This is a genomic window from Micromonospora sp. H61, assembly GCF_018070325.1.
Taxonomy (GTDB): Bacteria; Actinomycetota; Actinomycetes; order Mycobacteriales; family Micromonosporaceae; genus Micromonospora; species Micromonospora salmantinae.
Genome location: NZ_JAGPXY010000041.1, coordinates 1 through 54929, shown reverse-complemented (window position 1 = coordinate 54929; position 54929 = coordinate 1). Strand labels below are relative to the sequence as shown.

The window sequence follows — 54929 nt, the reverse complement described above, 5'->3', positions numbered from 1 at the left end:
TGCGGTCGGCGAGCCGGCGCAGGGCGAGGGCGGTGGCCTGCCGGGTCGGGGCGAGCAGGGCCCGGCGGGGGTGGTCGACCTGGACCGGAGCGTTCGGTCGGGCCGAGTTGACGTGCCGGTTCATGGCGTCGAGCGCGGTGATGTATCCGCTGGGAAGTTCCATGGTCAACTCCTCGGGACGGGTCCGGTGGAAGCCCGGACGACGAGTGCGGTGGGCAGCAACACGTGACCGGCCGCGGCGTCCGCGGGTGGGTCGAGCAGCAGTTCGGCGGCGATCCGGCCCTTCTCCTCGGCCGGCTGCCGGACGGTGGTGAGGCCGGCCGCGGCGGCCTCGGGGACGTCGTCGAAGCCGGTCACCGAGACGCTGGGACGATCATGGGCTGGCCGTGCGGCCAGGGCGTCCAGCACACCGAGCGCGAGGACGTCGGAGCCGGCCAGCACGGCGGTCGGCGGCGCGGGTTGGTCGAACAGCCCGGCGATGGCTGCGGCTGCCGCCGGGCGGCTGTTGCCGGGGACGTTTACCAGTGTCAGCTCGGCCCAGCCGACGCCGACCTCGGCGAAGGCGTCGGCGAACCCGCTGAGCCGGCCTCGGGTGGTCGGATGCGGCACCTGGTCGACCCCGGCCACTGTGAGCGGGCCGGCCGGCGCGTCGGGCAGCACGGAGTCGGCGAGCAGCGCCACCCGACGGTGCCCGAGCCCTGCGACGTGCGCGGCGGCGCTGCGTGCGGCGGCCCGCTCGTCGATGCCGACGAAGCGTTCGTCGGCGCTGGCGTCGTCGCGGGCGGCCGTGCTGACGAACGGCAGCCCGCGTTGGCGGATCACGTCCAACGCCCATTCCTCGTCGGCGACGCAGTAGACGCAGAACCCGTCGACGGCGGCGTTCTCCACCGCCTGTCGGGCGTCGGTCACCGCCGGGGGCAGCGGCACCAGCAGCATGCTGGTGCCGTGCCGTTCGGCCGCCGCGCCGACGCCGGCGAGGAAGCGGACCGCGAACGGGTCGGTGAAGGCGTACGACAGTTGCGAGGTGAACAGCACCCCGATCGACCCGACGAAACCTCGGCGCAGGGAGCGTGCGGTGGGGTTGGGGCCGGGGTACCCGAGTTGCCGGGCGGCGTCCAGGATCCGCTCGCGCAGGGTGGCGGAGAGCTGGTCGGGGCGGCTGTAGGCGTTGGAGACGGTGCTGCGCGAGACGCCGACGGCGTCGGCCACGGCTTGCAGTGTTGGCTTCACCGGCACCTCTCTGTATCGATCCAGTCTGTATCGATACAGAGACTAGCCGGACCGGTCGGCGTCGGTCAATACGTGGGCTGAGAGTCCGTTTGCGCGGGGCCTACGACGACGAGCGTCAGGCCGGGTAGGTGTCGTCCAGCAGCCGGCCGAGGATCTCCGCCGTACGCTCGGGCGGCTCGGCCTCGACGCAGAGCCGCTCCATGGCCACCGCGTAGTAATCCAGGTCGTCGCGCTTGTCCAGGTAGATGGCGCTGGTGAGCTGTTCGATGTAGACGATGTCCGGAAGCTCCTGGTCGCCGAAGCGCAGGATGGTGAAGGCGCCCCCGGCGGCGGCGTGGCCACCGGCGGCGAACGGGATGACCTGCAACCGGATGTGGGGCGACTTGGTCGCCTCGATGAGCGCGGTGAGCTGATCGCGCATGACCTCGGCCCCGCCGATGGGCCGGCGCAGTGCCGCCTCGTCCACCACGGCCCAGAGCTGCGGCGGGTTCTGCCGCTGGAGCAACTGCTGACGCTGCATCCGCAGCGCGACGCGCCTGTCGATCTCACCCGGACCAGCCGCGCCGTGCCCGAGCAGCACGACCGCCCGGGCGTACTCCCGGGTCTGCAGGAGGCCGGGCACGAACTGCACCTCGTAGCTGCGGATCAGCGCGGCGGCGGCCTCCAGGCCCAGGTACGACTGGAACCAGGAGGGCAGCACGTCGCCGTAGCGGTGCCACCAGCCGGGGCTGTTCGCGTCCCGCGCGAGTTTGAGCAGCGCGTCGCGTTCGTGGTCCTCGGTGACGCCGTAGAGGGTCAACAGGTCGGCGACGTCACGCTCCTTGAAGCCGACCCGACCCAGCTCCATCCGACTGATCTTGGATTCGGAGGAGCGGATCTCCCAGCCGGCGCCCTCCCGGGTCACTCCGCTGGACTCCCGGAGACGGCGCAGTTGGGCGCCGAGCAGCATGCGCAGCACGGTCGGCCCGGATGTCGGGCCACCCTCGGCGGGAACCATCGTCACGTGCGGACCTCCGGACACCGACCCACGACGGCCGGGCGCCCCGGCCCGGCCGACGTGTAAGCATGCCATGGACCGACAGTGAGGTGAACTCCTCCGCGCCGGTGAATCAGTCCCGTCACCGGGACGAGCCACCCTCGGACGGTCAGTTGATCAGGTGGTCGAAATCTCCGTCCCGCGCACCGAGAACGAAGGCGGCGATCTCATCCACCGTGTAGATGAGCGCCGGCCCTTCCGGGTGTCGCGAGTTGCGGACCGCGATGCCCGCTCCCTCGGGCAGTTCGGCCAGTTCGACGCAGTTGCCGCTGGGGTTGCTGCGGCGACTCTTCTGCCAGCTCAGCGGAGGCAACTGGTGGATCGGTACGCCATTGGGTGGCTGCTGCATGGGGGCGTCTTTCTGTTACGAGCCCGCCGGTGGCCGTGGGAGGAGCGGTGACGGCGAGGGGGTGCGGTATCGACATTGGACGGTTCTGCACGTGCATCTGCTATTGCATCTGCATCCGACGGCGAGCATGATAACGCACATGATCGGTGCCCATCCGTTCACTTTGAGTTACCCCCACACGGGCAACGATCAGGCAAAACTGGGCCCGACGCGGCGTGCCGCGTCAACCGAAGGCTGGAGGCGGTCGCGGCGATGGGAGGGTTCGTGCCGGATCCGATGAGTGTCGCCTCCGGCGTCTGCGCGGCGGGCGCGCTGCTCTCCTCGTGGCAACTTCGCCGACGGGCGGTGCGCGCCGAGGCCGAGATCGGTCACCTCCAGGCCGAACTGGCCGCCGAACGGCACGCCGCCAGTCACGACCCGCTCACCGGGCTGCCCAACCGCCGCGCCTTCTACCGCCTGGCAGCCGCCCTGCTCACCGACGCCGCCGGCCAGCCGCTGATCGCCGTGGTGCTCGATCTGGACGACTTCAAGCAGATCAACGACCGGTACGGGCACGCCGCCGGCGACCAGGTGCTGATCAGTGTTGCCGAACGCCTCGCCGGCTTCGCCGGGGACAACCTCGTGGCGCGCCTCGGCGGCGACGAGTTCGCCGGGCTGCTCTCCAGCCCCACCGTCGACCGGCGCTGGATCGAGCACTCGACCCGCCGGCTCAGCGAGACCGTCGCCGCGCCGATCCGGCTGAGCGCGTGCAGCGTCCGGGTCACCGCGTCCGTCGGGCTCGCCCCGGTGACCGGCCCGGCCCAGCTCACCGACGCGCTCAGCCGCGCCGACGCGGCCATGTACCAGGCGAAGAGCCTCGGTGGCGCCCGATCGCCCCGCCAACTGGTCGACAGCGCGTTCCTCGGCGAGCGCTGACCGTTCAGCTCCGCCCTTCTTCGTGGCTACCCGCTACGGACAGCCCGCGCCTCTGGGTCGAGACCGCGCACCGCCGCGTCGGCGAGGGTGACCAGACCCGCCGGTGACACCAGCCCTCGCACGATCCGCGCCGCCCGCTCCCGGTCGGCCGCCTCGGCGTCGAGGTCCAATGCCTGGCGGGTCCAGTCGCTGAGGTCGTCGAGCGCGCGAACCGCGAGGAACCAGGCCAGGCGCACCGGGTCGACGTCGATCCTGCCGTAGCCGGCGAGCGCCGCCTGCTGCTGCTCGGCACTGATCGGCGCGAAGGCGAGCACTCCACCGAGGACGAACATGAGGTCGCACTCGGGCGGGGCGAGCACAGCGTCGTCCCAGTCGATCAACCACACGTGCCCGTCCGTGCCGAGCAGCAGGTTGCCCAGGTGCGGGTCGCCGTGGCAGACGACATTCGGGCCGGGCCGGTCGCGCTGGTCGACGGCGCGGCGCTCGACCTCGCGAATCAGCACCCCCAGCCGGTCGGCCACCGTGGACCACACCCCCGCCAGCTCCATTACCAGCGGGTCCGCGAGGTCGGCCCGGTCCGGATCGCGCAGCAGCGCGGCCACCGCGCGGGTCGCGGTCACGATCGAGGGGTACGCGGCACCGCCCGCCGGTAGCAGCCGGCTCAGCTCGTCGGTCACCGGCACCTCGTGCACGGCGGCCAGCACCTCGCCGTACGCGCGCCAGTGCGCGCCGGTCATCGGGCCGTCGAGCGCCCGCTGGTCGGAGACCCACGGCACCACCGAGAGGCGGCGGCCGTCGTGGTCGATCGACAGCCGTCCGCCGTCGGCCCGCAGCGGCGCGGCGATGCCCGGCACCCCCTGTTCGGCCAGGTACGCCGTCACGACCAGGCCGGCCGGGGTGCCGCCACCGCTCAGCTTGACCGCGTACCGAGAGCCGCCGACGGCCTGAGCGAGCCACAGTCGGGCGTGCTGGTCCGCGCCGGAGGTGACCGGCTCCATCGTGGACAGGTGCAGGCCGAAGCCCGTCCGTACCTGTTCGGCCACCTGCCGTGCGACGTTCGGCACCATGCGGACACCATGCCAGCGCTCCGGCCGTCGACCCAGCGGTTTTGCCGGTCGCCGGGGTGTTCTGAGACGTCCTAGCCGGGTATGGCAGGCCAGTACCCGAACACGACCGCCGAGAGGAACCGACGTGGCGACCATCAGCGCCCTCGTACTCAACTGCACCCTCAAGCCGTCACCGACGCCGTCGAGCGCCGAGCAGCTCGGTCGGGAAGTGCTCGCCGAGCTGGCCGTGCAGGGCGTGGAGGGCGAGATGATCCGCGTCGTCGATCACGACGTGCGTTTCGGGGTGTCCACGGACGAGGGCGATGGCGACGGTTGGCCGGCGATCCGCGGCAAGCTGATGGCCGCCCAGGTGCTGATCATCGCCACGCCGATCTGGCTCGGCCAGCCCTCCAGCGTCTGCAAGATGGTCCTCGAACGCCTCGACGCCGAACTCTCCGAGACCGACGCCGACGGCCGGCTCCTCACCTACGGCAAGGTGGCCGGTGTCGCCGTGGTCGGCAACGAGGACGGCGCCCACCACACCATCGGCGAGGTGCAGCAGGCGCTCAACGAGGTCGGTTTCACCATTGCCGCCGCCGCCGCGACCTACTGGGTCGGTGAGGCACTGCAGACCGTGGACTACCGCGACGCCGGCCCCAAGCCCGACACCACCGGCCGCACCACGAAGGCCCTGGCGCTCAACACCGCGCACCTGGCCCGACTCCTCGCCGACCAGCCGTACCCGCCGCCGGACGCGAAAGGCGCGGCAGTCGACCCGAGCCGCGAATAGACCTCACCGCCAGATGCGTCGCTGCCCGGGCTTCCCCACCGCCGGGGCAGCCCCCGGCGCACGGCTCGTTACCGATCCGCGCCAGCCGTGGCCGGCGCGGTCAGCGCCAGCCGTAGCCGGCGCGCAACGCCTGCCCGACGCGGTCGAACCGGGGCCGATCCAACACGGCGCCCTCCCGGCGGATGCTGTCCTCGCGCATGGTGAGCACCCGGTCCAGCCGGACCCAGCTCGGCCGGTTGTCGCGGTCCCACTCGCCCGGCCCGAGCGCGAACCAGTGCCGCTGCCCGTGCCGCTCGCTCTGGCTCGACAGCATCAGCCCGAACAGGGTCCGGCTGTGCCGCCCGACGACAAGCACCGGCCGGTCCTTGCCCTGGCGGGGGTCGTCCTCGTACGGCACCCACGTCCAGACGATCTCGCCCGGGTCGGCCTGACCGTCCCGCTCCGGAGCGTAGGTCAGCTCCCGACGCTGCAAAGCGCTCACCTGACGGCGGCGGGCCACCTGCGCGGGCGCCGGCCCGGTACGCCGGGGCGACGGGATCACCGCACCGACCCGGGAGATACGCGCCGCGACATTCCTCAACAGACCAGCCACGGCGGGCAGCCTACCCGCTGCCGAAGGGGGCGGTACGACAGACTGGCTCCATGAACGAGCTGCCCCGTGACCTGCCGATCCTGGAGCGACGCGCGGTGCGGGTGGTGGTCACCGACGGCACCGACCGGGTGTTGCTGTTCCACACCCGCGACCCGGACCACGCCCGGCTGGGCACCTGGTGGGAGCTGCCGGGCGGTGGCATGGATCCCGGTGAGACCTATCGCGACACGGCGGTGCGGGAGCTGCGGGAAGAGACCGGCATCGTGATCAGCGCCGACCAGGTTGGTGCGCCGAACTGGCGGCGGCGGGCGAGTTTCCTGCACCGCCAGTTCCGGCACGTCCAGGACGAGGTTGTCGTCGCCGTACGGCTGACCGGCCCCGGCCCGGACGTGGACGAGGCGCACCGGCTCGACTACGAGCGGGAGGACTACTTCAGCTTCCGCTGGTGGCCGTTGCCGGCGGTGATGGCCAGTAGGGAACGGTTCTACCCCGGGCAGCTCCCCCGGCTGATCAGCCCCTTTCTCACCGGCACGGAGATCGACGAGCCGTTCGAGCTGTGGTCGTGAGCCGGGCCGGCGGGCAGAGTGGGGACATGAGGACCGATCTGCACGGGCCGCTCTCCGCGTACGCCGCGCGGCTGCACGCCACAGCCGGCGACCGACACCACGTCGCCTCCCCGCTCGGCGCCTGGCTGCTGCTCGCGGTCGCTGCCACGACGGCCGACAGCGATCCGGCCGTAGTGGACAGAGCCGCCGCGGAGCTGGTGCAGGCGCTGGGCACCGACCTGCCGAGCGCGGCCGAGTTCGCCCGAACCCTGTTGGACGCGCCGCACCCGCTGGTCGGGTCCGCCACCGCGCTCTGGCACCGAACGGGGCAGGGCGACGACGGGCCGGCGGCGTGGCGGGCCGCGCTGCCCAGCACGACCGAGGTCGGCGTCCTGCCCGATCAGGCCGGGTTGGACGCCTGGGCGCGCGAGCACACCCTCGGCCTGATCGAGACGTTTCCCCTGCGGGTCGGGCCGGACGTGGTGCTGGCCCTGGCCAGCGCATTCGCCACCCGGGTGTCCTGGGCGACCCCGTTCGACGTCGCCGACGCACGCGCGCTCGGCGGGGGCAGCCCGTGGGCCGGTCAACTGCGGCAAGCACTGCGCAGCCCGAGCCAGGGCCACCGCTGCGCCATCGTTTCCACCGCGCGGGCCGGTGACGTGATCGTGCACGCCGCACCGGCCCGGACGACCGACGGCGCGGGGCTGGTTGTCCTCTCGGTGGCCGCCGCACCGCAGGTGCCACCGGCCGAGGTGCTGGCCATCGCGTACGACCTCAGCGCCGGCGCGGCCGATGGCGCGCAACCGACGGGCAGCCGCTCGCTGTTCGACCTGCCGCTCGGCGAGACTCCGCTGTGGACGCTGACCGAGGAGCGGGTACGCACCCGGGCCCGCGACGGTCGCGAAGAGCGGCACACCGCCGTCCTCCCCTGCTGGTCGGCCCGGAGCGACCACGACCTGACCGCCCCGGCGCTCGGCTTTCCGGCCGTGGCGGCCACGCTGGCGACAGCGATGGCGTTGCCGGTGGAGCGCTTCGAGGCACGGCAGACGGCGGTGGCCCGGTTCGACAGGTACGGCTTCGAGGCGGCGGCCGTGACCGCCATGTTCGGGTTGACCAGCCTGCCACCGGAGGGGGTGGCACGCACCGCCGAGCTGCGCTTCGGCCACCCGTACGCGGTGGTGGCCGTCGCCACCGATGCCGGGGCCGAGGGCGTCACCGGCCCGTGGCACGGGGTGCCGGTCTTCTCCGCCTGGGTGGCCGAGCCCGAGGAGGTGTCCGAGGCGTGAGTTACCTCGCGGAGGAGCAGGTGGCCGGGGTGCTCGGGCGGCCTACTCGCTGATCACGGCGAACGCCTACGACCCGACGGGTCAGGACGGCCACTTCGCCTGGTGCGTGGCGGCCCTCAACCGGGCTGACGTCACCTGGGCACTCCTGGACTGACCCCGCCGGGCCGGGTCAGAACCCGCCGTCGCGCGGCAGCCGCGCCACCATCTCCCGGAACTCCCGCACCGTCATCGCCGTGCGCAACGTGGCGAAGACGGCACCGGTTCCGGCCCGGGCGGTGGCCGGGTCGACCCCGGCACGCTGTTCCACCCGACGAAGGAACTCCGTCGGGCCGGCCTCCATCGGGGTCGCGCCGGCACCGCCGACCTCCAGGCCCACCCCGCTGGTCAAGCCATCGGCCCCGGCATCCGGGCCGAGGGCGCCGGCCGCATCCGGGGCTGGGAGGGCCGTCCCGGCCGGATCCGGGGCCGGGCCGCTCAGGTAGCCGTCGACCTCGTTCGGAAGGTGCCCGACGAGGTCGCCGGGCGCGCCGCCGGTCACCCGCTCGGCCAACGTCTGCAGCACGGCGCGGGCGAGCGCGGCGGCCTCCTCGGCCGGCAGGCCGGACCGTTGGGACACCGCGTCGATGAAGTACGGGAACCCGTCGCCGTCGGTCACGCTCGGCCGGTTACCCCTGGCCGGCCGCGACAAACTGCCGCTAGGCCAGCAGACCCTCGGCCAGCAGGTGGTCGAAGATGATCTGGTCGACCGGCGAGGTGCGGTGTCGGTCCGCGTACCCGAGCCAGGCCATCTCGGCGATCTCGCTGGCCGGCCGCAGCTGTCCCCGGTAGTCGGCCCGGTAGCAGGTCATCCGCACGGTGATGCCGGTCGTGTGGCCGTGCGCCTGGGCGGTGAAGGTGCCCAGCCGCACGGCACCGGGCACGTCGACCTCGACGCTCAACTCCTCGTCGATCTCCCGACGCAGGGTCTCCAGGTCGGTTTCGCCCGGCTCGCGCTTTCCGCCCGGCAGGTACCAGACGTCCTTGCCCACCGACCGGGTGCTCAGCACCCGACCGTCCTCGACGAGGATCCAGGCCACCTTGTCGATCTCGCGCACGATGCTCCTTACCGCCGCCGGGACCGGGGACGCTACCACCCGGCAGCGTGCTCAGTCGGCGAGCAGGTCGAGCAGCAGCGCAGCGGTCCAGCTGAACGCCGGTGAGCCCAGCCCGGCGCCGGTGTCCGGGTGGAAGTACTCGTGGCAGCCGGCTCCGGCGACCAGACCGATCATCGAGCGGCGCAGCCCGGCGGCCAGCTCCGGGTGCCCGTGCCCGAGCAGCCCACGCCGGACCAGCCAGCCGATGTTGAGCCAGCTCGGCCCGCGCCAGTACCGCAGCGGCTCGAAGTCGGGTGCGGTGCGGTCGTAGGTGGGCAACGGCCGGTCCATCCGACGGGCCACCCCGAAGCGCGCCGACCGGGCCTCGACGACCAGCGCGTCGGCGTGCCGGGCCGGCAGGTCGGGCAGGATCAGGGGGGTCAGCCCGAGCACGGTACGGGCGCTCACCAGGCGGTCGGTGCGCAGGTCACGCGGCTGGAACGTGCCGGTGTTCCGGTCGTACAACCGGCGGAGGAGAGCTTCGGTGATGCGGGTCGCTCGGGCCCGGTGCGGCCCGGGGTCGTCGCCGACGAGCGCGGCGATCTCGGCGAGGGCGTGTTCGGCGGCCCCGAACGCCGCGTTGAACAACGGGCACTCCACCAGGAAGGGGTGACCGGCGGCGAGGTCGCGGTCGGAGTAGCCGCGCTCGCGGTAGGCGGCGACGATCGCCAGGTAGCGCGCGTAGTCCAGGTCCGTGGGGCGGTGCGCGGCGTCGGCGTGCGTGGTGTCGTGCCGACGGTACGCGCGCATGACTGCCGCCTCGGCCGGCACGGCGGCCATCGGCTCGTCCCACGCCGGGCTGTTGTCCAACCCGGACTCCCACGGGTGCACGATGCAGACCAGTCCGTCACCGGCCACGTCCCGCCGCTCGGCCAGGTAGCGCTGTTGGGCAACCAGCGCGGGATAGAGCCCGCGCAGCGCGGCCAGCCCGGTGGGGTCGGGCGTCCGCCGGTACGCCAGCAACGCGGCGAGCGCGTGCACCGGCGGCTGGACCAGGCCGGAGGTGGCCACCGTCGGTGCTCCCGGCACGTCGGCCGAACGCCACATCTCCGGCCCCGGGAAGTACGCGCCGACCCGCAGCGCCGGGTTGAACACGATGTGCGGCACCCGTCCGTCGGCCCACTGCGCCCGGAACAGGCTCGCCAGCTCCCGCCAGGCACGCTCGGGGCGGACCTGGGCCAACCCGATCGCGATGAACGCGGAGTCCCAGCTCCACTGGTGCGGGTAGAGCGTGCGCGAGGGCACCGTGTGGTCGTGTTCCCAGTTCGCGTCGAGCGTGTCGACAGCGAGTCGACGCAGCCCGGCCGCGTCGGCCGGGCCGGTGCCGGCGGCGTCGGCGCGCGTCGCTGCGGCGTCGACGGGCACGCCGACGCTGGTCGGCTCGGCATCGGAGCGCGCGCCGGCGCTGGTCAGCCTTGCGTCGGCGGTCACGCGGCGGCCCGCCGGGGCAGCGCGTGTCGCAGCACCGTGGCGGCCTGTTGCAGGGCCCGGACCGGGTCGCCGCGGAGCCGGCACTCCAGGGCCAGCCAGCCCCGGTAGTCCAGCTCCAGCAGGGTACGCACCAGCGCCGGCCAGTCCAGGTGCCCGGCGCCGGGCTGGTACCGGTTGGAGTCGCTGACCTGTACGTGCCCGAGGTACGGCGCGGCGGCGCGCAGCGCGCGGTGCACGTCGTCCTCCTCGATGTTCATGTGGAAGGTGTCGGCGACCACCCGGACCGACGGCAGCCCGAGCGCGGCGCAGAGCGCCACCGCCTGGTCGAGACGGTTGACCATGTGGTCCTCGTACCGGTTGAGGGGTTCCAGGAAGAGGGTGACCCCCTCGGCCCGGGCGTGCTCGCCCAGCTCGCCGAGGGCGTCGAGGAGCACCTGCCGGTCGCCGTCCGGGGCCCGGGGCGGCTCGAACGGCGGCAGGCGTCGGGAGAACATCCCCCAGGCGGCCGGGGTCATCACCCCGACGCCGCCCAGCTCGGCGATCACCGAGAGCTGGGAGCGCAGGTTGCGGACGGCGTCGGCGGACCGGGCGGGGTCGAAGTCGCCGATGAAGTGGTCCATCTCGACGCAGACGGTGGGCATCACCACCCCGGCGGCGCGGGCCCGGCGTAGTTCGGGCAACCGGCGGGCGAACGCCAGATCGCCGCGGCCGCGTAGCTCGATGCCCTGGTAGCCGAGGGCGGCCGCGAGGGCGTACTTCTGGATCAGGTTGGTGCCCGGCAGGAGTTGTTCCTGACAGGCCAGCGCGATGGTGGTCATGAGAACCTCAGCACGACTTGGAGGACGTCACCGGCGCCGCGGTCGAGCAGCGCGAGGGCGTCGGCGACCGCGCTGGCGTCGACGATGTGGCTGACCAGCGGCAGCGGGTCGACGCTGCGGTCGGCCACCAGGTCCATGAAGGTCTGCGCGACCCGGTCTCCGGTCCACCGACCGGCCATGCTCGGCGCGGGGGTGGGCCCGGAGACCTGGGCGGCCACCAACTGGATGCGGTTGTGGTGGAACTCCTCGCCGAGGCCGAGCGCCTCGGCCTGGCCCTGGTAGAAACCGGCGGCCACGACCCGGCCGGCGTGCGCGGTGGAGCGGATCGCCTCGTGCAGCGCCGGGTACGCGCCGGACAACTCCAGGCAGACATCGGCCCCCCGGCCGTCGGTGGCCTGGCGCAGCACGGCGGCGGCGGAGGTGACAGTGGCATCCACAGTGGATCGCGCACCGTATCGGGCGGCGTGCTCCAGCCGGCCGGGAACCGGGTCGACGGCCACCACCCGGGCCCCGGAGAGCACCGCGAGCCGGGTCGCGAGCAGCCCGATGACACCCTGGCCGAAGACGCCGACCCAGTCGCCGAGGTGCAGGTCGCCGGCGAGCACGGCGGTCAGCGCGATGGCGCCGGGGCGGGCGAAGACCGCGGCGAGCGGATCCAGCCCGGTGGGGAGCGCGCGGACCGCGTCGGCGGCGAGCACGGCCTCGGCCCGGTGCCCCCAGATGCCCCAGACGAGCTGCCCGGGATGCCGGTCGGTGACCTCCGGCGCGACCTCGATGACCTCCCCGACCTCTTCGTAGCCGAAGCCGATCAACGGGTAGGGCACCGGCGTCTGTCGGGGGACGAACATCCGGGCGGCGTCGTCCCAGTCCTTGCTGAGCCGGGGATTGCTGCCCCGGTAGAGGGTCAGCTCGGTGCCGGCGGAGATGCCCGAGTAACAGGTGCGGACTCGGACCTGGCCGGGGCCGAGCGGATCCGGCGGGCAGGGCTCGAGGCTGATGCGTCGAGGACCGGCGAGAGAGACCACCCAGTTGCCCATGTGTCACATCCCGGTAGCACTGGGCTCCAGGATAGCAAAAAATCGCGATATGTCTTGCTATTGATCAATCGAAGGTGTTGGATCCTTCTTGTACCCTTCGAGAGGAGTGCCATCGATGTCAGCACCTCCGAGGCGGATACTCGCCACCACCCTGATCCTGGCACTGACCACGTCCACCCTGCTGGCCTGCGGCGACGACGAACCCGACAGCAACAGCAAGAAGATCACCGTCTGGAGCCTGGAGGACGTGGCCGACCGGGTCACCGCCACCAAGGCGATCATCGCCGACTTCACCGCCAAGACCGGGATCCAGGTCGATCTCGTGACCGTCAACGAGGACCAGTTCCCCTCCCTGATCGCCGCCAACGCCGCCGCCGGCGACCTGCCCGACGTGGTCGGTTCGGTCTCCCTCGCCGGCATCCGTACGCTCGCCGGCAACGAGCTGCTGCACGCCTCGGCGAACGCGGAGGTCGTCGACAAGCTGGGCAAGCAGACGTTCTCCCCCCGAGCGCTGGAGCTCACCTCCGACGACGGCAAACAGCTCTCCGTGCCCAGCGACGGCTGGGGGCAGCTGCTCGTCTACCGCAAGGACCTGTTCGCCGCGGCCGGCCTACCCGCCCCCGACACGTACGAGCGGATCACCGCCGCCGCGGCCCGACTGAACACCGGCGGCGTCGCGGGCATCACCGCGGCGACCGCCCCCAGCGACGTGTTCACCCAGCAGACCTTCGAGCACCTGGCGCTGGCCAACGGCTGCCAGCTCACCGACGACTCGGGGAAGGTGACACTGGATTCACCCCAGTGCGTCGAGGCGTTCCGCTTCTACGGTGACCTGATCCGCACCAGCTCGGTGAAGGGCGCGCAGGACGTGGACACCACCCGGGCCACCTACTTCGCGGGTAAGGCGGCCATGGTGATCTGGTCACCGTTCATCCTCGACGAGCTCGCCGGTCTGCGCAACGACGCCAAGCCGACCTGCCCCCAGTGCCAGGCCGACCCGGCGTTCCTCGCGAAGAACAGCGGGTTCGTCACCGCGATCAAGGGCCCGAACGGCGCCGAACCGGCCCAGTACGGCGAGATCAGCTCGTGGGCGGTTCTCGACGGCGCGGTGACCGACCCGGCGAAGTCCTTCGTGGAGTACATGCTCGGTGACGGCTACCCGCGCTGGTTCGGCATGTCCCCCGAGGGCCGCTTCCCGGTGCGCAAGGGCACCCCCGCCGAGCCGGAGGCGTACCTGACCGCCTGGAACACCAGCCAGGCGGGTGTGGACGCGAAGAAGCCCCTCACCGACGTGTACGGCGAAGAGGTACTGGCCACGCTGCGCCGCAGCCCGGACACCTTCGGGCGCTGGGGGCTCACCCAGGGGCAGGGCAAACTCGTCGGCGCCATGCTCGGCGAGTTGCCGGTGCCCAAGGTGCTGGGCGACCTCGTCTCCGGCAAGTCCGACGCGGCGGCCGCCGCCAACCGCGCCACGAAGGACGTGGACGCCATCAAGGCGGGCGTCAATTGACCACCACCGCGCCCGGCCCCGGCCGCTCCCCCACCAGGGAGCGGTCGGCGCCACCCCGGCGCCGACCGTTGACCCTGCGCCGCCGCGAATCCCGGGCCGGGCTCGCGCTTGTCGCACCGACCCTGCTCGTCACCATCGCGGTCATCGGCATCCCGATCGTGTGGACAGTGGTGCTCGCCTTCCAGCGGGTCCGGCTGGCCACGCTGCGCAAGACCGGTCTGTTCGGCGAGTTCACAATGGACAACATCGACCGGGTGCTGCACACCCCCGGCTTCGCCGAGACGCTGTGGGTCACGCTGATCTACAGCATCGGCGGCACCGTCGGGTCGATCCTGCTCGGCCTGGTGGCCGCGCTGGTCGTCCGCCGACCGTTTCGGGGTCGCACCCTGGTCCGGGCGTCCATGCTGCTGCCGTACGTGGCACCGGTGGTCGCCGTGACGTTCGTCTGGCAGGTGATGCTCGACCCACAGCTCGGCATCGTCAACGCCTGGGGTCAACGCCTGCTCGGCTGGGACGCCCCGGTGCCGTTCCTCACCCAGGAGTCGACAGCGCTGGCCACGGTGATCGTCTTCGAGGCGTGGCGGTACTTCCCGTTCGCGTTCCTGTTCCTGCTGGCCCGGCTCCAGGCGGTGCCCGGCGAGTTGGAGGAGGCCGCCCGGGTCGACGGCGCCACCCCCACCCAGCGGTTCCGGCACATCCTGCTGCCGCAGCTGCTGCCGGTGATCGCCCTGCTGGGCGTGCTGCGCTTCATCATGACGTTCAACAAGTTCGACGACGTCTACCTGCTCACCGGCGGTGCCGCCGGCACCGAGGTGGTCAGCGTGCGGGTGTACGAGTTCCTCACCGCCCGTACCGACATCGGGGCCGCGGCCGCCCAGGCGGTCGTGCTGGCCGTGGTACTCATCGTGTTCGTGCTGATCTATCTGCGCTTCTTCGGACGGAGGGTGGGCTGATGGACCGGGACGTGGTCGAGACGGTGAGCCTGCGCTGGCTGCGCCGCCTGGTGATCGCCGTGTTCCTGGTGATCACGGTCTTCCCCTTCTACTACATGCTGGTGCTCTCGGTGCGCCCCATCGAGCGGCTGCTGCTCGACCCCGGGGCGCTGGTGGTCGGCTTCGGTGAGCTGACCGTGGCCACGTACGCCGAGGTACTCAAGGCCACCGACGACGGCGGCCAGGGTTTCCTCACCTTCATCCGCAACAGCGGGCTGGTCGCCGTCGCGGCGACAGTGCTCACTCTCCTGGTCGCGATCCCCGGCGCGTACGCGGTGGCCCGGCTACGGTTCTTCGGCCGGAGGCAGGTGGACTTCCTGTTCCTGGCGGTCTACCTGTTTCCGTCGATCGTCATCGCGATCCCGCTGTTCGTGGTCTTCACCCGCGCCGGGCTGCGCGGCTCGCTGTTCGGTCTGGTGCTGGTCTACATCTCGCAGACGTTGCCGGTGTCGGTCTACATGCTGAAGAACTACTTCGAGACCATCCCGGTCAGCCTGGAGGAGTCCGCCGCCATCGACGGCGCCGGCCGACTCGGCATCATCCGTCGTGTCAGCCTGCCCCTGGCGATGCCGTCGATCATGGCGGTCGCGCTCTACGACTTCATGATCGCCTGGAACGAGTTCCTCTTCGCCCTGCTGTTCCTGGTCGACAAACCCAACCGGTGGACGGTGTCGCTGGGGTTGTCCCTGCTCGCCGACGGGGTGGAGGTTCCCAAGACCGTGCTGATGGCCGGCTCGGTCGTGCTCACCCTGCCCATCGTGATCCTCTTCTTCGCCAGCGAACGGCTGCTCACCGAGGGGCTGACCAGCGGCGCGGAGAAGGGATGATGGTCTCGTCCGGGTCGCCCGCCCGGCCCCCACCGGCCCGGATACGGTGGCCTCATGGCCAACCCGACCCGCTGGGCGACCGACACCGGTCCCGAGCACTCACAGTGGTATATCGACCGGTTCCGCAAGCTCGTGGCCGAGGGCGCGGACCTCGCCGGCGAGGCCCGACTGGTGGACGCCCTCGTCGCGCCCGGCTCCCGCATTCTCGACGCCGGCAGCGGCACCGGCCGCGTCGGTGCCGCACTGGCCGAGCGGGGCCACACGGTGGTCGGGGTGGACGCCGACCCCGCGCTGGTGGATGCCGCCCGCGCCGACTATCCCGGCCCGACGTGGCTGGTCGCCGACCTCGCCGAACTGGATCTGCCGGCGCTGGGTGAGGCCGAGCCGTTCGACGCGGCGGTGCTGGCCGGCAACGTGCTCGCCTTCGTCGCCGTCGGCACCGAACCGGAGGTGCTGCGCCGGGTGGCAGCGCACCTGCGACCCGACGGCGTGCTGACAGTGGGCTTCGGCACCGAGCGCGGCTACCCACTGACCGCCTTCGACGCCGACGCGGTGGCCGCCGGGCTGCGCGTGGAGCAGCGCTTCGCCACCTGGGACCTGCGCCCGTGGCGCGACGACGCCCCGTTCGCGGTCACCGTCCTGCGCCGCCCGCCACACTGACACCGCCTGCCACGCGTTGCTCCCGCGGCCCCACCCTCACCGCCGCAGCTTTGGGCGGATCAGTCTGGGGCGGCGACGGCGCGGGCGGCGGCCGGGTCGAGGGTGGCGCCGGCGGGCACCAGGCTGACCAGCCCGGCCGGTAGCCGCACCGGCCGCACGCCGCGGTAACCCAGCATCGGGAGCACCTCCCGGTCGGCCAACACGTACCGTCGGCCCAGGTCGGTGACAACGGAGACCGCGCCGCCGGTCGCGCCGGGCGCCGCGACGGCCTCGACCACCGCGCCGCGGCCCGGCTCCACCACCACGTGGTCGGCCAGCACCGCGCCGCCGGTGGGCGCGGTGCGGGGCACGGCCGTCAGGTCCCGCGGCGGTACGCCCCAGCGCACCTCACCAACCCCGCCGTCGTCGCCGATGCGGGTGCAGAGCGCCCCGCCGTCGCCGGCCGCGAGCCGGGGCGGGGTCGGTGGCGGGGCGTTCGGGCCGGTCGGGGCGAGATCCGGCACCGTGGGCAGGGCGGCGAACCGACCCAACGTCATCGGCTCCGGCTCGACCTGCCCGGTGCGGGCCAGCAACAACCCCGCCTGCAACTCGGTGATGCCGGCCAGGCCGGCGTCGAGCGCTACCGCGTACTGCCGGCCGCCACCGGAGTTGCTCACCAGGTAGACGGTGCCGATCGCCGCACCCGGCACCCGGGTGGCGGGCCGACCCAACGCGGGCGGATCGAGTGGGGCGAGGTCGGTGCCGGCGGGCAGCGAGTTGAGCAGCGCCGGCGCCACCCGAACCGCCTGGGCGCGGGTGGTGGCGAGCGCCGCCAGCACCCGGCTGGGATCACGGACGAGGTAGCGGCGCTGGTGCCAGACCAGGTGCAGCCCGCCGTCGGGGTGGCGCAGCAGCAGCGCGTCGTCGCCCAACGGCCGACCGCCGTCGGGCTCGGTGCCGATCAGCAACGCGGAGCGGGGCGCCTCGACGCCCGCGCCGGCCGGGACCGTCGAGCAGACCGTCCACGCCGTGGCGGCCAGCCGGCCCGGGGCGGGCAGCGAGTCGGGTGCGTCGGCGATGCCCAACGGCAGCCCGCGCGGCACCCCGTCGATCGTGCGTCGGGACACCAGGACGGTCTTCGAACGGTCCGCACCGACGATGAGCAGCGCCGAGGCGTAGTTGAGCACCGGGTGCAGCTTCTGCTCGCGGTAGACGAACCGGGCGCCGGACTCCTTCTCCACGATCACCGCGCCCGGGTCGCGCCACCCCTTGCCACCACCGGCGAACAGGCCGTAGAGGGCGAAACCACCGAGCCCGATCGCCGCGACCAGGACGCTGGCCAGGCCGGCGCCGGCCAGCCGCCGAAACGGCGACTGGGCGGGGTCGGTCTCCCGCATCACCAGGGCGGCGACCGCCCGCTGGACGCTGAACTGGTAGGAGTGCAGCTGGTCCTGCCGCGACGGCATGAGTCACCTCCGGTGGATCGGCCGGGCACAGGATATGCGCTGCGTCGATCTCCTGCGGACCCTGCGTGGCCGCCCGTCGCGGGGCAACCGCTACCATCCGTGGACGAATCCGGCGGCGAGAGGGCACCCGTGGGCGCGCGTTTCGAAGAGCTGGCCTGGCGGGAGACCCCGATCGGCGCGATCAGCCTGCGCCGACGCCGGGACCCGGCACTCCAGGTCGAGGTGTACGAGGTCAAGCTCGACGACGAGTACCTGATGTCCAGCCTCTTCCCGGTCGCGGAGATCGAGCTGGCCCGGCTCGGCCTCGCCGAGGTGGCCGGTGACTCGCTCGACGTGGTGGTGGGCGGTCTCGGGCTGGGCTACACCGCCTGCGCGGCGCTGGGCGACCCCCGGGTGCGCTCACTGCTCGTGGTGGAGGCGATCGAGGACGTGATCGACTGGCACCAGCGAGGGCTGCTGCCGTTCGCGGCGGGGCTCGCCGAGGACCCCCGGACCCGCTTCGTGCAGGCCGACTTCTTCGCGGCGGTGGCCGGTGACACCGGTTTCGACGCCGAGGTGCCCGGCCGGCGGTTCGACGCGGTGCTGCTCGACGTCGACCACTCCCCGCGCAACGTCCTGCACCCGAGCCACGCGGCGTTCTACCCGCCGGCCGGGTTGCGTCGCCTGGCCGCCCTGCTACGCCCCGAGGGCGTCTTCGCGCTCTGGTCGGACGACCCGCCGGACGCCGAGTTCACCGCCGCGCTCACCGAGGTGTTCGCGAGCGTACGCGCGCATGTCGTGCCGTTCGCGAATCCGCTGACCGGCGGGGAGTCGGCGAACACCGTCTACGTGGCGCGTACCGGCTCCTGATCGACTTCGGTAGGCCGCGCCCGCATGGTGTCGGCCGGACGGGGAACGAGAAGCCGGGGCCGGCCGCACCAGGCGCGGCCGGTTACGGGAGGTCGACATGCGTGCACTGCTCTGGGTTGTCGGCGTGGTCGCCGGCGTGCTGATCCTGCTCGGGTTGATCCTCGAGGCGGTCCGCTGGCTGATCATCATCGGCGTGATCGCGCTGGTGATCGTGATCGTCTGGGGCGTCGTCAAGGGGCGGCAGGCCGTGAGCCACCGGTCCCGTCGACGGTGACGGGCGGCGGGACCGGTCAGAACCAGTCCGGGCGCATGTCGAGCGTGGTTCGGTCCCGGCTCTCCAGCAGGTCGAACTGCGGGCCGGTCCTGGGCAACTCGACGGCGAAGAAGTAGCGGGCGGCCTGCCGCTTGCCGGCGTGGAACCCGTCGCCGGCCCCCTCCGCCGGCAGCGCCAGCACCTGCTCCAACCACATCCACGCGATCACCACGTGCCCGACGGCCTCCAGGTAGGCGCTGGCGTTGGCCAGCGCGAGCACCGGGTCACCGTCGGCCCACAGTCGACGGGTGACAGCGGTGACCCGGTCCCCCGCGGCGGCCAGCCGGTCCGCCAGCTCGGACGCCTCTCCCCCGACCTTGTGGGCCCGCTCGACCGTGTCACCGATCGTCGTGGTCAGCAGGGCGAGACCAGCCCCGCCCTGCATGATCATCTTGCGTCCCAGCAGATCCAGTGCCTGGATGCCGTGGGTGCCCTCGTGGATCGGGTTGAGCCGGTTGTCCCGGTAGTGCTGCTCCACATCGTGGTCGCGGGTGTAGCCGGCACCCCCGAGCACCTGGATCGCCAGGTCGTTGGCGGCGAGGCACCACTGCGACGGCCAACTCTTGGTGATCGGGGTGAGCACGTCCAGCAGCAGGTGCGCGCGCTCGCGGTCAGCCTGGGCCGGGGCGGTCTTCTGCTCGTCGAGCAACCGCGCGCAGTAGAGCACCAGCGCCAGTGCCCCCTCCACGTAGCTCTTCTGGGCCAGCAGCATCCGTCGTACGTCAGGGTGGTCGATGATCGGCACCTGCGCGGCGGCCGGGTCCTTCGCGCCGACCGGCCGGCCCTGCGGCCTCTCCTTCGCGTACGCCAGGCTCTTGAGATAGCCGGTGTAACCCAGCGCGGTGGCGCCCGCGCCGACCCCGATCCGGGCCTCGTTCATCATGTGGAACATCTGCGCCAGACCCTGGTGCGGCGCGCCGACCAGGTGACCGACCGCTCCGGCGCTGCCGGCCGGGGTGTGCGCGCCGTCGCCGAAGCTGAGCAGGGTGTTTGTGGTGCCCCGGAACCCCATCTTGTGGTTGAGCCCGGCCAACGCCACGTCGTTGCGCTCACCGAGCGACCCGTCCGGGCCGACCAGCACCTTGGGCACGATGAACAGCGAGATGCCCTTGACGCCGGGCGGTGCGCCCGGGATGCGCGCCAGCACCAGGTGGACGATGTTCTCGGCCAACTCGTGGTCGCCGCCGGAGATCCACATCTTGGTGCCGAAGAGCCGGTACGTGCCGTCCGCCTGCGGCTCGGCGCGGGTGGTGATGTCGGCCAGCGAGCTGCCGGCGTGCGGCTCGGACAGGCACATGGTGCCGAAGAACCGACCGTCCAGCATGGGCCGGACGTAGGTGTCCACCTGCTCGGGGCTGCCGTGAGCCAGCAGCAGGTTGGCGTTGCCCAGGGTGAGGAACGGGTAGGCCGAGGTGGCCACGTTGGCGGCCTGGAACCAGGTGAAGCAGGCCGCCGCGACGGCGTGCGGCAGTTGCAGGCCACCAACAGTGGCGTCCAGTCCGGCGGTGAGCAGGCCCGTCTCGGCGAAGCTGTCCAACGCCGCGCGGACCTGCGGGATCAGCCGCACCCGCTGCCCGTCGAAGGTGGGCTCGGCCAGGTCGGCGGCGCGGTTGTGCGGGGCGAACTGCTCGGTGGCCACCCGCTCGGCGAGATCCAGGGCGTCGTCGAAGGTCTCCCGGGAGTGCTCGGCGTAGCGGGGGCGCTCGACGAGTTCGGACACCCGCAGCCACTCGTGCAGCAGGAAGTCGAGGTCACGGCGGGAGAGCAGGGTGGACGGCACGGCACTCCTCAGCGGGCACGGGGGCGGGTCGGGCCGGGGCGACGGCCCACTGTCGCCCCGCCCATCCTGGCGGATCGACGGGGCACGCACCACCGGCCCGGGCGGGGTTCGACGAGCGGAACGTGTCACACCGACCGGTTAGCGTCGTTGTCCGTGACCGCACCCGGAGACGTCCCGCCCGAGGTCCTCGACCGGCTGCGGCCGATCTGCCTCGGGTTGCCGGAAACCTACGAGGAGCCCGCCTGGGTGGGCACCCGCTGGCGGATCCGCAAGCGGACCATCGCCCACGTGCTCACCGTCGACCCCGACCGCCAGCCGGTGCACGCACGGGCTGCCGCACTCGACCAGCCCGCCTGCCTGCTGACCTTCCGGTCGCCACTCGACGAGATCGCCGGGCTCCTCGCCACCGGGCACCCCTTCTACAAACCGGACTGGAGTCCGAACGTGATGGGCATGGTCCTGGACGAGGACACCGACTGGGAGGAGGTCTGTGAGTTGCTCACCGAGAGCTACGTGGTCATGGCCCCGAAGCGGCTCGCCGCCCGGGTCGGCCCTTCGGCACCGCCGATTGGCTGAGCGCCGAGGGCACCCTGCCGCCGGTTGAGCGTCGACGGTCTGCACCTGACCGCCGGGCTCAACGGCGGGGTCTCGGCCGTCGAGTACCCGGTCCAGATCTACCGGATGCCGGTGGAGATCGGGCCGCCCGCCCGGGACCACGCCTGAGTGCCCAGTTCGGCAGCCGCCGGTCGGCACCGGGTCTCCCCCGGCTCGGGTACGAAACCCGGTGGAGAGGTGCCCTCCGGTGGGTGAAGATCGCAGGGTGTCCGTTCCTGCCCGTCAGATCCGTGCTCGTTTCTCGGCCGACACGATCACCGTGTACCAGGCGTACCCACCGGAGATCGCGCTACCGGCGGTGGCCGCCGGTCGCTTCGTGGCCCCCTTCAAGCGGGACCGGATGACCTGGATCAAGCCGTCGTTCCTGTGGATGATGTACCGCTGCGGTTGGGCCACCAAGCCCGGGCAGGAGCGTGTGCTGTCCATCGACATCACGCGGGAGGGCTTCGAGTGGGCGCTGGCGAGAGCCTGTCTGAGTCACTACGACCAGGGCCTGCACGGCGACCGGGCGACGTGGTCGCGGCAACTCAAGGCCAGCCCGGTACGGGTGCAGTGGGATCCGGAACGGACACTGCACCTGAGCGCGTTGCCCTACCGGTCGTTGCAGGTCGGACTGTCCGGCGAAGCCGTCGTCCGGTACGTCGACGACTGGACGGTCAGCGTCACGGACATCACCTCCACCGTCCACCGCGTACGGGACCTGGTGCGGGGCCATGACGTGCGGGCGGCCACGGACCACCTGCCGGCCGAACGAGGCTATCCGCTGCCGAGGCAGATCGCGGCCCACCTCGACGCCACCGGCTGACCCTTCGCGGTCACCGGCCCAGGCCCGCACCTGGTCCTGACGTTCCGGGGCTGTCGGAGGGTGCCGCTAGGGTCCCGGCCATGGTTGATTTCGTGTTGGTGGCGGGGGCGTGGCTGGGATCCTCGGCATGGGACGAGGTGGTGGCACCACTTCGGGCGGCCGGCCACGGCACGCACGCGTTGACCCTCTCCGGTCTCGCCGACCGGCGGGATGTGCCCGCCGGGCAGCAGACCCACGTGCAGGACATCGTCGACGAGATCGAGCGCGGCGACCTGCGCGACGTGGTGCTGGTCGGGCACAGCTACGCCGGCATTCCGGTGGGCCAGGCCGCCGAGCGGATCGGCGACCGGTTGACCCGGGTGGTCTTCGTGGATTCCGAGGTGCCGGTCGACGGTGGGTCGTTCGCCTCCGGCTGGTGGCAGGGCCAGGCGGCCTTCGAGGCGCAACTCGCCGACAACGGCGGCGATTGGGCTCCGGCCGGCGTGGCCGACTTCGACGGTCAGGGTCTCACCGACGAGCAGATCGCCCGGCTGATCGAGGGCACCACGCCGCACCCGGGGGCCACGCTGACCGAGCCGGCCGTGCTGACCCGGCCGCTGGGTGAGTTACCGGCGACGTACGTCAAGTGCCTGCTCGACGGGCCTGAGCCCAACGACACGGTGGCGAAACTGCTGACCAGCGACCACTGGCGACTGGTCACCATGGACACCGGCCACTGGCCGATGTTCTCCCAGCCCACCGAGCTGGCCCGGATTCTGTTGGTCGAGGCCGGCTGACCTTCGCTGGCCGGGGCCGCAGCCCCAGACCAAGGCGATCCGAGCTGCCGACGACGAGGGCTGCCGTACGGCGGCCCCCGTCGTCACCGGCGGCATCGTCGAGCGCCGCGGCAGCCCTCAGGTCGTGTCGAGGGTCTGGATGTGGCGCACCGGTGACGCGAGCAGCCACAGCACGGCGAGCACGCCACCCAGGCCGGCGATGGCCAGTGTGGGCCGCAGCCCGATGGTGGTGCCCAAGGCACCGCCGACCAGCGCGCCGAGCGGTCGGATGCCGTAGTTGACGGCGCTGTAGGCACCGGCCCGGCGTCCCAGCGCGTCGGCGGGTGTCACGGCGATGAGGAGGGCGTTGAGGTTCACGTCCATCAGCATCACCCCGACGCTGGAGACCAGCTCGATGGCCGCCAGCGTGGCCACCTTCGTCCAGGTGGGTCCGGACACCAGCGCGGTCAGCGCCAGCGGCGCGGGGAAGAGCACCGCGCCGATCATGGCGGTGCGGCCCAGACCGATGGCGCGTGAGACTCGCGGTGCGAGCGCCGCGCCCATGAATCCGCCGATCGCCCCGAAACCGAGGGCGATGCCGATCGCGCCGGCTGACAGGTCGAGTTCGCGGCTGGCGTAGAGCACCAGCAGCGCGCCGGTGATGAAGGTGAAGAAGTTGACAGTGCTGGTGCAGCCGAGGGCGGCCCGCAGCACCGGGTGCCGCAGTACCAGCACGAGCCCTTCGCGGACCAGGCCGAGAGTGGACGTCCGACGCGGTGGTGGCGTGGGCTCGGTCACCGGGATGCGGCTGAGCAGTAGCGCGGAGCCGAGGAAGGAGAGCGCGTCGACGACGATCGCGACCGGCGCGCTGAGCGCCTGGACCAGCCCACCGCCGACGGCCGGGCCGGCGATGAAGGAGAGCGACCGGCTCATGCTCATCTTGCTGTTCGCGTCCACGTACGCCGATCGCGGCACCAGGCCGACGAAGAACGCCTGACGCGCCATGGCGAAGAGCACCGCTCCGAAGCCGGTGAGCAGTGCCACCAGGTAGAGCTGGGTGAGGGTGATCGCGTCGAACAGGTAGGCCACCGGCAGGCTGAGCAGCACAGCGGCGCGAATCAGGTCGGCGATGATCAGCAGTCGCCGCTTGTGGGTGCGCTGGTCCACCCAGGCGCCGAGGAACAGGCCCAGCAGGTTGGGCAGCCAGATCAGCGCGGTGAGCACGCTGACCTGCACGGGTGTGGCGGTGAGCAGGGTGACGGCGATCAGCGGTAGGGCCAGTTCGCTGATCCGATCGCCGAAATGGGAGATCGTCTCGCTGATCCAGAAGGTGCGGAACCGCCGGTCACGGTGCAGGGCCGGCGGGGGCCCGGTGTCGGTGGGGACGTCGGTGGCGGTCATGACGCGGGCGCGCCGTCGTCGCCGGGCTCGGCCGGGGCTTCGTCCCCCGCCTCGGGCAGCAGGTAGCGCAGCATCCGGACGATCCGCGCGTCGGCCGGGGCCGGCTCCTCCTTGCGCCGCACGTACGGGGCGATCAGCTCCTCGATGGACTCCTCCAGTTGCCGCAGTTCGTCGGCGGTGGCCACGAACCTGGTGTCGGCCATGCCGGCCAGCGCCCGCCACTCGGGGTCCAGCCGGGGCTCCTCCTGCAGCAGCCACTGCTGGGGTGCGTCGGCGTTGCGGGCGAACATCTCGCCGCGTAGCTGCTGGCTGGCGGACTGCCCCTCGGCGCCCTCCGGCACCGTGAAGCGGAAGCCGCGGGCTGCCGCCTGCCACCAGCGTTCCCGCTTGCTGGTGGCACCGTCCCAGTCGAGGACCAGGCCGAACGTCGCGAGGTGCCGCAGGTGCCAGCTGACCACCGACGGTGTGGCGCCGACGTGCGGCGAGAGCCCGGTGGCAGTCGCCGGGCCGTGCCGCTGAAGGTGCTCCAGGATCGCCAGCCGTACCGGGTGGGCCAGCGCCCGCAGCGCCTGCGGCTCACTGATCTCGAAATCCCCGTACGGATTCTTGAGAGACATGTTTCGAGAGTAGTCTCTCAGATTTGATCGGGGCAACCCCGAGCCGCCGCCACGGCGCGTTGATCAGGCGATGCCCAACCGCGCCAACGGCTCGACCAGCTCCCGCTCCTCGTAACTGAGGTGCGACAGGAGGGCGTCGGTCAGCAGGTCCACCGCGGCCCGCAGCTCGGCGAGCCCGTCCGGAGACCCGACGTACGCGACCAGGGCCCGGTCGACACCCTCCAGCACGTCGTGGATGACGTGATGCTCCTGCTCCAGCCGGTCGACCACCGGGCCGAGTCGGGGGTCACGCGCCCGCAACCTGGGGAAGAACGACTGGTCCTCGATCGTGTGGTGGGTGGTGACGATGCGGCAGTACGACTCGCAGTAGACGCCGAGAGTCCACCGGTTCTGCCTCATGGTCATCGTGTTGATGTGGGACCGGGCCGCGCCGGCGTCGATCTCGCCGGCCGCCACCTGCTCGATCAGGTCGTGAATCTGGGCCAGTTCGGCGCGCAGGCCGTCGTGGATCTGCACGAGGTGCGCGCCGGTGGCCTGCTCCTGCGGGGTGTAGGTGCGCTCCGGGTCGGGCGCGGGCCCGGTCGGCCGGCTCGACTCGTCCCACACCTGCTGCTCGCTTCGCCGTACGCCGTCGTCCGGGGTCGGCACCACGGCCAACGCGCCACCGGTCGCGGTGGCGCGGCTCGCCCGGGCCGGCGGCGCAGCGACCGGCTCCGGCTCCAGTTCGGGCGTACGCTCCGGAGCCGCGCCCCGGTCACGTTCGGCCGCGACCAACTCGCGGACGGCGGGGGCCACCTCACCGGCGAAGCGGCGCAGGTCGTCGGGGTCGTCGCTGCCCAGGATGAAGGTGCCGACGCCCTCCTCCAGTGCCAGCTCGGCCAGTTCCTCGGCCCACTGCTCGGCGGGCCCGTTCAGCGGGCCGCGCCCGACGGTCGAGAACTCTCCGGCGATGTTGAGCAGCCGGCGCACGTCCTGCGGGGACCGGCCGGCCTGCTGCGCGGCGTCGTCGATGATCGCGTTGCCCCTGGTCAGATCACCGGGCTGGAGATAACCAAGCGTGGGCAGCCAGCCGTCGGCCCGACGACCGGTGAGCTGGAGCATCCGGGGCTTGTACGCACCCAGCCAGATCGGCACCGCGTGGGCCGGCGCGGGACCGCGCTTGGCGCCCACCACCCGGTAGAACTCGCCGTCGACCCGCACTCCGCCGCGCGTCTCGACGTCCCAGAGCTGACGGACGACCTCGATGGCCTCCTCCAGGGCTCGTACGCCCTGGCCGGGGGTCAGCCGCCGGCCGCCCATCGCCTCGATGGCATCCCAGAACGCCCCCGCCCCGAGGCCGAGGCTGATCCGACCACCGCTGAGCAGGTCCAGGCTGGCCACACTGCGGGCGAGGACCGCCGGCGGGCGCAGTGGCAGGTTGGTCACGTTCGCCGCCAGGTGCACCCGGTTGGTGCGGGCCGCCACGAAGCTCAGCAGCGTCCAGGTGTCGAGGAACGCCGGCTGGTACGGGTGATCCTGAAAGGTGACCAGGTCCAACCCGACCTGCTCGGCCAGGACGGCGACACCGACCGCGCGGTCCGGACTGTCAGCGCTGGGCGTGACGAAGGAGCCGAAGACCAGGTCGTGGCCGTAGTCGCTCATCTGCGAGCCTCCCGATTTCCTCGACGCCTCGGACGATGCGTCGCAACCTTAACCTTATGACAGACAGAACATCTTCCGCCAACAAGGTCTGACTCACTGCGGTATTGTCGGGGCATGACGGGTGCCACTCACCGGCCGGACCGGCCCGATCCGCTCGACGACGACCTGGGCTGGATGCTCGGCATCGTCTTCCGCGGCTACGTCCGGGCGGCCGAGCACGCGCTCACCGACTTCCCCGGTGGCCCGCGCGGCTACCAACTGCTCACCGCGGCCAGCAACGGGCCGGCCCGGAACCAGGGCGCGATCGCCGAGGAGATCGGCATCGACCGCACAGTCCTCACGTACCTGATCGACGACCTGGAGCGGCCCGGGTTCGTGGCCAGGCGCGCGGACCCGGCCGACCGGCGCAACCGGCTGATCGAGGTCACCGACGCCGGCCGTGCCGCCTGGGAGCAGCGGCGGTTGGCGCTGCGGCAGGTCGAGTCGCACCTGCTGGGGGCGCTCACGTCGACCGAGTCGGCGACGCTGCGGTCACTGCTGCAGAAGGTCGCCTGCTCGGCCCAGGCGGTGGACCCGTTGCGCGACCTCTGCGAGGTGGTGACACGGGTGCAGGCCGACTCGGCGACGGCTGCGCCCGCTACGCGCCGGACCGGCGCCGCGGCGGCGCGGAGCGGGCGAACCGCCACCCCCCGAGCCCGCCGCAGCAGGCCCGACTGACCCGCGGATACTGCGGGCGGGCCCGCCCCCGCACCGCCCGACGTCGTCCGTCGAGCGGTGCCGGACAGGCCCGCGATGTCGCTACCGCACCGGGTCAGCGCACGTGCACGAAGACCGGGTTCGAGTAGAACCACAGGTCGTCCCACGGGCTCTCCAGCCCGTCGGCGAGCGGCTCGGCCTCGTCGGTGCTGGTGCCACGCACCCGTGCGTAGGTGTCCGCCTCGACATTGCGCAAGGTGTGCCGGATGACGTAGCTGTCGCCGTGCCGACGCCAGTCCCGCGGGCCGAACCGGGCCGCCACAGTGGTGGTGGGGTTGGTGTCGGCGTCCAGGCTGGCGCTCGGGCCGGTGATCTGGCCGACGATCAGGTCGACCCGGCGGACCTCGGGCCGGTCACCGTTCGCGTTAACCCCACCCAGCGGGCGGAAGGTGATCTCGATCTCGACATCGGTACGGCTACGACGGCTCACCGTGATCGTCTCGCCCACCTCGGCGGTCCTGCCCTGGGACGTGGCGGTGACGTCGAGGCTGCGGATCAGGTCACCGGTGGTGACCCAGATCCGGCCGTTGCGCAGCCCGTCCATGATGTCACCATAGTCCTGGCGGGCGTGCACGTACGTCTTGCTGTACTCGCCCGGCCAGAAGTCGGAGCCGCCCCGGGTCCAGTGCACGTGCGAGTCCGAGGTCGCGGTGATCCACCAGCGCCGACCCTCGCCGAGCAGTGAGTCCCACAGACCGCCGACCCGGGCGGTCATCTGGTCGAAGCCGCCGTAGGTGGGGTGGTTGCCGTAGCCGCCCCGCTTGCCACCGTTGAGCGGGGCGGCCTGGTGACCGGGCGCACCCTCGAAGCCGATGTAGACGTCCGGCGCGGCGTTGTTGCCGTTGCGGAACTCGCGCGGGGTGTCCTGACCGTAGACGCCAAGACCGGGCGCCGATCGGGACGCGTGGTGGGCGATCACCAGCGGCTTGTGCGGCATGCCCCGGGCCACCTTGAGGAACTCCACCATCTTGGCCTCGGTGTCGCGGGCCGGGTCGGTGGGGAACGCGTCGTACTTGGCGAACCGGCTCTCCAGCTCGAAGAGCTGCTTCGCCTCGTCCTCGTGGCGCGGGATCATCAGCGTGTGGTGGTCCAGCGAGGGCGCGTCGAACTCCATGCCCCAGAACTGGAGCACCTCGGGGACCAGCTTGCGGGACCGCAGCAGGTCGGGGTACGCCTGCTCGATGTTCACCTTCGAGTGGGTCGGTCCACCGTGGTCGGTGCACATCGCCCAGGTCAGGCCGAAGTTCTTCGCCATGATGGCGTTGGTGACGATCGGGTAGACCGCGTCCGCGCCCTTGTGGAAGACGATCGGGGACTTCGTGGTGTCGAACTCGCCGCTGTACTCGGAGTGGATGTGGTGGTCGCCCGCACGCCACGCCCGGTTCTTGGAGTTGCCCCGGTCGGTCTTGTCGTCGTCACCCGGCCGGCGGTCCTCGTCGGCCCAGGCCGCGCCGGCCCCGACCAGTGGGCTGGCCGCGGCCAGCGTCGCGCCGACGCCCGCGTACTTGACCAGCTTGCGCCGGGACAGCTGCGCGTGCTCGGTCTCTTCGGGATGCTTGTCTCTCACCTGAGAGCCTCTCCTCGATCAAGCGAATGCTCTTTCGATCAAGGAGCCTCGGAGAAGGCGGTGAACAGCCGTCGTACGCAGCTGGTGCGCACGATGAACACCCTGCCCCGACCTGCGCGCAACGCCGGGTGGGGCAGCAGCGGGTCACCCCGTGCTCGCGCGGTGTCCAGTCGGGACCGGCACCGACGTGTCCGGGTCAGGGCACCGGACGACCGGTGTCCCCGGCGGCGCGGTCAGATCCGGGCGCGCGGCAGCCAGCCCAGGAATCGGAGCCGGACCCGGGGCAACGGCAACGTGGGCAGGTCCTGAGCGGCGGCGACGAGGCAGGAGCCGAGATAGACCGCGAGGGAGGCGCGCGCTCCACCGAACTCGGCGAGCAGTTGGCTCTGCTTGGTGGCGCAGGGCCACTCGCGGCCGCATCCGGTGCAGGTCCAGCTCGGCGGGTTGGGCAGGTGCTCCGGCAGCTTGGCGCGGCGGTACCGGCCGACGACGCTGTTGTCCGAGCGCACGTCGCGTCGCCGTGCCGCGGGACCTTCGTTGCGGTGGGCCACCGGACGGGCACCGGGCAGGTAACGCCCGACGGTGCCGAAGAGCACCCCGACGCGGATCAGGGCGTCCGGTCCGATCTGCTGGGTCAGCAACGCGGTCATCAGGTAGTGCCCCAGCAGGTCGAAGGCCTCACGGTGCAGACCCAGGTCGCGGCAGAGGTCGACGAACTCCGGCGTGGTCAGTGGCACCCGGTCGTCGAGTGCGCGGCGCAGCACCTCACGGAGCCCACGCCCGAGCCTCTGCAGCGCGTCCCCCTCGCCCAGACCCAGGCTGTCCTCGTCCGCCACCCGGGCCAGCGCCTCGGCGACGGCCAGCCGAACGACGCGGTCAGGATCGGTACTGTCCAACGCTTCCCCCTCCGTGGGCCGGCCTCCCGGCAGTGACCCGGTCATCCTCCGACGAATCATGAACAAGATTTCGCTGTCGGTCGCGCGGGTGGCTAGGACAGCAGGCGCAGAACCATTTGGCGCGCTAGCCGGAAAACGAAGTCGAGCTGCCGACACATCGCAGTGATTAGCAGGACGGTACGTAGGCGATTGTCGTATGGTGACATTCCCATCTACAGATATTGCGTTTCAGCGTCAGTGAATGGTCAGACCAGATCCGACACGCTCAACCGGTCGCTGCCGTCCCGCTCGCGACGTTCCATCCCACCGCGCCACCGGCCAACGACGTGCCGGGTCACCGCCGAGCACCCCGGCACGTCCCGAACCTGCCGTCGGCACCCGTTCCAGCACCCGGCGGCACCTCCACCGGACGGAGACAGCGGATGACGTCATCGCCAGTGCAGACCCACCAGTTCGACAGCCGTGACCCGGCGGCCATCCAGCAATTCCTGTCCACGACGTACGACCCGAGACTGCGCATTCAGAGCAGGAACGGATACCGGCTCACCCACCACCGCGCCGACACCGGCCCCTTCGCCATCGCCACCACCCGCCAGACCGGGCACCTCGAGATCGATGCCAGCACCCTCGGCGGGCTGGTCATCGGTCGCACCCGCACCGCGCACGTCGATCGCTCCTGCGCCGGATCGGCCCACCGGTTCGGCCCCGGGGAGGTCTTCCTGGTCACCAGGCCGGAGGAGCCGTGCACCGTCCACTGGCATCCCGGTGAGGTGGAGCTCTGCGTACTGGACCTGTCGGTGCTGGCGCAGGTGGCCACCACCGCGCCGGCCCGCCGGCCCGGTCGGATCGAGTTCACCGAGCTGAGTGCCGCCAGCACGGCCCTCGCCCGGCAATGGCGCAACACCACCAGCTTCGTCCGCGACGTCGTGGTGAACAGCCCGGCTGCCGGGGCACAGTCGCTGGTGATCGGCAACGCCGCCCGGATGCTGGCCGCGGCGGCGCTCGCGGTCTTCCCCAACACCGCGTTCACCGAACCGACCGCCGCGGACCGGAACGACGCCACCACCGCCACGCTCCGACGGGCGATCACATTTCTCGAGGAGCACGCCGACCGGGACATCAGCGCCGCCGACATCGCCGGCGCCGCCGGCGTCTCCCTCCGGGCGGTGCAACTCGCCTTCCGCCGACACCTCGGCACCACCCCCATGGCCTACCTGCGGCGGATCCGGCTCGTCCGGGCACACCACGACCTGGTACGCGCCGACCCGCGCCAGGAGACGGTCTCGGCGATCGCCAGTCGATGGGGATTCGCCAGCCACAGCAGGTTCACCGCGCGATACCACGCCAGCTTCGGCGTGCCGCCGCGCGAGACGTTGAACACCTGAGACCCGCGCGCAGACGCCAACCAGCCAGGCGCCCGGTGTTCAACGCAGGACGCGGGCGAGGCGTCGAACGGCCTCGTCCATGAGTTCGGGTGCGGCTGCCGCATAGGTGAGGCGCAGGTGCGGGGCCGAGGGCTCGGCCGCGTACCAGGGCCGGCCCGGGAAGACGGCGACGCCTTCGGCCGCCGCGGCAGCGGCCAGTGCCACGTCGTCGGTTCCGGCAGCGAGGCGTACCCAGAGGTGCATGCCGCCACGTGGGACCGACTGTGGAACAAGGCTTGGCAGATGCCGACGTAGCGCGGTCAACAACGCGTCACGGCGTGTCCGGAGGGCAGTGCGCAGTGCCCGGCGATGCCGCGACCACGCCGGAGAGGTGAGGAAGTCGATCGCCGCCTGTTGCAGTGGTCCCGCGACGAAGAAGTCGTCGAGCAGCCGAGCAGCGCGCAGTCGCGCCCCGGCGGGGCCACGGGCTCCGACGGCGGCGACGCGCAGCCCGGGGGCAGTCGACTTGGTCAGCGAGCGCAGGTAGATGACGTGACCGTCGGGATCATCGCTGGCCAGTGGTGGCGGGGCCGGATCGTCGATGGTGAGGTCACGGGCGTAGTCGTCCTCGATCAGGAACGCCCCGGCGTCGCGTACGGCCTCGGCGACCTGCGCCCGGCGGTGCTCCGCCAGCGTCGCGCCGTGCGGGTTGGCGTACAGGGGCTGGCAGTAGAAGAGCCGGGCGTCGGTGCGGGCGAACGCGGCGGCGAGTTGGTCGGGCCGTACACCGTCGGCGTCAGCCGGCACGGGCACCACCCGCAGCCCGGCCGCACGGGCCGCGGCCAACGCACCCAGGTAGGTCGGCGACTCGACGAGCAGGGCGTCGCCGGGCGCGGCGAGCGCCCGCAACGCGGACGACAGGGCGGCCTGCCCACCGGGGCAGATCACCATGTCCTCGGCGTGCAGCCCCGCCCCGGCCTCGCGGGCGAACCAGGCGCGCAGGTCCGCGCGACCCTCGACCGGCCCACGCTGCCAGCTCGCGGGCTGGCGGGCGGCTCGGGTGAGGGCGCCGCCGAGCGCAGCAGCAGGCTGTAGGTCCGCGTGGAGGTAGCCACCGGACAGCGGGATCGTTCCGTCGGGCGTCAGCGCCAACAGCTCCTGCATCTCGTCCTGACCGAACCGACGGGGCCCGAGCGCGACGGTCTGCCAGGACAGGTCGGGTACGCCCGGCTCGTCCGGCGGAGTGGCCACAAAGGTGCCTCGGCCGGGTCGCGCCTCGATCAGCCCCTCGGCCGCCAACTGCCGGATCGCCTCGGCGACGGTGACCGGCGAGGCCTGATGCCGGGCGGTCAGCTCGCGTATCGAGGGCAGCCGGGCACCGGGACCGGCGACGGCCGCGAGACCGCGCAGATCTTGGATAACGCGTTGCGCTGCGTTACCGTTTTCCATGAGGGACAAGAGTAGCGCTACTGCCAGAAACACGGTAACAGCGGATCGGATCGTCGGGCTCGGCCTCGGCGCCCTGGGCGTGCTCGGCTTCAGTCTGTCGCTCCCGGCGACCCGCATCGCCGTGCAGCAACTCGATCCGTGGTTCGTCGCCTTCGGCCGGGCTGTCGGCGCGGGGCTGCTGGCATGGACGTACCTGCGTCTCACCGGCGCACCGCGGCCCACCCGCGGTCAGTGGCAACGGCTGCCGGTCGTCGCCCTCGGAGTCATCGTCGGCTTTCCCTTGTTCACCTCGATGGCGCTTCTCACCCAGACCTCCGCGCACAGCGCGGTCGTCATCGCCGCGCTGCCCGCGATGACGGCCGTGTTCGCGGTACTGCGGGCCGGCGAACGCCCGCCGCCGCTGTTCTGGATCGTGAGCGCCGGCGGGTTGCTGGCGGTTCTCGCTTTCCTCGGCGCCAGCGGCGCGGTACGCGGGGCCCTCACCCTGCCCGACCTGTTCCTGCTCGCGGCGGTCGTGCTCTGCGGCCTCGGCTACGCCGAGGGCGGCGCGCTCGCCCGCGAGTTGGGCGGCGCTCGGACGATCTGCTGGGCGTTGCTGCTCTCGCTGCCCGTCACCGTTCCCGTCACTGTGGTTGCCGCCGCCGCCGGTCCGCCACGGGCCGACGCTCTCGGCTGGTCGGCGTTCGGCTACCTCACCGGGGTCTCGATGTTCCTGGGCTTCTTCGCCTGGTACGCGGGCCTGGCCCGGGGCGGGATAGCGCAGGTGGGCCAGGTCCAACTCGCCCAGCCGGTGCTGACCCTGGGGTGGTCGGCGCTGCTGCTCGGCGAGGTGGTCTCCCCCGCCTCGATCGCGGCGGCGTTGGTGGTGCTGGGATGCGTGGTGGCGACCCAGCGCATCCGCCAGAACCCCCGGACGGTGGTGGCGCGACGCGAGGCCGGCGCGGGATCGTCCTAGCCCCGGTCGCGCTCGCGGTTGTCGCGGGCGGTCTGCAACTCGGGCACCGATGCCTCCAGCAGGTCGGCGAGGCCACGCAGTTGCTCGGCGACCCGGGCACCGAGCGGGGTCAGCGAGTATTCGACGCGCGGTGGGATCGCGGTGAGCACCTCGCGGGTGAGCATCCCGTCGCGTTCGAGGGTCTGCAGGGTCTGGGAGAGCATCCGCTCGCTGACCCCGTCGATGCGGCGACGCAGCGCGTTGAACCGGTAGCGGCCCTCGCCGAGCGCCAACAGGGCCAGCGAGGCCCACTTCGAGGTGACGTCCTCGAAGGCCGCACGGGAGGTACAACCCCGCGCGAAGACATCGCTGACGAATTCCTGGGTAGGCCCCGCCGGGTCCTGGGCCGGCATGTCGCTCACCTCACCAGCCTATCTCACGCCGCCCATTGGTTAGTGCTGTAGATTCGTAAGTGCTTACTGCTTCTCTCCTACCCGCCGGAGGTTCCCATGCCCACCTATGCCGTCACCGGCGCCACCGGCCGGCTGGGCCGCCTGGTGATCGAGCAGTTGCTCGACAGCGGCGTGCCCGCCGCCGAGATCGCCGCCATCGTCCGCAGCCCGGAGAAGGCCGCCGACCTGGCCGCGCGCGGGATCGAGATCCGCAAGGCCAACTACGACGACCCGTCGACGCTGCCCGGTGCCGTGGCCGGCGTACGCCGCCTGCTGCTCATCTCCGGCGACACTCCTGGTCAGCGCGTCGCGCAGCACACAGCTGTCATCGACGCCGCCAAGCTCGCCGGGGTGGAGCGTCTCGTCTACACCAGCATCCTGAAGGCCGACACCACGGCGAACCCGCTCGCCCCTGAGCACAAGGCCACCGAGGAGGTCCTCGCCGCGTCCGGTCTGACCTACACCGTGCTGCGCAACAGCTGGTACACCGAGAACTACACCGACCAGCTCCCGCAGTACCTGGGGTCCGGCACGATCCTCGGCGCCACCGGCGGCAGCAAGATCTCCGCCGCGACCCGCGCCGACTACGCGGGGGCTGCCGTGGCCGCGCTGACCCGGGAGGAGGACGGCAACACCGTCTACGAACTGGGCGGCACCGCCTTCACCTTCGACGAGCTGGCCGAGGCCGTCACCGAGGCGACCGGCACCAATGTCGTCCACCAGGACATGTCCGCCGCCGAGCTGGCCTCGGCCCTGGAGAACGTCGGCCTGGACGCGGGCACCGCCGGTTTCGTCGCCGCGCTCGACCACTCGATCGCCAATGGCGAGCTGGCAACCGACAGCGACGACCTCAGCCGGCTGCTCGGCCGGCCGAGCACCCCGCTGCGCGACGCCATCCGGGCCGCGCGGGCCTGAACCCGATCCATCGCCGAAGCGGGCGGCGGGGGCGTCCGGTCGCCGTCGCCCGCCACGCGGTGAAGCCGCGCACGTATCCTCGACGGCATGGTGAGGCAGCCCTCCCGGCCCGTCGGGCCGCCACGGCAGGTCGTGCGGTCCGACCTGGACACTGCGGCCTCGGCCCGGTGAGCGCCGAGGACTTCGTCGTCCGCGCCGCCGTGGCACAGGACGACCCCGAACTGGTCTTCGACGTGCTGTGGCAACTCGCTCCCGACGACGCACGGCCGGACACCGCCCGGCTCGCCACCGCCTGGCGCGACCTGCACGCCCAAGCCGGCCGCCGCCTCCTGCTGGCCGTCGCCGGGGACACCTTCGTGGGCACCCTGGACACCCTCGTCGCCCCCAACCTCACCCACGGCGCGCGACCGTACATGGTGGTGGAGAACGTGGTGGTCGCGCCCGGCTGGCGCCGTCGTGGGGTCGCCCGGGCCCTCATGCTGGCGGCGCTCGACGAGGCGACGGCGGCCGGCTGCTACAAGGTCCAACTGGTGTCGAACGCCGCGCGCACCGACGCCCACCGGTTCTACGCGTCCATCGGGTTCGCGCAGTCCGCTCTCGGTTACCGCCGATACCTCGCCGCCGCGACGTGACACCGGCTGCGGGCGCTCCCGCGTGCCGGCCGACTACTCCGCCTCGTTCTGCTCTTCGGTGAGCTCGGCCAGGACGTCGGCCGCGTCCCGGTTCCCGCCGTCGGCGAGCCGGCGCAGTTCACCGACGTCCGCCCTCTCCGCGGCCACCTCGACAAGTTGGTCGGCGGCGTCCCGGTCGCCCCGGTCGGCGAGACGCCGCAGCTCGTTCGTGTCGCCGAGTTCGGTGGCGAGTTCGACAAGTTGGGCCGCCGCGTCGGCGTTGCCGTCCTCGGCCAGCTGACGCAACTCGACCAGGTCACCCCGCTCCCCCGCGAGCTCGACGAGTTCGTCGACCGCGTCCCGGTCACCGTCCTTGGCCCGTTGGCGCAGGTCAGCAAGATCAGAGTCGGACATCGCGCACCTCTCCGCAGTTGGCGCGGGGTCGCCTGGTCCCGCTCACCATCGAGAACCTAGTCGAGGTGCGGGGAGAAACGGCAGAAACCACAGGTCCGCCGAGGCCACGGCGCGCATCGACACCGCGGCCAGCCCTTCGGCGTCGGTCAGGGTGATGGCGGCCACGACGATGCCGTCCCGGCTGTGCGCCGGAGCGGGGCCGCGGCTGCCACGTTCGGGCCTGCTCCAGATCGGCTGCCGGTCGGGGCCGCTCGCGGCTGCGTCACTCACTGATCCACTGTGAATCGCAAACGGCGTTCCGATTTGTGTCGTCGCCGCACGGATCGCGCCGACGCGCAGCGAACGGAGTCACGCTGCACGAACGGCACTGTCGCGCAGCGTCATTGATCTTGGCTAGGCTGGTGGGCATGCCCGCACACCATCCGCACCGCCACGACGACGGCCGGAGGTGGGCCCCGGCCCCGGCGCGCCTCATCGAGCCGGCCGACTGGTGAGTGACGCACCCGTGCCCGCCCAGCGGGGTGCTCCGTCCACACCGCCACCGCACCGCTCGGGTTGGACAGACCGTTGCGACCGGCTCGCCCGGTCACGGCCCTTCGAGATCGCCATCGTCGTGGTCATCCTCGCCAACGGCATCGTTCTCGGCCTGGAGACGTACGACGATCTGAGCCCGGCGGGCACCGCGCTGCACGGGCTGGAGCTGTTCTTCCGGGCCGTCTTCGTCGTCGAGATCGCCGTCCGACTGGCCGCCTACGGCAGACGCCCGCAGGACTTCTTCCGGCACGGCTGGAACGTCTTCGACTTCGTGGTGATCGCGGCGATCTTCATCCCGGGCCTGCACGGCGACCCGGCGCTGCTGCGGGTCGTCCGGGTCGCCCGCATGGTCCGGCTGGTGCGGTTCTCACCAGGTCTGCGGACCATCGTCTCCGCGCTGTGGCGCAGCCTGCCGGGAGTCACCGGATTCCTCGCCCTGGCCGTGGTGACGCTCTACGTGTACGGCATGGCCGGCTGGCTGATCTTCGGCAACAGGTATCCGGAGGAGTACGGCGACATCGGCCGATCGCTGCTGACGTTGTTCGTGCTGTTGTCGCTGGAGACGCTGCCGGACCTCATCGAGCAGGGCATGGCGATCTCACCATGGACGCTGCTCTACTACGTCAGCTACGTGGTCATCACCGTCAACCTGCTGCTCAACATCCTCATCGCGGTCATCGTGAACTCCATGGAGGAGGCGCGCCGGTTGGAGATGACCGAGCGACTGGCTCCCGGGTACGACGAGGACGGCGACGGCGTGCCGGACGAGGTGGACCGGATCGCGCTCACCCAACGGCTGGACGATTTGCGGGCGGTCATCACCGAGTTGGAGCGCGAGCTGCGCATCGACCGGGACGACGGGCACGGGCGACCCCACCGGGACAACGCCCGCGTCAGACGGTGATCCGACGCTCGCGCTGCGTCTACGGGTTCCGATAGTGCCGACGGCGGTCCCATCGGCCTGCCTGAAGGGGTACCGGCATGACGACCAGTGTCGGCAATGCCCAGACCGCCACCGATCCCACGGACACGCTCGGCACGGTGATCGACGACGTGATCCGCCCGCAGGCGCCGATCGTCGCCCCGGGAGGGGGCCTTCCCTCATCCGGGTGTGGACGCTCTCGCCGCAGCGGGTCTGCTCGGCCTGGCCTCCTCGACCGAGGTCGGCGGCGCCGGCCACGGCATGCGGGTGGTCGCCGAGGTGATCGAGCGGCTGGCCGCCGAGTGCGGGTCCACAGCGATGGTGGTGCTCATGCACTACGCGGCGACCGCCGTCATCGAGGCGCAGGGCCCGCACGACGTCCGCGCCGCCATCGCCACCGGCGATCACCTCACCACTTGGCGTTCTCCGAGTACGGCTCGCGCAGCCACTTCTGGTCGCCGACCGGCACCGCGACGGCCGCCGACGACGACACCGTCCGCCTCGACGCCCGTAAGAGCTGGGTCACCTCGGCCGGCGAGGCCAACAGCTACGTCTGGTCGAGCCTTCCGCTGACCCGCGATCACCGCCGCCACGACGCGCTTGTCGACACCGCGGGGCTCAACGCGGATGTCTTCGACGCGCTGATGGTGCTCGCGGCGGGTGGTTGGCATCCGGAGGACGTGGCCGCCCGGCTTCGACCGGGTGCAGGCTCTGCAACACGCGATGGATCAGGGCCGTCAGCGCCGGCTCGTCCGCCTGGGGTTCCGGCCCGACGAGGCGGCGGCGCTTTCCGCCCTGCACACCCGCAACTTCATGTGGGCGAGCAGTACTGTGGAACGGTCATGGAGAGGGATTCCGGCGCGGTCCGCGGGGAGTTGCTGCGGCTGCGCGAGCAGACCGAGGCCCAGGCCACCGCCCTGGACGGCGACCTGCGGAGCCTCTTCGAGGCGTCCCGGTCGTCCAACGCCGATGACGAGCACGACCCCGAGGGCAGCACGATCGCCTTCGAACGCGCGCAGCTCACCGCCGTCCTGGACGCCACCCGCCGACGCCTGGCCGAGCTGGACGTCGCGCTGCGACGGGTCGACGACGGCAGCTACGGCGTGTGCGAGCGGTGCGCCCGTCCGATTCCCGCCGAGCGGCTCGTCGCCCGCCCGTCCGCGCGTACGTGTGTCGACTGCGCCAGCCGACGGTGACGGCGCCTGCCGGCCGCGAGGGCGGCAGGCACCGCGTTTCCGTTGATCAGCTGGCGCAACAACCTCCTGCGGGCGCGGCGTCGACGGCGATGAGGCTGATCGGCGCGGACCGCAGCCCCTCCGGAGATGCCGCGCTCCGCCGGCTCCGCCCCCGCCGCACCGTCAGCCCCGCCGCCGTCCAGGCCATGCGCGAGGTCGGCATCGACATCGCCGACCAAACCCCCAAGCTCCTGGAGTACGCCACCGCCGAGTCGTCCGACGTCATAGTGACCATGGGCTACGGCGACACCTGCCCGGTCTTCCCCGGCAAACGCTACGAGGACTGGAAGCCCGACGACCCGCACCCCTCAGCGGTCTCCGGCGTAGCTGGCGCGCTCGCCGAGCTCCTCCTCGATGCGGATGAGCTGGTTGTACTTGGCCGTGCGGTCGGAGCGCGACAGCGAGCCGGTCTTGATCTGACCGCAGCCGACGGCCACGGCCAGGTCGGCGATCGTGGTGTCCTCGGTCTCCCCGGATCGGTGCGACATCACCACCCGGTACCCCGCCTTGTGCGCGGCGTCGACCGTCGCCAGGGTCTCGGTGAGGGTGCCGATCTGGTTGACCTTGACCAGGATCGCGTTGGCGTAGCCGCCGTCGATCCCGTCGCGCAGCCGTTCGACGTCGGTGCAGAAGACGTCGTCGCCGACCAGCTGCACGCGCTCCCCCGCCACCGCGGTCAGCCGCTTCCAGCCGGCGATGTCGTCCTCGGCCATCGGGTCCTCGATCGAGCTGATCGGGTAGCGGGAGACCAGGTCGAGCAGGTAGTCGATGTGCTCCTCGACGGTGCGCTGGCGTCCCTCTCCGACGTAGTCGTAGACACCCGCGCGGAAGAACTCCGAGCTGGCCGGGTCGAGGCAGATCCGCACGTCGACGCCGGGCTGGTAACCGGTGTCCTCGATGGCGCGCAGCACGAACCGCAGCGCCTCGCCGGCGTCCGTGACGTTCGGCGCGAAGCCGCCCTCGTCGCCGACATTGGTGTTGTGCCCGGCCGCGGCCAGTGACGCCTTGAGGGTGTGGAAGACCTCCGCGCCCATCCGGACCGCCTCGGCGAACGTCTGCGCTCCGACCGGGGCGATCATGAACTCCTGGAAGTCGAGCGGATTGTCGGCGTGCGCGCCACCGTTGATGATGTTCATCATCGGCACCGGCAGCAGGCGGGCGCCGACGCCACCAACGTAGCGGTACAGCGGCTGCCGGTGGGCCGACGCCGCCGCCTTCGCGGTCGCCAGGGACACCGCCAGGATCGCGTTGGCGCCCAGTCGACCCTTGTCCTTGGAACCGTCGAGAGCGATCATCGTCTCGTCGATCAAAACCTGGTCCTCCGCGTCGAGCCCGAGCACCGCGTCGGCGATCTCGCCGTTGACGGCGGCGACGGCCCCGCTGACGCCCTTGCCGTGAAAACGCGTCCGGTCCCCGTCGCGCAGCTCGACCGCCTCGTTCGCCCCCGTCGACGCGCCGGACGGCACGGCCGCCCGACCGGTCGACCCGTCGGCGAGGACCACGTCGGCCTCCACTGTCGGGTTGCCCCTGCTGTCGAGGATCTGCCGAGCCCACACCCGACTGATTGCCGTCATCACACACTCCCTGTTCAAGCTGCCTTTTCGCAGCCAGACTGGCAGGAAACGGCGGGCCTGACACCGCGACGATGGACACGTTGACCCGTACCCCGGGGTGCGGGTTTAGGGTCGCGGGATGCGGGTGGGTGAGTTGGCACGCCGGACCGGAACCACGGTCCGGGCACTGCGGTACTACGAGTCGGCCGGGCTGGTCGTACCCCGGAGGCTGAGCAACGGCTACCGCGAGTACGACCCGGTCGCGGTGCGGCTGGTGGCGCAGATCCGCGAGCTGATGGCGCTCGGCCTCACCGTCGAGGAGACCCGCCCATTCGTCGAGTCGATCGCCGATGGTTCCGACGACACCGACGTGTGCGCGGCGGCGGTGGCCACGTACCGCAGCACCATCACCAACCTCCAGGAACGGATCGGCAAGTTGACCGCCCAGCGGGACGCGCTGGACGCGCGCCTGGACGCCGCCGCGACCCAGGTCGTACCCGGCAGTCCCGCCGAAGGCGCCGACCCCGCCGCGCTGGTCGGCGTCACATTGCCACCGCTGTCCTTCTACGGCACCGACGGCCGCCCGGTCGATCTCGGCGCGCTCGGCGCTGGGCGCAGCGTCATCTTCGTCTACCCACTGACCGGACGACCGGGCGTCGACCTGCCCAACGGGCTGCTGGAGATCCACGGCGCCCGTGGCAGCAGCGAGCAGGCCGCCTGGTTCCGCGACCACCACGCGGAGCTTCGCGCGGCCGGCGCCGCCCGGGTGTACGGCTTGTCCGCGCAGTCGACCGGGTACCAGCGTGAACTCGCGCACCGACTGCGGCTGCCCTACCCGCTGATCCCCGACCCGAGACTGACCCTGGCCGACGCGCTGCGGCTGCCGACCCGCACCGCGGGCGACATGACGCTCTACGAACGACTGACCCTGATCGTCGCCGACGGCGAGATCGAACACGTCTTCCACCCGATCCCGGACCCGGCGTCGCACCCCCTGCACGTGATGCGGTGGCTCACCAAGCGACGCCAGGGCCCCGGATCTGTTGCCGCCTAGAAGTCGTCGTCGAACTCGCCGCACTGCTCGGCGTCCATCGTTACTTCTGCAACATGATCGATGCGGCGTCCGCCACAACACCCAACGACCAATCGAGCTGACGGCATTCGCTCGGACTCGCGCACTCGAGGCAGCCGCCTGAACGCCACGGCTGGTCAAGTGCCCGAGTCCAGTGAGCATCAAGCGTCCGCATCGCGGCGAACAGTTCGTCTGCCCGACTTACCGGTTCATCGATCGGCACGGCGGCACCCTCCCGCGTTCACGACGTTGGCCCCACCTGGGGGCAGCGACCATCTGCCGCGCTCCCCCAGGTGGGTGTGCGGCCGAGAACCCAGGAGTTTGCCGAAACCAGGGAACGCGACCTAGCTGCAACCTATTCCGACTTGTAGGAGTAGGTCAAGATGCTTCGTGGAACTTGTTGGAACAGGTCCCCTCGTGATCAGATTGGGCTGCCGAAACCAGGGAACCTTACGGAGATCGACCCATGCCGACCGAGCGAGTGGACTACCGGCGAATCGCCAACGAGATCGCGGGAAAAATCAAGTCGGGTGAGCTTGCTCCGGGCGAGAAGCTGCCGTCCACCCGCGAGCTGGCCGAACAGTACGGCGTGCACATCTCCACGATCAACCGGGTCATGACGATCCTCAAAGACCGGGAGTTGGTAGAGGGCCATCCAGGCAAAGGTGTCTACGTCGCAGAGGCCCAGAGCTGAGCGCGCCGCTTCCTTGATCACGCGCCGCTTCCTTGATCAATTGATGAGAAGCAGTTCAGCACCGTCGGGTTTAGACGGAGTGGCTGTTAGCCAACACCGCACCGCCTCGTCGATCTCGGAGTTGTGGTGGGTGACAAAGTGCCTGCACAACACCAATCAGGCACCACAACTCCATGATCGACGTGACTGGAACGCCCCTTCCCCGCGATCTTGCACTTCCTGTCGCGACATAAAGAGCATTGCGCGCATATCGGCAACCGAAACTGCAAGATCGGCGCGGACGGGGCGTTCCTCAGGGGCAACGCGTGGGTTGAGGTTGCCGCCTAGAAGTCGTCGTCGAAGGCGACAGTGCCGGTCACCCCGACCTGGTACGCCGACACCCGCCGCTCGAAGAAGTTGGACAGCTCCTGCACGTCCTGCAACTCCATGAAGCCGAACGGGTTGCTCGACCCGTAGTGCGGCGCGATGCCGAGCTGGGCGAGGCGGCGGTCGGCGACGTGCTGGAGGTACTCCCGCATGTCGGCCAACGTCAGACCGGGCACACCGTGGCCCACCAGGTCCTCGGCGAACTGCACCTCACACTCGACGGCCTCGGTGAGCATCCGGCGAACCTGGTCGGCGAGGTCGTCGTCGAACAGGTCCGGCTCCTCGGCGCGAACGGTGTCGACGACGTCGAACGCGAACGCCATGTGCATGGACTCGTCGCGGAACACCCAGTTGGTGCCCGAGGCGAGGCCGTGCAGCAGGCCGCGGGAGCGCAGGAAGTAGACGTACGCGAACGCGCCGTAGAAGAACAACCCCTCGATGCAGGCGGCGAAGCAGATCAGGTTGAGCAGGAACGTGCGCCGGTCATCGCGGGACCGCAGCTCGCGCAGGTCGTTCAGCGAGTCGATCCACCGGAAGCAGAACTCGGCCTTACGACGGATCGAGGGGATGTTCTCGATGGCCGCGAATGCCTCGAAGCGTTCGGTCTCGTCGGGCACGTACGTGTCGAGCAGGTTGAGATAGAACTGGACGTGCACGGCCTCCTCGAACAGCTGGCGGGACAGGTAGAGGCGACCCTCCGGGCTGTTGACGTGCTGGTAGAGGTTGAGCACCAGGTTGTTGGCGACGATCGTGTCACCGGTGGCGAAGAACGCCACCAGCCGGCTGACCAGGTGCCGTTCGGCCGGCGACAGCTTGCCCAGGTCGGCGAGGTCGGCGTGCAGGTCGACCTCCTCGACCGTCCAGGTGTTGCGGATCGCGTCGCGGAACCGGTCGAAGAAGTGCGGGTAGCGCATCGGGCGGAGAGTCAGGTCCATCCCGGGGTCGAGCAGCATGTGCGTGGTCCTCGTGTCGGTGGTGCTGGCGTCGGTGGTGGCGGCGTCGGCGGCGGTCACTGGCAGGCCTCGCACGACTCGGGGTTCTCCAGCGAGCAGGCCAGCGCCTCCGCGTCGACGACGACGGGTGCGACAGCGCTGACGGTGGCCTGCTGGATCCGCGTCGCGGGGCGCGAACGCAGGTAGTAGGTGGTCTTCAGCCCGGCCTTCCAGGCGTACAGGTACATCGAGGAGAGCTTGCCGATGGTCGGCGCGGCCAGGAACAGGTTCAGCGACTGGGACTGGTCGATGAACGGGGCGCGGGCGGCGGCCAGGTCGATCAGCGCCCGCTGCGGCAGCTCCCACGCGGTGCGGAACAGCTCCCGTACGCCGGCCGGCAGCTCGGCGATGTCCTGCACCGAGCCCTCCGCCCGCTTGATCGCCGAACGGATCCGCTCGGTCCACAGACCACGGGCCTTCAGCTCGCGTACCAGGGCGGTGTTGACCTGGAGGAACTCCCCCGACAGGGTCTCGCGCTTGAACAGGTTGGACACCTGCGGCTCGATGCACTCGTAGCACCCGGCGATCGAGGCGATGGTGGCGGTCGGCGCGACCGCCACGAGCAGCGAGTTGCGCAGCCCGTACGCCTCGACCCGCTCGCGCAGCGCGTCCCACCGCGCGGTCTGCGTACCCTCGACACCCCACAGGTCGGGTTGGAGCTGGCCCCGCGCGGCCCGGGTCTGCGGGTACGCCGGATGCGCGCCGAAGTCGCGCGCCAGGTCGGCGGAGGTCTCCAACGCGGTCAGGTAAAGCTCCTCGCTGATCCGGGTGGACAGCTCCCGCGCGGCCGGCGAGTCGAACGGCAGCCGCAGCGCGAAGAAGACGTCCTGTAGGCCCATCAGCCCGAGTCCGACCGGCCGCCAGCGGGGGTTGCTCGCCGCCGCCTGCGCCGTCGGGTAGTAGTTGATGTCGATGACCCGGTCGAGGAAGGTCACCGCGGTCCGCACCGTGACGCGCAGCCGCTCCCAGTCGATCCCGCCGTCGGTGAGGTGGGCGGCGAGGTTCACCGAGCCGAGGTTGCACACGGCGGTCTCGGCGTCGCTGGACACCTCGACGATCTCGGTGCAGAGGTTGGACAGGTGCACCACGTTGCCCGGCTCGGCGGTCTGGTTGCACAGTCGGTTGGCGGCGTCCTTGAAGGTCATCCAGCCGTTGCCGGTCTGGGCGAGGGTCCGCATCATCTTCCCGTACAGCTCCCGTGCCGGGACCTGCCGCACGTGGCGACCCTGCGCCTCGGCCTCCCGGTACGCGGCGTCGAACCGCTCCCCCCACAGGTCGGGCAGCTCGGGCACCTCGTGCGGGTCGAACAGCGACCACAGCGCGTCGGCCTCGACCCGGCGCATGAACTCGTCCGGGATCCAGTTGGCCAGGTTGAGGTTGTGGGTGCGCCGGGCGTCCTCGCCGGTGTTGTCCCGCAGTTGCAGGAACTCCTCGATGTCCGGGTGCCACGGCTCCAGGTAGACGCAGGCCGCGCCCTTGCGTCGGCCACCCTGGTTCACCGCGGCGACGCTCGCGTCCAGGGTGCGCAGCCATGGCACGATCCCGTTGGACTGCCCGTTCGTGCCCCGGATCAGCGCTCCCCGGGAGCGGACCCGGGAGTACGCGATGCCGATGCCACCGGCGAACTTCGACAGGTTGGCGACCTGGGCGTACCGCTGGTAGATCGAGTCCAGCTCGTCGAGCGGGGAGTCGACCAGGTAGCAGGAGGACATCTGGGTGTGCCGGGTCCCGGAGTTGAACAAGGTCGGTGAGCTGGGCAGGTAGGCCAGGCTGGACATCAGCCGGTAGAAGCCGACCGCCTCGTCCGCCGTCCGGGACAGGCCGCAGGACACCCGCAGCAGCCAGTACTGCGGGGTCTCCAAGACCAGTCGGCTGGTGGGGTGGCGCAGCAGGTATCGGTCGTACACGGTGCGCAGGCCGAAGTACTCGAACCGGCGGTCGCCGTCCGGGTCGATGGCGTGGTCGAGCGTCGCGGCGTGTGCGGCGACGAACGCGGCGGTGTCGTCACCGATCAGGCCCTCGGCGTGGCCGACCCGGATCGCCGCGCTGAACGAGGTGACGCCCTGTCGGCGCACCTCCTTGTCGACGTAGCCGGCCAGCAGCCGCGCGGCGAGGCGCGAGTACTGCGGCTCCTCACCGATCATCTCGGCGGCGGTCTGGATGGACAGCCGGTCCAGTTCAGCAGTGGTCGCGCCGTCGTAGAGGCCGCTGATGGTGCGGGTGGCCACCCGCATCGGGTCGACGTCGGTCAGGTCGTCGGCCCACCGCTCGACCGCCCGGACGATCTTGTTCACGTCCACGGGTTCGGTGCCGCCGTCGCGCTTGCGGACCTGCATCGGCGTCCGGCGCACTGTCGCGTCGCCGCTGGCCGGGACTACCTCGGTGACTGTCACCACTCGCTCCTCGGAGTTCGAGACCTGGTGGCCCGGACGCGAGGAGACAGACACCGACGGACGCCACGCCAGCCGGCGTGGGTCAGGTGGCGTCAGCCGTCCCACGCGGCCTCGGACCGCCGCCCACCCGGTGCGGGTACGCGGCGCGCTGGCAGGTCTTCGGACTCGCGGGCACGACCGGGCTCGCCGGTCTCCTACTGGCCGTCGCTTCCCAGGCCGATTGGTGGCCCAGTGCTGATGACGGCGGTCGTTCCCACTCACCGCTGCGGGACAGTCCCGGATTTCCACCGGGTTCCCTGTTGCCTCGACCACCCCGGATGAGCGGCCGAACCAGCTGCGCTCGACACCATATATAGGGACGCAGCCGTTGTCACACCCCACATGTCGGTCTCGGGCGTGTCGGCGACGACTCGGTGACCACTGTCACCACCCCGGCCGACCACACCACGCCGACCGACGCCCGGCCCCGGAGTCGGGGCTCCCCACGCGGTCACGGTGGGCGGTATGGCGGATCGACCCGGCGAGGCAAACATCATATGTCTGAGGGTCTCCAGTGATCCACATCGTTGACGCGCTGGAGAAGCCCTCCGTATACTCCCAGTGATCATCTGATCTTTAGCCTAGCCGGGCGAGGAGCGCATGCCGCAGATCACCGCCGTCACCGTCGAAGACGTCCGCTTCCCCACCTCCCTGACCGCTGACGGGTCAGACGCCATGAACAAGGACGGCGACTACTCGGCGGCCTACGTCGTCCTGCACACCGACGGCGTCGACGGCGCGGGCGCGCCACTCGCGGGGCACGGCCTGACCTTCACCATCGGCCGAGGCAACGACATCGTCGCGGCGGCGGCAGTCCACCAGGCACAGCTTCTGGTGGGCCTGGACGTGGCGACGATGGCAGCGGACATGGGCGCGGTCTACCGCCTCCTCACCTCCGACTCGCAACTGCGCTGGCTCGGTCCGGAAAAGGGTGTCGTCCACCTGTCCCTGGCGGCCGTGCTGAACGCGTCGTGGGACCTGGTCGCCCGGGTCGCCGACAAGCCGCTGTGGCGGCTGCTCGTCGACATGTCCCCCGAGCAACTCGTCGACATCGCGGACCTGCGCTACCTGTCCGACGCGCTGACCCGCGACGAGGCACTGGCCATCCTGCGGGCCAAGGAGGGCACGAAGGCCGCCCGCCTCGCCGAGCTCGACCGGACCGGCTACCCCGCCTACACCACCTCGGCCGGTTGGCTCGGCTACGGCGACGACAAGCTGCGCCGGCTGTGCCAGGAGGCGGTGGACACCGGCTACGGCTACGTCAAGCTCAAGGTGGGCGCCAACCTCGACGACGACATCCGCCGATGCGGTATCGCGCGGGAGATCCTCGGACCGGATCGCAACCTGATGATCGACGCCAACCAGGTGTGGGACGTCGGTCAGGCCATCGACTGGGTCACCGCCCTCGCCCAGTTCACGCCACTGTGGATCGAGGAGCCGACCAGCCCCGACGACATTCTGGGCCACGCGGCCGTCCGCCGCGCCGTCGCTCCGATCGGCGTCGCCACCGGCGAACACTGCCACAACCGGGTGATGTTCAAGCAGCTGTTCCAGGCCGAGGCCATCGACTTCTGCCAGCTGGACACCGGCAGGTTGGCCAGCATCAACGAGATCGTCGCCGTGCTGCTGCTCGCCGCGAAGTTCGACGTCCCGGTGTGCCCGCACGCCGGCGGTGTCGGGCTGTGCGAGATGGTCCAACACGTGTCGGTGCTCGACTACGTCGCGATCTCGGGGGACCTCACCAACCGGGTCACCGAATTCGTCGACCACCTGCACGAACACTTCACCGATCCCTGCATCATCCGGGACACCGGTTCCGGCAGCGGCTACGTCCTGCCCAGCCAGCCCGGCTACTCCACCCGGATGCGTCAGGAGTCGGTAGCGCTCTACCGGTTTCCCGACGGCCACTACTGGGCGGCGACAGACCCGACTACCGTGTCATCTCCGGAGGCGGCGTACGTGATCGCGGGTGGGAAGGCCACCCCCGCCGGCCGTTAGGGGGATCATGTCTCGCACTGACGAAGTGGTCAACGGCATCAAGCGGATGATCCTCGAAGGGCAGTTCAGGCCCGGGGACCGGTTGCCCATCGAGAAGGACCTCGCCGAGCAGCTCGGCGTCTCGCGGGGGTCCCTGCGCGAGGGGATGTCGGCCCTGTCGATCCTCGGCATCGTCAACATCCGCCAGGGCGACGGCACCTACGTCACCAACCTCGACGCGCCACAACTGCTGGCCCCGATGGGTTTCGTGGTGGACTTCCAGGGCCAGGGCGACCCCCGGCACATCCACACCGTTCGCCGTCTGCTGGAGTGCGAGGCCGCCTGCCTGGCGGCGACCAGGATCACCGACGAGGCCCTGGCCCAGGCGGGTGACCTGCTCGACGAGGCGGCCCGGTTGGTCGGCCAGTCGCCGCCGGACCACGAGCGGATCATGGAGATCGACATCGCCTTCCACCGGATCATCGCGGTGCACGCCGAGAATCCGGTGCTCGTCGGCCTGATCGAAGCCTTCGCCGGGCGCACCATCCGTGGCCGGCTCTGGCGAAGTCTGCACGAGGAGGGCGCGGACCTGCGCACCCATGACGAACACGTGGCGATCCTGAAGGCCCTCGTGGCGCGCGACCCGGAGCGGGCGCGCACCCGGATGGCCAACCACCTGATCGGCGTGGAGGAGTCGTTGCAGGGGTTACCCGACGACGCCGACGCGAGCACCGAGACGGCCCGGTCGTGACGGCCCACCCTCACGGCTGCACGTCGAGCAGCCCCTCGTCGTACAACGCCGTCCAGAGCTGATCCGGGACGTCGACACCAGCTCGACGCAGGGTCTCGGTCACCTGGGCCTCGTCCCGCATACCGACCACCGTCGAGACCACGGCCGGGTGACGACGGACGAACGCCAACGCCGCCTGGGGCAGCGTGACGCCGTACATCTGACAGACCCGCGCTATCCGGCGGGCCTGATCGATCACCTCCGCCGGCGCCTGCTGGTAGTCGTAGACGGCGTCGGGCGGTGGCATGTCCCGGGCCAACAGCCCGGAGTTGTAGACACCGGCGACCACCACACCGACGTGGCGGGCCTGCGCGACGGGCAGCAGGTCGGTCAGCGCGCCCTGCTCCAACAGGGTGTACCGGCCGGCGCACATCACCACGTCCACGTCGGTCTCCGCCACGAAGCGGGCCAGCATCGCGGACTGGTTCATCCCCGCCCCGACCGCACCGATCACGCCCTGCTCCCGCAGCTCCACCAACGCCGGGATGGCCTCGCGCGCGGCCTGCTCCCAATGCTCGTCCGGATCATGCAGATACACCACGTCGATCCGGTCCAGGCCGGTGCGCCGAAGGCTCGCCTCCAGCGAACGGCGTACGCCGTCGCGGCTGAAGTCCCAGACCCGGCGATGGTCGGCGGGAACGTCGAACCCCTCCGGATCCCGCCGGTGCGCCGTCTCCGGGGACGGCACGAGCAGCCGGCCGACCTTCGTCGACACCACGTACTCGCCTCGCGGGCGGGAGCGCAGGGCCGCGCCCAGGCGCCGTTCGGACAGGCCCAGCCCGTAGTGCGGTGCCGTGTCGAAGTATCGGATGCCGCCTGCCCACGCGGTGTCCACCGCGGCGGCGAACTGCTCGTCCGACGTCGCCCGGTAGAGATTGCCACCCTGGGAGGCGCCCAGGCCCAGGGGGCTCAGCCGCAGCGGCGGCCCGACGCCGCCGCGGGTCGCCGGACGGGCGGGATCGCGCGCACCGCGCTGGACGACAGCCGTCACCGCTCGTCCCGATCCACGTTGGTGCTGCCGGTCATCGCCGCGACCAGATCGTCGGTGGTGACCTCGTCGGCGCGGAGTTGGGCAGCGCGCCGACCGAGGCGCAGGACCTCGACCCGGTCGGCGATCTCGAGCACCTGCGGCATGTTGTGGCTCACCAGCACCACCGACATGCCGGCGTCACGGGCACGCCGCACGACGTCGAGCACCCGCCCGGTCTGGACCACCCCCAGGGCCGCGGTGGGCTCGTCGAGGATGACCACGTTTGTCGCCCAGATGATGGCGCGGGCCACCGCCACGCACTGCCGCTGCCCACCGGAGAGCATCGCGATCGGGGTGGTGACCCTGGGGATCCGTACGCCGAGTTCGTCGAGGGCGGCGGCGGCGCCGTGGCGCATGGCGCGCTTGTCCAACAGCCCGAGCCGGCCGAGTGGCCCGGAGCGGAGGATCTCCCGGCCGAGATACAGGTTGGCGGCCACGCTGAGGTCGTCGGCGACGGCGAGGTCCTGGTAGACCGTCTCCACCCCGGCCCGTCGGGCATCGACCGGAGTGGAGAACTGGACCGGACGGCCGCCGACCCGGATCTCACCCTCGTCGGGTGGGTGCACACCGGACAGGGTCTTGATCAGGGTGCTCTTGCCGGCGCCGTTGTCACCGATCAGCGCGACGACCTCACCTCGGCGGACCGTGAAGTCGGCGCCACGCAACGCCTCCACGTGCCCGAACCGCTTGACGATGCCGCGGGCTTCGAGGACCGGCGGTTCCGCGTCGGTGGGTTGCTGATCGTTGTCCGCGGCGGCCGTGGGGATCGCGCCCATCACTGCACCGGCGGGTTGGCGCAGCTGGGCTCGAGCACCGCCTTGATCTCCGCCGAGTCGATGTTCTCCTTGGTGACGAACGTGACGCCGGTGTCGGCCGATGCCAGCGGGGCCTTGTCCCGAAGGTGCTTGACCATCTTGTCGACGCCGAAGTAGCCCATCTTGAACGGGTTCTGTACGACCAGCGCCGAGATCTGGCCGTTGCGCACCCCGGCGATCTCGTCCGGGGCGGCGTCCCAGCCGATGATGACCACCTTGCCGGACTTGCCGGCGGCCTGGATGGCCTGGGCGGCACCGAGCACGCTCGGCTCGTTGGCCGCGAAGACGCCGGCGAGCTTGGGGTTGGCGGTGAGGATGTTCTCGGTGACCCGTCGGGCCTCGTTGACGTCACTGCGGCTCGGCTGCTGGCCGACCAGCTTCAGGTTGGGGTACTGGGCGAGGCCGGCCTTGAAGCCGTCGACCCGCTCGGTGTTGGTCTGCGATCCGGGCTGGAACTCGACGAGCGCCACCTCGTGGTTGCCGGGGCCGAGTTCGGTGGCGAGCAGCTTCGCCGCCTCCGTCGCCGACGCACGGTTGTCGGTGGCGAAGAGGGGCACGTTCGACGGCTGCGGGCTGGTGCCAGAGTCGATCATGGCGACCGGGATGTTGGCGCTGAGCGCCTTGTCGGTCGCCGGCGCCAACGCGCTGGAGTCGGTCGCCGCGTAGACGATGCCGTCGACCTTCTTGGTGACGAAGTTCTGGATCAGGTTGACCTGGCCCTCGACGTCGGTCTCGGTGGTCACCCCGTCCCACTGGACGGTGACGTCCCCCGCGCGCTGCGCGGCGCACTCGGCACCCGCCTTGACCGTGTTCCAGTAGTCGGCCCCGACCGCCTTGGGTACGACGGCGAGCTTCAACGGGCCGCTCGCGTCCTTGGTCGCGCCGTCGCCGCCGTCACGGACCTCGACCCCGCCGCAGGCGCTGAGCAGGGCGGTCGCCGCGGCCGCGGCCAGGATCGCCTGCGCGCGCAGGAGTCGTCCTCGCGTCCGCCGGCTGGTGGTGGTGTGTGCCATGGTGTGTGTCCTTCCTCGTTCGGACTCTCGGAATGGCATGTCAACCCCGTGATTCCAGCCGCCGGCGGCGGTACTGGTCGAAGTAGACGGCGGCCCAGATGATCACGCCGACGATCACCTGCTGGTAGTGGATGCTGATGTCGAGCAGGACGGCGCCGTTGCGGACCAGGGCGATGAGGAACGCGCCGATGATGGTCCCGACGATCCGGCCCTGCCCGCCGAACAGGCTGGCACCGCCGATGACCGCGGCGGCGATGACGTCGAGTTCCAGCGAGATGCCGTAGTTGGGCTGGCCCGAGTTGACCCGGGACGCGGCGATCATGCCGCCGAGCCCGACCAGTACGCCGGCCAGCACGTACACCCCGGTCAGGTGCCGCCCGACCCGGATGCCGGAGCGGCGGGCGGCCTCCAGATTGGAGCCCATCGCGTAGGTGTACTGACCGAAGCGGGTCTGGGAGAGCAGGAAGGCGACCCCGACGGCGACCAGGACGGTGATCACCACGGCGAACGGAATGCCGAGGATCTGCCCGTTGCCGAGCAGTTGGAAGGACCGGGGAAGGCCGTAGACGCCGACGGCTCCGGTGATGATGAAGACGAGGCCGCGGCCCACGGACATCGTCCCCAACGTCGCGATGAACGGCGGGATCCGGGCCACGGTCACCAGCAGCCCGTTCAGCAGCCCGGCCAGCGCGCCGACGCCGATCGCGACCGCCGTGGCCGCCCAGAGCGAGAAGCCGAGGTCGCGCACGACCATCGCGCCCAACACACCGGCGAGCGCGGCGACCGACCCCACGGACAGGTCGATGCCCTTGGTGATGATGACCATCGTCTGGGCCGTGGCGATGATGGCGATCACCGCCGTCTGGGCCCCGATGTTGAAGAGGTTGTCCGCTGTCAGGAAGTAGGGACTCGCGAAGGTCAGGGCAATGAACAGGACGACCAGCGCGGTCGCGGCGGTGAACTCGGAGACGGCGTGGGAGATCCGTTCCCGGAACCAGTCGCTGAGTTCGCCGCGTTGCGTGCCGGCGGTTGCCTCGGCGCTACTCATCGTCGGACCTGACCTCCCCAAGCGCGGCGCCGGCGTCCGACGGGGACCCGCCGACGAGCCGAACGCCTGTGAGCGACCGACCCCGCTCGGACGGCGGTGCGGCTAGGTGCCCGCACACTCGTCGGAGATAGGTCGGATGTTTCCCGCGATCAGGCGTTACCTTGCCACGCATTCACGTATGTTGCCAAGGTCTTGCGAGCATGTTTTGCCATCGTTACCTGCGCCACCGAAGGCATACGTCTGACCAAATCGACATCGACTGCCGCCGCTAGCATGTTATCGATAACATGCTATGTCCCCAGGCCGAAAGGCGCTGCCGCCTCAGAACGGGGCCAGCCGGTAGACCCGGCCGGCGGTACGCCGCCAGATCGCGGCCCGCTCATCGTCGGACAGCGGGTCCAGCAGGTCACCGAGGACGGTGACCCAGCGGGTGTACGACGTGGCGAGCAGGCACACCGGCCAGTCCGAGCCGAACATCAGCCGGTCCGGCCCGAACACGTCGAGGGCGTGCTCCACCGCGGGCCGCAGGTCGGCCGTCGTCCAGGACCCGCCGTCCACCTCGGTCACCAGGCCGGAGAGCTTCGCCGTCGTGTTGGGCTCGGCCGCGAGTGCCCGCAGGTCGCGCTGCCAGTCACCGAGATCGGCGCGCCCGAGCGGGGGCTTGCCGAGGTGGTCCAGGACGAACCGCACCTGGGGCAGGTCGCGGACGAGCCGGGCGGCCGCCGGCAGCTGACGATGGCGCACCAGCAGGTCGAAGGCGAGGCCGGCGGCACCGACCGCGGCGATGCCGTGCCGCACGTCGGGGCGGTCGAGATAGGTCGGGTCGGGTTCGGACTGGACCAGGTGGCGGATGCCGACCAGCCGTTCGCCGCCACGGGCCCTGCGTAGTCGGGCGAGGCGGCGGTCGACATCGGCGGCGGTGAGGTCGACCCAGCCGACGACCCCGCCGACGAGCGGGTCGTCGGCCGCGATGCCGAGCAGTTCGGGCGTCTCCGACCGAACGGCGACGGACTGGACGACAACGGTCTGGGTGACCCCGGCGGCCCGGGTCGCCGGAGCGAGCTCGAGCGGCGTGAAGTCGTCGTCGATCGCGGCCATGGTGTGCGGATCGATCCAGGGCTGTGGGTGCCGCGCCCGGACCCAGAGGTGATGGTGCGCGTCGACGATGCCCGGTCGTCGCGCTACCTCACCGGTCGTCACCGGACCCACCCTGGCGCGTTCTCGTCCACCGCACACCCCGCCCAGCCGCTGATCGAGCCCTCCGGGTCAACCCGGAGCCACAGAGTCGATCTGCCAGGTTGACCATGTTAGCGGTAACAGTCTGTTGTCGAGTCCCGGAACGCGCGCCATGACCGGCCTCCGGCAGTGTCGCCTTTTGGTCTGACGAATCCACTGGCGCCTGCGGCTGGTCCGCCTCGTTGACGTACCGGTATCCGGACGCGTTCGGGGCGCGGGGTCCGGGTTGACCGCCTGAGGCGGCACCGATACCGTCGACCGCACTATCTGCGGCGACGCGAGGGAAGCCGGTGTGAATCCGGCGCGGTCGCGCCACTGTGAGCGGTTCCCCAACCACAACTGGGGGCCGCGAGCCAGGACGCTCGGTCGTCCGCAGCCTTGCGATGGGGACGCGTCATCCCTGGGGAGGTTCGTGTATTCATGTCTAGCTCCGCTTCCAGCCAGCCGGTGGTGCACCCCGCCGGCAGTGCCCGTCTGCTGTGGACGGCTCTGGCGACCGTTGCCGTACTCACGCTGCTGGCGTACCTCGTCGCCTTCGACCAGGGGGCGGTGTCGCGCAGTGGGATGTACCTGCACGAGCTGATGCACGACGGCAGGCACCTGCTGGGTGTCCCGTGCCACTGAACACCACCACCACTCCCCCGTTCGTCGCCGTCCTCGTTCGCGGGCTGCTGGCCGGCCTGCTCGCCGGCCTGCTCGCCGGGGCGTTCGCGTACGTCGCAGGCGAACCGCACGTCGAGGCGGCCATCGCCATCGAGGAGGCGGCGACGCACGCCGAGCCCGCCGCTGGTGCGCACGATCACGAGGACGCCCTGGTCAGCCGGACGGGTCAGCGCGGCGGTCTGTTCCTGGCCACCGGCCTGTTCGGTGCCGCGATGGGTGGCCTCCTGGCCACGGCGTACGTCCTGCTGTCCCGGCGGCGGCGCGGCGACGACGACGGGCGGTCGGGTCTGCTGCTGGCCGGCACCGCGCTGCTCGGCGCGGTGATCGTGCCGTTCCTCAAGTACCCGGCGAACCCACCGGCGGTCGGCGACCCGGCCACCATCAACCAACGGACCGTCACCTACCTGTTGATGGTGGTGCTCGGGCTGGTGGCCGTGTGGGCCGGCTCGCTGGGCTACCGGTCAGTCGGCGCCCAGGCGCCGACGTGGCTGCGCGCCGCCGCAGCCGTGGGCGGGTTCCTGCTGGTCACGGGTGTGTCGTACGTGGTGATGCCGTCCTTCCAGGAGGTTCCGGCGGACTTCCCGGCGACCCTGCTGTGGAGTTTCCGACTGGCCTCGCTCGGCACCCAGGTCGTGCTCTGGACCGGCATCGGCCTGCTGTTCGCGGCCCTGATGCACCGCGAGCAGCGTCGCCGGGCCGGCACCGCACTGCCGAGCACGTGACCGGCACCAGCCTTCAGCTGGTCGCCCACGGTCACACCGCCGCGCTGCGCCGGGCCCGC

The 54929-nt window shown here is 71.3% G+C and carries 57 protein-coding genes, 2 pseudogenes and 2 riboswitches (1 of these 61 running past the window's edge); of the genes and pseudogenes, 29 read left to right on the top strand and 30 right to left on the bottom strand.

All coding sequences use genetic code 11. From position 1 onward, the window contains the following. The 4 genes from KBX08_RS20480 to KBX08_RS20465 form a co-directional block, all read right to left on the bottom strand. Positions 1–163, bottom strand: the 5' portion of a protein-coding gene (locus tag KBX08_RS20480) for a hypothetical protein (protein ID WP_238689416.1). Its footprint begins 41 nt before the window's first position; 163 of the gene's 204 nt are visible here — the first part of the coding sequence; the start codon lies at positions 161–163; the stop codon falls past the left edge of the window. A gap of 2 nt (positions 164–165) precedes the next feature. Then, a complete protein-coding gene (locus KBX08_RS20475) occupies positions 166–1209 on the bottom strand; it encodes a LacI family DNA-binding transcriptional regulator (RefSeq protein WP_307850597.1) in 1044 nt (347 codons plus the stop codon). Between the two features lie 136 nt (positions 1210–1345). Continuing rightward, positions 1346–2233, bottom strand: a complete 888-nt coding sequence (locus tag KBX08_RS20470; protein WP_210785056.1) for a helix-turn-helix transcriptional regulator — start codon at positions 2231–2233, stop codon at positions 1346–1348. 142 nt (positions 2234–2375) lie between these two features. After that, on the bottom strand, positions 2376–2615 hold the full coding sequence (locus KBX08_RS20465; protein WP_091406718.1) for a DUF397 domain-containing protein: 240 nt from the start codon (positions 2613–2615) through the stop codon (positions 2376–2378). Between the two features lie 264 nt (positions 2616–2879). On the opposite strand from KBX08_RS20465, the gene KBX08_RS20460 reads away from it, so the two are divergent. After that, positions 2880–3530 carry a GGDEF domain-containing protein gene (locus tag KBX08_RS20460; RefSeq protein ID WP_210785055.1) on the top strand — a complete coding sequence of 217 codons (651 nt, stop codon included), beginning with the start codon at positions 2880–2882 and terminating at the stop codon, positions 3528–3530. A gap of 26 nt (positions 3531–3556) precedes the next feature. Here the strand turns inward: KBX08_RS20460 and KBX08_RS20455 are convergent, their stop codons facing one another. After that, entirely contained in the window at positions 3557–4597 is a 1041-nt protein-coding gene (locus tag KBX08_RS20455; RefSeq protein WP_210785054.1) for a phosphotransferase enzyme family protein, read from the bottom strand. A 124-nt stretch (positions 4598–4721) separates the two neighbouring features. On the opposite strand from KBX08_RS20455, the gene KBX08_RS20450 reads away from it, so the two are divergent. Beyond that, positions 4722–5366, top strand: coding sequence for an NAD(P)H-dependent oxidoreductase (locus tag KBX08_RS20450; protein ID WP_210785053.1), 645 nt, complete (start codon positions 4722–4724; stop codon positions 5364–5366). Between the two features lie 100 nt (positions 5367–5466). On the opposite strand, the gene KBX08_RS20445 is transcribed toward KBX08_RS20450, so the two are convergent. After that, positions 5467–5958, bottom strand: a complete 492-nt coding sequence (locus KBX08_RS20445; protein WP_210785052.1) for a type II toxin-antitoxin system PemK/MazF family toxin — start codon at positions 5956–5958, stop codon at positions 5467–5469. 50 nt (positions 5959–6008) lie between these two features. Here KBX08_RS20445 and KBX08_RS20440 point away from each other — a divergent pair, with 50 nt between their 5' ends. Further along, a complete protein-coding gene (locus tag KBX08_RS20440) occupies positions 6009–6524 on the top strand; it encodes an NUDIX hydrolase (protein ID WP_210785051.1) in 516 nt (171 codons plus the stop codon). Between the two features lie 26 nt (positions 6525–6550). After that, positions 6551–7789: a hypothetical protein gene (locus KBX08_RS20435; RefSeq protein WP_210785050.1), complete on the top strand. Its 1239-nt coding sequence runs from the start codon at positions 6551–6553 to the stop codon at positions 7787–7789. A gap of 169 nt (positions 7790–7958) precedes the next feature. Here the strand turns inward: KBX08_RS20435 and KBX08_RS20430 are convergent, their stop codons facing one another. The 5 genes from KBX08_RS20430 to KBX08_RS20410 all read right to left on the bottom strand — a co-directional run bounded on the left by KBX08_RS20430 (position 7959) and on the right by KBX08_RS20410 (position 12208). Beyond that, positions 7959–8444 carry a DUF2267 domain-containing protein gene (locus KBX08_RS20430; RefSeq protein ID WP_210785049.1) on the bottom strand — a complete coding sequence of 162 codons (486 nt, stop codon included), beginning with the start codon at positions 8442–8444 and terminating at the stop codon, positions 7959–7961. 40 nt (positions 8445–8484) lie between these two features. Further along, the gene (locus tag KBX08_RS20425) at positions 8485–8883 is read right to left on the bottom strand and encodes an NUDIX domain-containing protein (protein ID WP_210785048.1); all 399 of its coding nucleotides are present in this window, start codon (positions 8881–8883) and stop codon (positions 8485–8487) included. A gap of 51 nt (positions 8884–8934) precedes the next feature. Continuing rightward, the gene (locus tag KBX08_RS20420; protein ID WP_374101961.1) at positions 8935–10287 is read right to left on the bottom strand and encodes a hypothetical protein; all 1353 of its coding nucleotides are present in this window, start codon (positions 10285–10287) and stop codon (positions 8935–8937) included. Between the two features lie 62 nt (positions 10288–10349). Further along, on the bottom strand, positions 10350–11171 hold the full coding sequence (locus KBX08_RS20415; protein ID WP_210785047.1) for a sugar phosphate isomerase/epimerase family protein: 822 nt from the start codon (positions 11169–11171) through the stop codon (positions 10350–10352). Then, the gene (locus KBX08_RS20410) at positions 11168–12208 is read right to left on the bottom strand and encodes a zinc-binding alcohol dehydrogenase (RefSeq protein WP_210785046.1); all 1041 of its coding nucleotides are present in this window, start codon (positions 12206–12208) and stop codon (positions 11168–11170) included. The genes KBX08_RS20415 and KBX08_RS20410 overlap by 4 nt, the downstream gene beginning before the upstream one ends. Positions 12209–12323: 115 nt before the next feature. On the opposite strand from KBX08_RS20410, the gene KBX08_RS20405 reads away from it, so the two are divergent. From KBX08_RS20405 to KBX08_RS20390, 4 genes are read left to right on the top strand one after another with little or no spacing between them, the layout of a single operon-like run. Continuing rightward, positions 12324–13718, top strand: a complete 1395-nt coding sequence (locus KBX08_RS20405; RefSeq protein WP_210785045.1) for an ABC transporter substrate-binding protein — start codon at positions 12324–12326, stop codon at positions 13716–13718. After that, entirely contained in the window at positions 13715–14671 is a 957-nt protein-coding gene (locus KBX08_RS20400; RefSeq protein WP_210785044.1) for a carbohydrate ABC transporter permease, read from the top strand. The genes KBX08_RS20405 and KBX08_RS20400 overlap by 4 nt, the downstream gene beginning before the upstream one ends. Then, entirely contained in the window at positions 14671–15537 is an 867-nt protein-coding gene (locus tag KBX08_RS20395; protein ID WP_091406739.1) for a carbohydrate ABC transporter permease, read from the top strand. The genes KBX08_RS20400 and KBX08_RS20395 overlap by 1 nt, the downstream gene beginning before the upstream one ends. A 54-nt stretch (positions 15538–15591) precedes the next feature. Continuing rightward, positions 15592–16197, top strand: coding sequence for a bifunctional 2-polyprenyl-6-hydroxyphenol methylase/3-demethylubiquinol 3-O-methyltransferase UbiG (locus tag KBX08_RS20390; RefSeq protein ID WP_210785043.1), 606 nt, complete (start codon positions 15592–15594; stop codon positions 16195–16197). A gap of 59 nt (positions 16198–16256) precedes the next feature. On the opposite strand, the gene eccB is transcribed toward KBX08_RS20390, so the two are convergent. Next, the gene (gene eccB, locus KBX08_RS20385; protein WP_210785042.1) at positions 16257–17642 is read right to left on the bottom strand and encodes a type VII secretion protein EccB; all 1386 of its coding nucleotides are present in this window, start codon (positions 17640–17642) and stop codon (positions 16257–16259) included. 129 nt (positions 17643–17771) lie between these two features. On the opposite strand from eccB, the gene KBX08_RS20380 reads away from it, so the two are divergent. Together KBX08_RS20380 and KBX08_RS20375 are read left to right on the top strand one after the other, a co-directional pair. After that, positions 17772–18491 carry a spermidine synthase gene (locus tag KBX08_RS20380; protein WP_210785041.1) on the top strand — a complete coding sequence of 240 codons (720 nt, stop codon included), beginning with the start codon at positions 17772–17774 and terminating at the stop codon, positions 18489–18491. A 97-nt stretch (positions 18492–18588) separates the two neighbouring features. Beyond that, the gene (locus KBX08_RS20375; RefSeq protein WP_210785040.1) at positions 18589–18765 is read left to right on the top strand and encodes a hypothetical protein; all 177 of its coding nucleotides are present in this window, start codon (positions 18589–18591) and stop codon (positions 18763–18765) included. A gap of 16 nt (positions 18766–18781) precedes the next feature. Here KBX08_RS20375 and KBX08_RS20370 read toward each other — a convergent pair whose 3' ends face one another. Beyond that, positions 18782–20584 carry an acyl-CoA dehydrogenase gene (locus tag KBX08_RS20370; RefSeq protein WP_210785039.1) on the bottom strand — a complete coding sequence of 601 codons (1803 nt, stop codon included), beginning with the start codon at positions 20582–20584 and terminating at the stop codon, positions 18782–18784. Between the two features lie 153 nt (positions 20585–20737). Here KBX08_RS20370 and KBX08_RS20365 point away from each other — a divergent pair, with 153 nt between their 5' ends. The 4 genes from KBX08_RS20365 to KBX08_RS20355 all read left to right on the top strand — a co-directional run bounded on the left by KBX08_RS20365 (position 20738) and on the right by KBX08_RS20355 (position 22780). Further along, positions 20738–21160 carry an MmcQ/YjbR family DNA-binding protein gene (locus tag KBX08_RS20365; protein WP_210785038.1) on the top strand — a complete coding sequence of 141 codons (423 nt, stop codon included), beginning with the start codon at positions 20738–20740 and terminating at the stop codon, positions 21158–21160. A gap of 24 nt (positions 21161–21184) precedes the next feature. Beyond that, entirely contained in the window at positions 21185–21307 is a 123-nt protein-coding gene (locus KBX08_RS34460) for a hypothetical protein (RefSeq protein WP_282102852.1), read from the top strand. A gap of 97 nt (positions 21308–21404) precedes the next feature. Then, a complete protein-coding gene (locus tag KBX08_RS20360) occupies positions 21405–22004 on the top strand; it encodes a DUF4291 domain-containing protein (RefSeq protein WP_210785037.1) in 600 nt (199 codons plus the stop codon). A gap of 80 nt (positions 22005–22084) precedes the next feature. Beyond that, on the top strand, positions 22085–22780 hold the full coding sequence (locus KBX08_RS20355) for an alpha/beta fold hydrolase (RefSeq protein WP_210785036.1): 696 nt from the start codon (positions 22085–22087) through the stop codon (positions 22778–22780). A gap of 117 nt (positions 22781–22897) precedes the next feature. On the opposite strand, the gene KBX08_RS20350 is transcribed toward KBX08_RS20355, so the two are convergent. The 3 genes from KBX08_RS20350 to KBX08_RS20340 form a co-directional block, all read right to left on the bottom strand. Next, complete coding sequence (locus KBX08_RS20350; RefSeq protein ID WP_210785035.1) at positions 22898–24160, bottom strand: MFS transporter; 1263 nt, start codon at positions 24158–24160, stop codon at positions 22898–22900. Then, a complete protein-coding gene (locus KBX08_RS20345; protein ID WP_210785034.1) occupies positions 24157–24777 on the bottom strand; it encodes a helix-turn-helix transcriptional regulator in 621 nt (206 codons plus the stop codon). The genes KBX08_RS20350 and KBX08_RS20345 overlap by 4 nt, the downstream gene beginning before the upstream one ends. A 63-nt stretch (positions 24778–24840) precedes the next feature. After that, positions 24841–26418, bottom strand: a complete 1578-nt coding sequence (locus KBX08_RS20340; protein WP_210785033.1) for an LLM class flavin-dependent oxidoreductase — start codon at positions 26416–26418, stop codon at positions 24841–24843. Between the two features lie 114 nt (positions 26419–26532). On the opposite strand from KBX08_RS20340, the gene KBX08_RS20335 reads away from it, so the two are divergent. Then, entirely contained in the window at positions 26533–27135 is a 603-nt protein-coding gene (locus KBX08_RS20335; protein WP_210785032.1) for a MarR family winged helix-turn-helix transcriptional regulator, read from the top strand. Positions 27136–27229: 94 nt separating this feature from the next. Here KBX08_RS20335 and KBX08_RS20330 read toward each other — a convergent pair whose 3' ends face one another. Together KBX08_RS20330 and KBX08_RS33930 are read right to left on the bottom strand one after the other, a co-directional pair. Then, a complete protein-coding gene (locus tag KBX08_RS20330; RefSeq protein ID WP_210785031.1) occupies positions 27230–28741 on the bottom strand; it encodes a phosphoesterase in 1512 nt (503 codons plus the stop codon). A gap of 233 nt (positions 28742–28974) precedes the next feature. Next, positions 28975–29637: a hypothetical protein gene (locus KBX08_RS33930; RefSeq protein WP_247669725.1), complete on the bottom strand. Its 663-nt coding sequence runs from the start codon at positions 29635–29637 to the stop codon at positions 28975–28977. Between the two features lie 422 nt (positions 29638–30059). Here KBX08_RS33930 and KBX08_RS34455 point away from each other — a divergent pair, with 422 nt between their 5' ends. Then, positions 30060–31022: a helix-turn-helix transcriptional regulator gene (locus tag KBX08_RS34455; RefSeq protein WP_210785030.1), complete on the top strand. Its 963-nt coding sequence runs from the start codon at positions 30060–30062 to the stop codon at positions 31020–31022. 39 nt (positions 31023–31061) lie between these two features. On the opposite strand, the gene KBX08_RS20315 is transcribed toward KBX08_RS34455, so the two are convergent. Continuing rightward, a complete protein-coding gene (locus KBX08_RS20315; protein WP_210785029.1) occupies positions 31062–32450 on the bottom strand; it encodes a PLP-dependent aminotransferase family protein in 1389 nt (462 codons plus the stop codon). Between KBX08_RS20315 and KBX08_RS20310 the strand changes: the two genes are divergently transcribed. After that, complete coding sequence (locus tag KBX08_RS20310; RefSeq protein ID WP_210785028.1) at positions 32449–33405, top strand: DMT family transporter; 957 nt, start codon at positions 32449–32451, stop codon at positions 33403–33405. The genes KBX08_RS20315 and KBX08_RS20310 overlap by 2 nt on opposite strands. Here the strand turns inward: KBX08_RS20310 and KBX08_RS20305 are convergent. Continuing rightward, complete coding sequence (locus KBX08_RS20305; protein ID WP_210785065.1) at positions 33402–33797, bottom strand: helix-turn-helix domain-containing protein; 396 nt, start codon at positions 33795–33797, stop codon at positions 33402–33404. The two genes, KBX08_RS20310 and KBX08_RS20305, sit on opposite strands and share 4 nt — an antisense overlap. Before the next feature lie 96 nt (positions 33798–33893). Here KBX08_RS20305 and KBX08_RS20300 point away from each other — a divergent pair, with 96 nt between their 5' ends. Together KBX08_RS20300 and KBX08_RS33920 are read left to right on the top strand one after the other, a co-directional pair. Next, positions 33894–34751, top strand: coding sequence for an SDR family oxidoreductase (locus KBX08_RS20300; RefSeq protein ID WP_210785027.1), 858 nt, complete (start codon positions 33894–33896; stop codon positions 34749–34751). Between the two features lie 167 nt (positions 34752–34918). Further along, positions 34919–35383 (top strand): GNAT family N-acetyltransferase, encoded by a 465-nt coding sequence (locus tag KBX08_RS33920; protein ID WP_210785026.1) that lies wholly within the window; start codon positions 34919–34921, stop codon positions 35381–35383. A gap of 33 nt (positions 35384–35416) precedes the next feature. On the opposite strand, the gene KBX08_RS20290 is transcribed toward KBX08_RS33920, so the two are convergent. Continuing rightward, positions 35417–35776: a hypothetical protein gene (locus KBX08_RS20290; protein WP_247669724.1), complete on the bottom strand. Its 360-nt coding sequence runs from the start codon at positions 35774–35776 to the stop codon at positions 35417–35419. Between the two features lie 42 nt (positions 35777–35818). Further along, positions 35819–36046 (bottom strand): hypothetical protein, encoded by a 228-nt coding sequence (locus tag KBX08_RS20285; RefSeq protein ID WP_247669723.1) that lies wholly within the window; start codon positions 36044–36046, stop codon positions 35819–35821. A 220-nt stretch (positions 36047–36266) separates the two neighbouring features. Here KBX08_RS20285 and KBX08_RS20280 point away from each other — a divergent pair, with 220 nt between their 5' ends. The 4 genes and pseudogenes from KBX08_RS20280 to KBX08_RS33910 form a co-directional block, all read left to right on the top strand. Continuing rightward, a complete protein-coding gene (locus KBX08_RS20280) occupies positions 36267–37214 on the top strand; it encodes an ion transporter (protein ID WP_210785025.1) in 948 nt (315 codons plus the stop codon). 207 nt (positions 37215–37421) lie between these two features. Continuing rightward, a pseudogene (locus tag KBX08_RS34930) lies at positions 37422–37559 on the top strand (acyl-CoA dehydrogenase family protein); the annotation flags it as partial. Between the two features lie 89 nt (positions 37560–37648). Continuing rightward, positions 37649–38428 carry a TraR/DksA C4-type zinc finger protein gene (locus tag KBX08_RS33915; RefSeq protein WP_247669722.1) on the top strand — a complete coding sequence of 260 codons (780 nt, stop codon included), beginning with the start codon at positions 37649–37651 and terminating at the stop codon, positions 38426–38428. A gap of 132 nt (positions 38429–38560) precedes the next feature. Continuing rightward, a pseudogene (locus KBX08_RS33910) lies at positions 38561–38770 on the top strand (hypothetical protein); the annotation flags it as partial. Positions 38771–38775: 5 nt separating this feature from the next. Here KBX08_RS33910 and eno read toward each other — a convergent pair. Beyond that, positions 38776–40041: a phosphopyruvate hydratase gene (gene eno, locus KBX08_RS20265; RefSeq protein ID WP_210785022.1), complete on the bottom strand. Its 1266-nt coding sequence runs from the start codon at positions 40039–40041 to the stop codon at positions 38776–38778. 118 nt (positions 40042–40159) lie between these two features. Here eno and KBX08_RS20260 point away from each other — a divergent pair, with 118 nt between their 5' ends. Beyond that, positions 40160–41074, top strand: coding sequence for a MerR family transcriptional regulator (locus KBX08_RS20260; RefSeq protein WP_210785021.1), 915 nt, complete (start codon positions 40160–40162; stop codon positions 41072–41074). A gap of 484 nt (positions 41075–41558) precedes the next feature. Continuing rightward, positions 41559–41786: a GntR family transcriptional regulator gene (locus KBX08_RS20255; RefSeq protein ID WP_184186009.1), complete on the top strand. Its 228-nt coding sequence runs from the start codon at positions 41559–41561 to the stop codon at positions 41784–41786. Positions 41787–42109: 323 nt separating this feature from the next. Here KBX08_RS20255 and KBX08_RS20250 read toward each other — a convergent pair whose 3' ends face one another. Both KBX08_RS20250 and KBX08_RS20245 read right to left on the bottom strand, forming a co-directional pair. Continuing rightward, positions 42110–43105: a ribonucleotide-diphosphate reductase subunit beta gene (locus KBX08_RS20250; protein WP_247669731.1), complete on the bottom strand. Its 996-nt coding sequence runs from the start codon at positions 43103–43105 to the stop codon at positions 42110–42112. 56 nt (positions 43106–43161) lie between these two features. Then, positions 43162–45480, bottom strand: coding sequence for a ribonucleoside-diphosphate reductase subunit alpha (locus KBX08_RS20245; protein ID WP_238689449.1), 2319 nt, complete (start codon positions 45478–45480; stop codon positions 43162–43164). A 189-nt stretch (positions 45481–45669) separates the two neighbouring features. Next, positions 45670–45887: riboswitch (cobalamin riboswitch) on the bottom strand. Between the two features lie 289 nt (positions 45888–46176). Here KBX08_RS20245 and KBX08_RS20240 point away from each other — a divergent pair. Both KBX08_RS20240 and KBX08_RS20235 read left to right on the top strand, forming a co-directional pair. Beyond that, positions 46177–47574, top strand: a complete 1398-nt coding sequence (locus KBX08_RS20240; protein WP_210785020.1) for an enolase C-terminal domain-like protein — start codon at positions 46177–46179, stop codon at positions 47572–47574. A gap of 7 nt (positions 47575–47581) precedes the next feature. After that, positions 47582–48304 carry a FadR/GntR family transcriptional regulator gene (locus KBX08_RS20235; protein ID WP_210785019.1) on the top strand — a complete coding sequence of 241 codons (723 nt, stop codon included), beginning with the start codon at positions 47582–47584 and terminating at the stop codon, positions 48302–48304. A gap of 10 nt (positions 48305–48314) precedes the next feature. Here KBX08_RS20235 and KBX08_RS20230 read toward each other — a convergent pair whose 3' ends face one another. The 5 genes from KBX08_RS20230 to KBX08_RS20210 form a co-directional block, all read right to left on the bottom strand. Further along, entirely contained in the window at positions 48315–49334 is a 1020-nt protein-coding gene (locus KBX08_RS20230; RefSeq protein WP_307850596.1) for an aldo/keto reductase, read from the bottom strand. Beyond that, positions 49331–50149: an ATP-binding cassette domain-containing protein gene (locus KBX08_RS20225; RefSeq protein WP_238689441.1), complete on the bottom strand. Its 819-nt coding sequence runs from the start codon at positions 50147–50149 to the stop codon at positions 49331–49333. Before KBX08_RS20225 ends, KBX08_RS20230 begins: the two co-directional genes overlap by 4 nt. Continuing rightward, positions 50149–51201 carry an ABC transporter substrate-binding protein gene (locus tag KBX08_RS20220; protein WP_091406812.1) on the bottom strand — a complete coding sequence of 351 codons (1053 nt, stop codon included), beginning with the start codon at positions 51199–51201 and terminating at the stop codon, positions 50149–50151. The genes KBX08_RS20225 and KBX08_RS20220 overlap by 1 nt, the downstream gene beginning before the upstream one ends. A 40-nt stretch (positions 51202–51241) precedes the next feature. After that, positions 51242–52249, bottom strand: coding sequence for an ABC transporter permease (locus tag KBX08_RS20215; protein WP_091406814.1), 1008 nt, complete (start codon positions 52247–52249; stop codon positions 51242–51244). A gap of 321 nt (positions 52250–52570) precedes the next feature. Further along, positions 52571–53449 (bottom strand): amidohydrolase, encoded by an 879-nt coding sequence (locus KBX08_RS20210; RefSeq protein ID WP_210785018.1) that lies wholly within the window; start codon positions 53447–53449, stop codon positions 52571–52573. A gap of 318 nt (positions 53450–53767) precedes the next feature. After that, positions 53768–53847, top strand: a riboswitch (cobalamin riboswitch). 58 nt (positions 53848–53905) lie between these two features. Here KBX08_RS20210 and KBX08_RS20205 point away from each other — a divergent pair. Continuing rightward, positions 53906–54109, top strand: a complete 204-nt coding sequence (locus KBX08_RS20205) for a CbtB domain-containing protein (protein WP_124822026.1) — start codon at positions 53906–53908, stop codon at positions 54107–54109. Then, the gene (locus KBX08_RS20200; RefSeq protein ID WP_210785017.1) at positions 54100–54870 is read left to right on the top strand and encodes a CbtA family protein; all 771 of its coding nucleotides are present in this window, start codon (positions 54100–54102) and stop codon (positions 54868–54870) included. The genes KBX08_RS20205 and KBX08_RS20200 overlap by 10 nt, the downstream gene beginning before the upstream one ends. The last annotated feature ends 59 nt before the right edge of the window (positions 54871–54929 follow it).

Excerpts from the sequence above, each read along its gene's own strand:
- KBX08_RS20435 (WP_210785050.1), top strand. The coding sequence starts at position 6,551 with ATGAGGACCGATCTGCACGGGCCGCTCTCCGCGTACGCCGCGCGGCTG.
- KBX08_RS20260 (WP_210785021.1), top strand. The coding sequence starts at position 40,160 with ATGCGGGTGGGTGAGTTGGCACGCCGGACCGGAACCACGGTCCGGGCA.
- KBX08_RS20410 (WP_210785046.1), bottom strand. The coding sequence starts at position 12,208 with ATGGGCAACTGGGTGGTCTCTCTCGCCGGTCCTCGACGCATCAGCCTC.
- KBX08_RS20240 (WP_210785020.1), top strand. The coding sequence starts at position 46,177 with ATGCCGCAGATCACCGCCGTCACCGTCGAAGACGTCCGCTTCCCCACC.
- KBX08_RS20235 (WP_210785019.1), top strand. The coding sequence starts at position 47,582 with ATGTCTCGCACTGACGAAGTGGTCAACGGCATCAAGCGGATGATCCTC.
- KBX08_RS20350 (WP_210785035.1), bottom strand. The coding sequence starts at position 24,160 with ATGACCGCCACCGACGTCCCCACCGACACCGGGCCCCCGCCGGCCCTG.
- KBX08_RS20310 (WP_210785028.1), top strand. The coding sequence starts at position 32,449 with ATGAGGGACAAGAGTAGCGCTACTGCCAGAAACACGGTAACAGCGGAT.
- KBX08_RS20465 (WP_091406718.1), bottom strand. The coding sequence starts at position 2,615 with ATGCAGCAGCCACCCAATGGCGTACCGATCCACCAGTTGCCTCCGCTG.
- KBX08_RS20375 (WP_210785040.1), top strand. The coding sequence starts at position 18,589 with ATGCGTGCACTGCTCTGGGTTGTCGGCGTGGTCGCCGGCGTGCTGATC.
- KBX08_RS20245 (WP_238689449.1), bottom strand. The coding sequence starts at position 45,480 with ATGCAGGTCCGCAAGCGCGACGGCGGCACCGAACCCGTGGACGTGAAC.
- KBX08_RS20315 (WP_210785029.1), bottom strand. The coding sequence starts at position 32,450 with ATGGAAAACGGTAACGCAGCGCAACGCGTTATCCAAGATCTGCGCGGT.
- KBX08_RS20300 (WP_210785027.1), top strand. The coding sequence starts at position 33,894 with ATGCCCACCTATGCCGTCACCGGCGCCACCGGCCGGCTGGGCCGCCTG.
- KBX08_RS34455 (WP_210785030.1), top strand. The coding sequence starts at position 30,060 with ATGACGTCATCGCCAGTGCAGACCCACCAGTTCGACAGCCGTGACCCG.
- KBX08_RS20340 (WP_210785033.1), bottom strand. The coding sequence starts at position 26,418 with ATGAGCGACTACGGCCACGACCTGGTCTTCGGCTCCTTCGTCACGCCC.
- KBX08_RS20415 (WP_210785047.1), bottom strand. The coding sequence starts at position 11,171 with ATGACCACCATCGCGCTGGCCTGTCAGGAACAACTCCTGCCGGGCACC.
- KBX08_RS20290 (WP_247669724.1), bottom strand. The coding sequence starts at position 35,776 with ATGTCCGACTCTGATCTTGCTGACCTGCGCCAACGGGCCAAGGACGGT.
- KBX08_RS20205 (WP_124822026.1), top strand. The coding sequence starts at position 53,906 with ATGTCTAGCTCCGCTTCCAGCCAGCCGGTGGTGCACCCCGCCGGCAGT.
- KBX08_RS20455 (WP_210785054.1), bottom strand. The coding sequence starts at position 4,597 with ATGGTGCCGAACGTCGCACGGCAGGTGGCCGAACAGGTACGGACGGGC.
- KBX08_RS20220 (WP_091406812.1), bottom strand. The coding sequence starts at position 51,201 with ATGGCACACACCACCACCAGCCGGCGGACGCGAGGACGACTCCTGCGC.
- KBX08_RS20255 (WP_184186009.1), top strand. The coding sequence starts at position 41,559 with ATGCCGACCGAGCGAGTGGACTACCGGCGAATCGCCAACGAGATCGCG.
- eno (WP_210785022.1), bottom strand. The coding sequence starts at position 40,041 with ATGACGGCAATCAGTCGGGTGTGGGCTCGGCAGATCCTCGACAGCAGG.
- eccB (WP_210785042.1), bottom strand. The coding sequence starts at position 17,642 with ATGCCGTCGCGGCAGGACCAGCTGCACTCCTACCAGTTCAGCGTCCAG.
- KBX08_RS20215 (WP_091406814.1), bottom strand. The coding sequence starts at position 52,249 with ATGAGTAGCGCCGAGGCAACCGCCGGCACGCAACGCGGCGAACTCAGC.
- KBX08_RS20355 (WP_210785036.1), top strand. The coding sequence starts at position 22,085 with ATGGTTGATTTCGTGTTGGTGGCGGGGGCGTGGCTGGGATCCTCGGCA.
- KBX08_RS20345 (WP_210785034.1), bottom strand. The coding sequence starts at position 24,777 with ATGTCTCTCAAGAATCCGTACGGGGATTTCGAGATCAGTGAGCCGCAG.
- KBX08_RS20395 (WP_091406739.1), top strand. The coding sequence starts at position 14,671 with ATGGACCGGGACGTGGTCGAGACGGTGAGCCTGCGCTGGCTGCGCCGC.
- KBX08_RS20405 (WP_210785045.1), top strand. The coding sequence starts at position 12,324 with ATGTCAGCACCTCCGAGGCGGATACTCGCCACCACCCTGATCCTGGCA.
- KBX08_RS20440 (WP_210785051.1), top strand. The coding sequence starts at position 6,009 with ATGAACGAGCTGCCCCGTGACCTGCCGATCCTGGAGCGACGCGCGGTG.
- KBX08_RS20225 (WP_238689441.1), bottom strand. The coding sequence starts at position 50,149 with ATGGGCGCGATCCCCACGGCCGCCGCGGACAACGATCAGCAACCCACC.
- KBX08_RS20305 (WP_210785065.1), bottom strand. The coding sequence starts at position 33,797 with ATGCCGGCCCAGGACCCGGCGGGGCCTACCCAGGAATTCGTCAGCGAT.
- KBX08_RS20335 (WP_210785032.1), top strand. The coding sequence starts at position 26,533 with ATGACGGGTGCCACTCACCGGCCGGACCGGCCCGATCCGCTCGACGAC.
- KBX08_RS20390 (WP_210785043.1), top strand. The coding sequence starts at position 15,592 with ATGGCCAACCCGACCCGCTGGGCGACCGACACCGGTCCCGAGCACTCA.
- KBX08_RS20250 (WP_247669731.1), bottom strand. The coding sequence starts at position 43,105 with ATGCTGCTCGACCCCGGGATGGACCTGACTCTCCGCCCGATGCGCTAC.